The organism is Geosporobacter subterraneus DSM 17957 (genome assembly GCF_900142145.1).
Lineage (GTDB): Bacteria > Bacillota > Clostridia > Peptostreptococcales > Thermotaleaceae > Geosporobacter > Geosporobacter subterraneus.
Genome location: NZ_FQZV01000034.1, coordinates 1 through 46,023, shown reverse-complemented (window position 1 = coordinate 46,023; position 46,023 = coordinate 1). Strand labels below are relative to the sequence as shown.

At 41.4% G+C, this 46,023-nt stretch carries 38 protein-coding genes and 1 other annotated feature; of the genes, 30 read left to right on the top strand and 8 right to left on the bottom strand.

What is annotated here, in order from left to right; all coding sequences use genetic code 11:
• The coding region (locus tag BUB56_RS19700) for a hypothetical protein (RefSeq protein WP_330392639.1) at positions 1–194 on the bottom strand (194 nt) is incomplete at its 3' end.
• Between the two features lie 225 nt (positions 195–419).
• Between BUB56_RS19700 and BUB56_RS12755 the strand changes: the two genes are divergently transcribed.
• The 11 genes from BUB56_RS12755 to BUB56_RS12705 all read left to right on the top strand — a co-directional run bounded on the left by BUB56_RS12755 (position 420) and on the right by BUB56_RS12705 (position 13,494).
• Positions 420–644 carry a hypothetical protein gene (locus tag BUB56_RS12755; RefSeq protein WP_190014495.1) on the top strand — a complete coding sequence of 75 codons (225 nt, stop codon included), beginning with the start codon at positions 420–422 and terminating at the stop codon, positions 642–644.
• Positions 645–672: 28 nt separating this feature from the next.
• Positions 673–1,662 (top strand): phosphotransferase, encoded by a 990-nt coding sequence (locus BUB56_RS12750; protein ID WP_110941695.1) that lies wholly within the window; start codon positions 673–675, stop codon positions 1,660–1,662.
• A gap of 236 nt (positions 1,663–1,898) precedes the next feature.
• Positions 1,899–2,345: a hypothetical protein gene (locus tag BUB56_RS12745; protein WP_110941694.1), complete on the top strand. Its 447-nt coding sequence runs from the start codon at positions 1,899–1,901 to the stop codon at positions 2,343–2,345.
• A 1-nt stretch (position 2,346) separates the two neighbouring features.
• Positions 2,347–3,588 (top strand): N-acetylmuramoyl-L-alanine amidase, encoded by a 1,242-nt coding sequence (locus tag BUB56_RS12740; RefSeq protein WP_110941693.1) that lies wholly within the window; start codon positions 2,347–2,349, stop codon positions 3,586–3,588.
• Positions 3,581–3,967, top strand: a complete 387-nt coding sequence (locus BUB56_RS12735; RefSeq protein WP_110941692.1) for a hypothetical protein — start codon at positions 3,581–3,583, stop codon at positions 3,965–3,967. The genes BUB56_RS12740 and BUB56_RS12735 overlap by 8 nt, the downstream gene beginning before the upstream one ends.
• Before the next feature lie 177 nt (positions 3,968–4,144).
• Positions 4,145–5,182: a LacI family DNA-binding transcriptional regulator gene (locus BUB56_RS12730; protein WP_110941691.1), complete on the top strand. Its 1,038-nt coding sequence runs from the start codon at positions 4,145–4,147 to the stop codon at positions 5,180–5,182.
• Positions 5,183–5,307: 125 nt separating this feature from the next.
• Complete coding sequence (locus tag BUB56_RS12725) at positions 5,308–6,678, top strand: ABC transporter substrate-binding protein (RefSeq protein WP_110941690.1); 1,371 nt, start codon at positions 5,308–5,310, stop codon at positions 6,676–6,678.
• 75 nt (positions 6,679–6,753) lie between these two features.
• Positions 6,754–7,650 (top strand): carbohydrate ABC transporter permease, encoded by an 897-nt coding sequence (locus BUB56_RS12720; protein ID WP_110941689.1) that lies wholly within the window; start codon positions 6,754–6,756, stop codon positions 7,648–7,650.
• Positions 7,651–7,661: 11 nt separating this feature from the next.
• Positions 7,662–8,540 carry a carbohydrate ABC transporter permease gene (locus tag BUB56_RS12715; protein ID WP_110941688.1) on the top strand — a complete coding sequence of 293 codons (879 nt, stop codon included), beginning with the start codon at positions 7,662–7,664 and terminating at the stop codon, positions 8,538–8,540.
• Between the two features lie 84 nt (positions 8,541–8,624).
• Entirely contained in the window at positions 8,625–11,036 is a 2,412-nt protein-coding gene (locus BUB56_RS12710) for a glycoside hydrolase family 94 protein (protein ID WP_110941687.1), read from the top strand.
• A 22-nt stretch (positions 11,037–11,058) separates the two neighbouring features.
• Positions 11,059–13,494 (top strand): glycoside hydrolase family 94 protein, encoded by a 2,436-nt coding sequence (locus BUB56_RS12705; RefSeq protein WP_110941686.1) that lies wholly within the window; start codon positions 11,059–11,061, stop codon positions 13,492–13,494.
• A 236-nt stretch (positions 13,495–13,730) separates the two neighbouring features.
• Here BUB56_RS12705 and BUB56_RS12700 read toward each other — a convergent pair whose 3' ends face one another.
• A complete protein-coding gene (locus BUB56_RS12700) occupies positions 13,731–14,186 on the bottom strand; it encodes a hypothetical protein (protein WP_110941685.1) in 456 nt (151 codons plus the stop codon).
• Between the two features lie 194 nt (positions 14,187–14,380).
• The gene (locus BUB56_RS12690) at positions 14,381–15,094 is read right to left on the bottom strand and encodes a helix-turn-helix transcriptional regulator (protein ID WP_110941684.1); all 714 of its coding nucleotides are present in this window, start codon (positions 15,092–15,094) and stop codon (positions 14,381–14,383) included.
• Between the two features lie 220 nt (positions 15,095–15,314).
• On the opposite strand from BUB56_RS12690, the gene BUB56_RS12685 reads away from it, so the two are divergent.
• From BUB56_RS12685 to BUB56_RS12650, 8 genes are all read left to right on the top strand, one after another.
• Positions 15,315–16,559 carry an extracellular solute-binding protein gene (locus BUB56_RS12685; protein WP_110941683.1) on the top strand — a complete coding sequence of 415 codons (1,245 nt, stop codon included), beginning with the start codon at positions 15,315–15,317 and terminating at the stop codon, positions 16,557–16,559.
• Between the two features lie 80 nt (positions 16,560–16,639).
• Positions 16,640–17,881 (top strand): carbohydrate ABC transporter permease, encoded by a 1,242-nt coding sequence (locus BUB56_RS12680; RefSeq protein ID WP_110941682.1) that lies wholly within the window; start codon positions 16,640–16,642, stop codon positions 17,879–17,881.
• Between the two features lie 13 nt (positions 17,882–17,894).
• Positions 17,895–18,719, top strand: a complete 825-nt coding sequence (locus BUB56_RS12675) for a carbohydrate ABC transporter permease (protein ID WP_110941681.1) — start codon at positions 17,895–17,897, stop codon at positions 18,717–18,719.
• A 9-nt stretch (positions 18,720–18,728) separates the two neighbouring features.
• On the top strand, positions 18,729–21,002 hold the full coding sequence (locus BUB56_RS12670) for a glycoside hydrolase family 65 protein (protein WP_110941680.1): 2,274 nt from the start codon (positions 18,729–18,731) through the stop codon (positions 21,000–21,002).
• Entirely contained in the window at positions 20,995–21,639 is a 645-nt protein-coding gene (gene pgmB / locus BUB56_RS12665) for a beta-phosphoglucomutase (protein ID WP_190014494.1), read from the top strand. Before BUB56_RS12670 ends, pgmB begins: the two co-directional genes overlap by 8 nt.
• Positions 21,640–21,923: 284 nt before the next feature.
• On the top strand, positions 21,924–23,012 hold the full coding sequence (locus BUB56_RS12660) for an XdhC/CoxI family protein (RefSeq protein WP_110941679.1): 1,089 nt from the start codon (positions 21,924–21,926) through the stop codon (positions 23,010–23,012).
• Between the two features lie 174 nt (positions 23,013–23,186).
• Positions 23,187–24,299 (top strand): ABC transporter ATP-binding protein, encoded by a 1,113-nt coding sequence (locus BUB56_RS12655; RefSeq protein ID WP_110941678.1) that lies wholly within the window; start codon positions 23,187–23,189, stop codon positions 24,297–24,299.
• Between the two features lie 23 nt (positions 24,300–24,322).
• A complete protein-coding gene (locus BUB56_RS12650) occupies positions 24,323–25,321 on the top strand; it encodes a PucR family transcriptional regulator (protein WP_110941677.1) in 999 nt (332 codons plus the stop codon).
• A gap of 399 nt (positions 25,322–25,720) precedes the next feature.
• On the opposite strand, the gene abc-f is transcribed toward BUB56_RS12650, so the two are convergent.
• Positions 25,721–27,631 carry a ribosomal protection-like ABC-F family protein gene (abc-f, locus tag BUB56_RS12645; RefSeq protein ID WP_110941676.1) on the bottom strand — a complete coding sequence of 637 codons (1,911 nt, stop codon included), beginning with the start codon at positions 27,629–27,631 and terminating at the stop codon, positions 25,721–25,723.
• A gap of 180 nt (positions 27,632–27,811) precedes the next feature.
• Entirely contained in the window at positions 27,812–27,937 is a 126-nt protein-coding gene (locus BUB56_RS20125; protein ID WP_278319493.1) for a hypothetical protein, read from the bottom strand.
• A 124-nt stretch (positions 27,938–28,061) separates the two neighbouring features.
• Positions 28,062–28,326, top strand: a binding site (T-box leader).
• Positions 28,327–28,501: 175 nt separating this feature from the next.
• Between BUB56_RS20125 and trpE the strand changes: the two genes are divergently transcribed.
• The 8 genes from trpE to ltaE are packed head-to-tail and all read left to right on the top strand — an operon-like array spanning position 28,502 to position 36,050.
• A complete protein-coding gene (gene trpE, locus BUB56_RS12640; protein ID WP_242946350.1) occupies positions 28,502–29,974 on the top strand; it encodes an anthranilate synthase component I in 1,473 nt (490 codons plus the stop codon).
• Positions 29,971–30,534, top strand: coding sequence for an anthranilate synthase component II (locus tag BUB56_RS12635; RefSeq protein WP_110941675.1), 564 nt, complete (start codon positions 29,971–29,973; stop codon positions 30,532–30,534). The genes trpE and BUB56_RS12635 overlap by 4 nt, the downstream gene beginning before the upstream one ends.
• Before the next feature lie 33 nt (positions 30,535–30,567).
• Positions 30,568–31,587, top strand: coding sequence for an anthranilate phosphoribosyltransferase (gene trpD, locus BUB56_RS12630; RefSeq protein ID WP_110941674.1), 1,020 nt, complete (start codon positions 30,568–30,570; stop codon positions 31,585–31,587).
• Positions 31,584–32,366 carry an indole-3-glycerol phosphate synthase TrpC gene (gene trpC, locus BUB56_RS12625; RefSeq protein WP_110941673.1) on the top strand — a complete coding sequence of 261 codons (783 nt, stop codon included), beginning with the start codon at positions 31,584–31,586 and terminating at the stop codon, positions 32,364–32,366. Before trpD ends, trpC begins: the two co-directional genes overlap by 4 nt.
• Positions 32,363–32,965: a phosphoribosylanthranilate isomerase gene (locus tag BUB56_RS12620; protein ID WP_110941672.1), complete on the top strand. Its 603-nt coding sequence runs from the start codon at positions 32,363–32,365 to the stop codon at positions 32,963–32,965. The genes trpC and BUB56_RS12620 overlap by 4 nt, the downstream gene beginning before the upstream one ends.
• Position 32,966: 1 nt before the next feature.
• Entirely contained in the window at positions 32,967–34,172 is a 1,206-nt protein-coding gene (trpB, locus tag BUB56_RS12615) for a tryptophan synthase subunit beta (RefSeq protein ID WP_110941671.1), read from the top strand.
• Entirely contained in the window at positions 34,156–34,950 is a 795-nt protein-coding gene (gene trpA, locus BUB56_RS12610) for a tryptophan synthase subunit alpha (protein WP_110941670.1), read from the top strand. The genes trpB and trpA overlap by 17 nt, the downstream gene beginning before the upstream one ends.
• Positions 34,951–35,006: 56 nt before the next feature.
• On the top strand, positions 35,007–36,050 hold the full coding sequence (gene ltaE, locus BUB56_RS12605; RefSeq protein WP_110941669.1) for a low-specificity L-threonine aldolase: 1,044 nt from the start codon (positions 35,007–35,009) through the stop codon (positions 36,048–36,050).
• Positions 36,051–36,149: 99 nt separating this feature from the next.
• Here ltaE and BUB56_RS12600 read toward each other — a convergent pair whose 3' ends face one another.
• From BUB56_RS12600 to BUB56_RS12590, 3 genes are all read right to left on the bottom strand, one after another.
• Positions 36,150–37,193 carry a flavodoxin family protein gene (locus BUB56_RS12600; RefSeq protein WP_110941668.1) on the bottom strand — a complete coding sequence of 348 codons (1,044 nt, stop codon included), beginning with the start codon at positions 37,191–37,193 and terminating at the stop codon, positions 36,150–36,152.
• A gap of 234 nt (positions 37,194–37,427) precedes the next feature.
• Positions 37,428–38,432, bottom strand: coding sequence for a lactate dehydrogenase (locus BUB56_RS12595; RefSeq protein WP_242946349.1), 1,005 nt, complete (start codon positions 38,430–38,432; stop codon positions 37,428–37,430).
• A 1-nt stretch (position 38,433) separates the two neighbouring features.
• Positions 38,434–43,341 (bottom strand): nicotinate-nicotinamide nucleotide adenylyltransferase, encoded by a 4,908-nt coding sequence (locus BUB56_RS12590; RefSeq protein WP_110941667.1) that lies wholly within the window; start codon positions 43,339–43,341, stop codon positions 38,434–38,436.
• 562 nt (positions 43,342–43,903) lie between these two features.
• On the opposite strand from BUB56_RS12590, the gene BUB56_RS12585 reads away from it, so the two are divergent.
• Genes BUB56_RS12585 through BUB56_RS12575 form a run of 3 tightly spaced genes read left to right on the top strand, consistent with a single transcriptional unit; the run spans position 43,904 to position 45,751 of the window.
• Positions 43,904–44,278 (top strand): GntR family transcriptional regulator, encoded by a 375-nt coding sequence (locus BUB56_RS12585; protein ID WP_110941666.1) that lies wholly within the window; start codon positions 43,904–43,906, stop codon positions 44,276–44,278.
• Positions 44,275–44,976, top strand: coding sequence for an ABC transporter ATP-binding protein (locus BUB56_RS12580; protein WP_110941665.1), 702 nt, complete (start codon positions 44,275–44,277; stop codon positions 44,974–44,976). The genes BUB56_RS12585 and BUB56_RS12580 overlap by 4 nt, the downstream gene beginning before the upstream one ends.
• A complete protein-coding gene (locus BUB56_RS12575; RefSeq protein WP_110941664.1) occupies positions 44,963–45,751 on the top strand; it encodes a hypothetical protein in 789 nt (262 codons plus the stop codon). The genes BUB56_RS12580 and BUB56_RS12575 overlap by 14 nt, the downstream gene beginning before the upstream one ends.
• Positions 45,752–46,023: the final 272 nt, after the last annotated feature.

Sequence of the window (46,023 nt, the reverse complement as noted above, 5' to 3'; positions counted from 1 at the left end):
ATAGCCTCAAGAGAATAGTCTCGATTGGTACCTAGTGAAGAATAATACTTTTGATAAAAAGAAAAAGGGATAAACGGAGTAATATCAATATGTTGGTTTAATAGAGAAAGTAGATTATTTTGATCCTGATGAAAGAACTTATCAAATTCAGATGAGATATCACAAAGATTTAATTGTTTCGCTGAAATTGGCATAAGTTTCTCCTTTCTTGTAAGTTTTGAGTTATGTACAATTTCACAATGTATATATACCCAAAACGGGGGAAACTTAGCCATTTCAATAGATTAAAATGCAGTATTTGTGCGAGTTGTAGAGTTCTGCAACGAGCTAATCTAGTAAAAAAAGGGGGGATAACAGAGAGGATCGCTCGTCGAATCTTATCTATATTTTATGAAATGAAAAAGCTAGGCTATCAAAGAATGGATGCATCTTTACGCCATATACTGGTGTCTAAGGATAAAACATTAAAGCTTGTTGATCATTATCATGCATTTACACAGAAAGATCCCTATCCTGTTAAATTTCTTAGGCAGCTGGAAGAATTAGGCTTATTATATCAATTTCTAGATCACGTATTGCAGTTGGACGAAAAACTGTTTAGTCAATGGAAGAAAGCTATGCCAAACTATTTCCACAATATTTAAACAGTGAATGCCCTGAAGGAGGGGTATTATGGTAGAAATAAGTGAGCAGGGAAAAATAATTTTGGATAGTTGTTCCTTAAGTGCTGAAGATATTAATTATGTTTGCGAGCAATTCAATATCGGAAAATTAAAAAGTATTCACAAACGTTTTGAAAATACTGCCAACATAAATCTGATGTTTGAAACAGAAGCTGGAAAATTTGTACTCAAGCTTCTGCATACAGAGCCGGAAAGGCTAAATTCCATTATTAAAGTTATGAAAATCCTTCATATGAACCATGTGCCGGTCATATTACCGCTACAGGACATCAATGATGAATATTATGTAAGCATGAAAAACTTAAGGGTTCAATTGACCCCTTTTGTGGATGCAGGGAAATTCAGCTTTGAGCAGAGGCAAGCAGTGTCAAGCGGCAGAATTCTAAAAAAGATGCATATGACATTGGCTAATTTCCAGGAGATTGTAAAGCCAGCGGGATCAATTTATCCCTCCCGCAAGATATTAAATGAGGGGATTGCCCGTCTCATTGAATTAGGAGATAGTATTCCCCGAGAGCAAGTAATGCTGATAAAAGATCTGCATGACAAAATTACAGGCTTATGGTCCAGTCAATCCCCAGGTTTGCCCAATACTATTATACACGGGGATTGGAATGAAAGAAATCAGCTATTTGATGGCCGTGGAAGAGTTCGTTGTATTTTGGATTTTGATTTTGCACAGCGAAGGGAGCGTTTATTTGATGTTGCCTATGTTCTTTGGAATTTCTTGATACACGCAGATTTTCAGCCTTTTGCCAAACCATTTATGAAAGGTTATGGTCGCCTGACAGAACAGGAAAGAAAGCTTCTGCAGGTGGAAATTGCCAGGGTGAGTTGCTTTTTTATATGCACAGCTTCTTTTTCTAGAAACCCTAGTCTGCAAATCGATCGTCAATTAAAGCAGCAAGTACCGTTTATTAACTATATTTTATCCGATGACGGGGAAAAAAAGATTAAAGAAGTTTGCGGTTTTTTCTAAAAAAGTTATTTGAGAAAAATATACGACCCTGTATATTTTCTATTATTCCAAATTAGACAATAACACAGGATACAAAGAACCTAGTTTTTGCATAGTAAAAGGCAAAACTAGGTTCTTTGTGTCCCGGTCCTTTTAATTCCAATCATTAGAAGGGCAGAATCACTGAGTAAACAATACCTCACCAACATATCCTTGATAACATATAATTTAATATAGACGAAAAAGGGGTGAAGTACATGTATGATACCGGACTATTCAATGAACTGGTCATTACCGTCATACGGGGGTTGCTGATTCCGCTGGTGCCGGTTATAGCGGCATATCTAATAGCCTTGATTAAGAAGAAGACAGAGGATATCAATAATCAGCTTAAGGATGCACAACTCCATAAATATGCAGATATGACAGAGAATATTATAAATACTGCAGTTACAGCGGTTTATCAGACATATATCGATGATATTCTTAAAAAAAGAGGTGTTCTTACAGATGAGGAAATGAAGACAGCCTTTAATTTCATAAAAGAGAATTCTGTAAAGATTATCAGTCAAATCCTAATGGAGGAATTGTCTAAAAAATATACGGCCTTGGACAAATGGATTGAAAACATGATTGTCTGCAGCTTAAATCCGCAAATGCTGAAGGATAACAACCTAGCAGAAAAATTGGAATGGAGGGTATAGTATGAAAATCATTATAGACTCTGGACATGGGGGGAAGGATTCGGGAGCATCAGGATTTGGGGTAAAGGAAAAAGACTTAAATCTAGTTTATGCCAGGCTTCTTGCGGTAAAGCTTGAAAACTATAATATTGAAGTGGATAGATCCCTTATCAATGATCATTACTATTCACCCGATGAATTGACAGACAAAATAAAAAAGTCGGGAGCAGATATATGCATTTCTTGTCATAACAATGCAGCAAACGGTGCTGCAAGAGGATTTGAAGTGATTCACAGCATACACTCCCAGGGGACGCTGGCAAAACTGACAGCGGAAGAAGTCAGGAAAACAGGCTTTCCTGTAAGACGGGTTTTCAGCAGAGAAAGTACAGCTCCATCCCGTGTAGGTCAAGATTATTACTATATTATCCGGGGAACCTATCCCACAGTAGAAACCATTATTGTCGAATTTGGATTTATGGATAATGGCGAAGATTTTAAACTACTGACGGATCCTGCCTGGCAGGATAGACTTACAGCAGCAGTAGCAGCAGGCATAGATAAATATATAAACTCCAGTATAGCTCTAAAGACAAGGATACAGGGAAATTCTATTCTCCTTCCGGAACAACTGAAAGCTGCTTTGAAGGCGGTTAACAGCGCTGCAAATACAAGTATAGTGGATACTTACTACCGGATTGCCCCTGTCTACGGCATAAAAGCAGATTTAGCCTTTCTCCAAGCCGTCCATGAGACCAACTGGCTAAGATTTACAGGAGTGGTAAAGCCTGAGCAAAATAATTTTGCAGGGCTTGGAGCTACAGGACCCAGCAATCCAGGACTTTTTTTTCCTACAGCAGAAGCGGGAGTTGAAGCCCATATACAGCATTTATATGCTTATGCTGCAACCACATCGATCCCTGAAGGACGTACCTTATACGATAAGCGGTTTCATCTGGTCAGAAGGGGAAGTGTAACTTACTGGGAAGATCTCAATGGGAAGTGGGCCGTTCCCGGTATCGGATATGGAGAAAGGATAGTGGAATTACAGAGGACGGTAGCGGAAAGATATCCTTTGCCCGATAAGCCCGTAACTCCAGAGATTCCTTCGACTCCCCACTGGGCAAAAGTGTGCCATGACGAACTACGGAAGGCCGGGCTCCTCTTAAATGATCACATAGATACGATTGATCAGCCTGCTACCAAGGGTGTTGTATTTTGCCTGGTTAATAATTTAAGAAAGGAGTTGATAAAAAATGAGTAGCTTGCTGTACATTATTTCCACTACAGTCATAATCGGTTCCATTTTGGTGGTGCTCTACTACTGTGCAAAGCTTTTATCCGCAATAAATAATAGAGAAAAGACTATAAAGAATCATAAGAAAATCGACGAAATTATGTCGAAGTTAGACAATACGATTATGCAAAGCGTCATGACGGTTAATAAGTCCATGGTCAACAATCTCAAAGAAGCAGACTCTTTTTTTCAACAAGAGAAAGAAGAAGCCTTCCTAGAGGCAAAAGATAGAGTAATGAAAATCATAACCGAAGAAGATCTCCAATTTCTTGAATCCTATATGGAAGATGTAAATGAATGGATAAACAATAGAATTGAATATTATGTAAAAAACCTAAAGCAGTAATCGATGATTCCTTGAGTTAATCAATCTTTAGTCCTTAACATTATGATTCTACCACATAGATATACGCTATGAAGAATAATTTTCAAAAAAGTCAAAAAAACATCTTGTAATATCCAGAAAATGGAGTTACACTATTAGTATAAACACGCGTTCACAATAATAACAAGAGGTGTTGCCATGAATGCTTCAGATATCGCAAAAATTGCCGGTGTATCAAGAAGTACTGTTTCCAGAGTAATTAATAATTATGGAAATGTTACAGAAGAGACAAGACAGAGAGTGCTGGAGATTATCAAAGAATACAATTACGTTCCCCATGCCTCAGCACAAATGCTGGCAGGCAAAAAAAGTAGAATTATAGGCTTATTTATCATTGACACAAAGGATGACAACCATGGCAATAAAATGTGCACGAGTTCATATTTTTCTCCTTTTACCAGTGCAGTCATTGATGCAGCCAATAAACAGCGGTACAATGTACTGAGTACAATCGTAAATGAACAGCAGGATTTTAACAATGTAAGGGAATTATTCTATAATAAAACCATATCTGCGGGCATTTTTATCGGCGGAAAGAACAGTGAGCCTTCCATTATAGAAATTATTGAAAGCGGATACAATGTGGCAGTGATCGAACAAGAGGTGTCAAATGAGCAGGAACCCTTCAGCAGGTCCATTGTTGTAAATAGTGACAGCTTTGGGGGCGCCTATGAGGCTACCAAGTATCTCATTCAGCTGGGCCATATTGCAATTGCCCATATCACTGGAGATTTGGAGCAGTTTACTGCGATTTCAAGGGTAGAAGGATACAAAAAAGCATTGGCTGAAGGCGGAATACCTCTTAGGAATAACATGATTGTAAAGGGTAACTATACGGAAGAAAGCGGGTATAAGGCTGTAAAGAAGCTGTTATTAAAGGAAACACCCACAGCCATATTTATTGCCAATGACAGTATGTGTTTGGGGGCTATGCGTGCCATTGAGGAGTTAGGTCTAAAAATACCGGAAGACATATCTCTGGTTGGATTCGATGATATTGAGTTAGCCCGGTATCTGCAGCCGGCACTAACAACAGTGAGAATACCGCTGCTCAATATGGCCTTTATGGCTACCAATAACTTGATTAAAGCCAATGAAGAGGAAATCAATTTCTACGCAAATTATAAGATACCTGTTGAGTTAATCATCCGAGACTCTTGTCGAAAGATGAAGTAATTATTTTTTTAATGCAGAATGAACGCGTGTTCACACAGCTTGTACAAAGGCTATACAGTTTTCATATGACAATCTAGTGGTATAGCATCACATAATCATCCATTATTTAAAAGGGGGAAATAAAGATGAAAAAAATGCATTTGAGGAAAGCGCTTGCTTTGATGATGTGTGTAGTTTTCATTGCATCGCTGTTTGCCGGATGCAGTAACCAAGGTTCAGAACCGGCAGCCAACAATCCGCCGCAGGAAAGCCCGGAAAGTGGTGTAGTTCCGGCAGAGAAAAAACCGGAAGATTTTACCGGAGAGCTTACATTCTGGCACTTTAACAAGGATGAGGGGCCAAAGCTTGCAGAAGCCTTTATGGGAAAATACCCAAATGTAAAAGTAAATGTTCAGATTACCTCGGACACAGATCTAGCTTATCAAAATAAAGTAACTTCAGCCATTCGTGCAGGATCAGGCATGCCGGATGTATTGGCAGCTGAAAATGCATTTGTTAAGAGATTTGTAAATTTGCCGGGAGGATTCGAAAACCTGTCTGCTGCACCCTTTAATGCGGAAGAATATGTAGATGCAAACATCCCTTATACAGTAGATATCGGCAGAGACAACGCAGGCAATATGAGAGCCTTATCATGGCAAGCGTGTCCAGGCGGCGTTGGCTATAAACGGGATTTGGCAAAAAAATATTTAGGAACAGATGATCCCGATGAGATTTCAGCGATGCTTTCAACACCGGAAAAGATTGTTGAGACCGCCAGAAAAGTAAAAGAGGCCAGCAAAGGAAAGGCGAAGCTGTTTGTAGGAACAGAGGATTTGTATAAAATATACGTGGGCGGAGCACGTACACAGCCATGGGTAAAGGATAACAAGTTTATCATTGATCCAAAAATGCTAGAGTATATTGACATCGCTAAGACCATGCGAGACGAAGGTCTTGAGGGTGGTATCAGGCAATGGACACCGGCCTGGTCAGCTGCAGTAGCCGATGATATCCATATGTGCTATGCAATCCCTACATGGGGTATTCAGTGGATTGTAGCTGTAAACGATGAGAAAAATGCACAGGCCGGAAGATGGGCTGTAGCTACACCTATGCCTTATTATGAAGGCGGGACATGGGCAGGAATCTCCCAGCAGTCTAAAAATAAGGAACTTGCATGGGAATTTGTTAAATTCCTTGCAACAGATAAAGAGCATTTAAAAGCATGGGCAATTAAAACAGGAGACTTTGTAAATCACATCGCTGTAATTGAAGAGCTAAAGAACGATTCAAGCTTTGTCAATAAGACTGTAAATCAAAACACCTATGAAGTTTATGGTCCTATGGTAGAAAAAGTCAACGGTAATCTTATTACCCAGTATGATGATCAGATGCGCAAATCATTCCAGGATATCATGCAAACCTACCTGGCAGGTAAGATCACAAAAGAGCAGTTTATTCAACAATTCAAAGAGAAGGTTAAATCCGATTTGCCGGATTTGATCGTTGAGTAGGTGAATATTGCCTTATTAGCAACCCTGCTAATAAGGCAATTCCATTCATTATTCCCATGGAAGGGAGGAACGGATGTGCGGTCAAAAAGCATTCAAAAAGATACATATGGATATTTGTTCATCGCACCATTTTTTATTATATTGACTATATTTGTAGTTTATCCGATCATCTATTCTTTTGGCATTAGCTTTACCAAGTGGGACGGAAGCATTGTACCTCCCCAATTCGTTGGCGTGGAGAATTATAAAAGGCTGTTTAACGATAGCTTTTTCTTTAAGAGTGTAGGCAATACATGGATGATGTGGTTAGGCTGTATTATCCCTCAGTTGATCATGGGCCTTGCTTTAGCAGTAGCTTTAACAGACAGAAAGCTTAAGGGAAAAGCCTTCTTTCGATGGATCTATTATTTGCCCAACCTTGTGACCATGGCATCAGTAGGTACATTAGTATTTTTTCTATTGGATTGGCAGTCGGGGTCTATAAACCGAATCCTTTTGTCCTTTGGGCTTGTGGATGAGCCTATAAACTTTTTGCAGGATATATTCTCTTCGCGGTTTGCAGTTTCCTTTACTTTGTGGTGGATGTGGTTTGGATACAGCATGATTATTTTTATGGCTGGTATTCGAGCGATTCCTGAAGAGTATTTCGAAGCTGCCAGGGTAGATGGAGCAAATAAATGGCAGACATTTTGGTGTATAACCCTTCCTTGTCTCCGACCGATCATTTTGTATCAGGTAGTAACGTCGCTGATTGGCGGTTTAACCATGTTCGACGTTCCCTACGTACTGTCCGGGGGAAACGGTGCACCGCAGATTTCAACCCTCACCATGGTGATGTACTTATACAATACCACATTTGCTAATTATAATTTTGGCTATGGGGCAACGATAGGTGTCGGTTTATTTGTACTTGTGATCATGGTGGTAGCTGTTGCCTATAGACTCATCAACAGAAAATCACTTTATGAGTAGGGGGGAGTATAATGGCATTTGATTTAACTACGCAGAAGGAATTGTCCAGACCATTAAGGACAAAGCACTCAAAATGGGAACTATCAACGATTGGACTGTACTTTCTTTTGATTTCTCTAGCAGTTTTATGCTTTTTGCCTTTCTATATGATGATCATTAATGCTACTCATACCAGCAATGATATCGCTACGCAATTAAATGTACTGCCGGGAAGTGCTTTTGCAGACAACTATAAAAGAATGATGGACAGCGTAAACATGTGGCAGGGCTTTAAAAACAGCCTGATTATCTCCATATCCAGCACGGCCTTAGCAGCTTATTTTGGTGCTTTAACGGCCTATGGATTTTCTAAATACAGATTTAAAGGAAGCAGGCTTTTATTTGGCATATTGCTCGGTTCTATGATGTTTCCATCTCAGCTTGGATTGATCGGTTTTTTTAAGGTTTGCAGTGAGCTTCACCTGATCAATAAGCATTTGGCATTGATTATTCCTGCCATAGCCAATGCAAACTTTGTATTCTTTGTAAAACTTTATATTGACGCTGCAGTACCCAATGAAATCGTTGAGTCGGCCAGAATAGACGGATGCAGTGAATTTAGAATATTTAACAAGATTGTACTTCCCATCATAACACCTTCTATTGCCACCATGTCAATTTTTACTTTTATCGCCTCATGGAACAGCTACTTAGTTCCATTGGTTGTATTGTATGACGAGAAAAAATATACGGTACCGATTTTAACAGCCATGGCCAAAGGGGTATACCGAACAGATTTTGGTGCCGTTTATGTGGCGATTGCAATGTCAATGGTACCGATTATGGTTGTATTTGCCTTTTGTTCAAAATACATTATCGGAGGACTGACGGCTGGGGCTGTTAAGCAGTAGTTATTAAAGCTATGAAAAGACAGGGATACTGAAATAGGGTATGGCTTTTCAAGGCGAGATCAAGAAAAGGTAAGGAGAATGATTATGAAGTATGGATATTTTGATGACCTTCAGAAGGAGTATGTGATTACGGAACCTCGGACACCTGTTGCATGGATTAATTATATCGGTACCATCGACTTTGGCGGTTTTGTGGACCAAACCGGCGGAGCCCTGCTCTGTAAGGGAGATCCGGCCTTAAATCGGATTATTAAATATATCCCCCAGCTGCCTGGCGGGGAGTTTAAAGGGGAGACCCTTTATATTCGGATAGGCGGTGCATCAGGATATAAGATTTTTTCACCCTTCTATGTGCCTACCCTGGATCATTATGACAGATATGAATGTCATGTGGGTTTAGGCTATATGAAAATCATATCTGAATTTTACGGAATAGAAACTGAAGTAACCATTTTTGTTCCTTTAAATGGTTTCTGTGAGATTAGAGACATATGTATAACCAATCTGAACAAAGAGCCCGTCCAATTAGATTTGATTCCTGTTATTGAGTATACGCATTTCGACGCTTTAAAGCAGCTTACAAACGCAGATTGGGTTCCGCAAACCATGCAGTCAAAAATCATCGAAGAGGCTGAAGGCCGCAAAATATTAACCCAATATGCTTTTATGAATAGAGAGCATCGCGTCAATTACTTTACATCTAATCACCCAATCTCTTCTTTTGAATCAGATAGAAAAAAATTTCTTGGGAATCATGGATACGGCACATGGAAATCCCCGGAAAGTCTAAATCAAGATGAATTAAGCAATTATGAAGCATTGAGAGGAGATAATATAGGAGCTTTAATGCACCATTTAGGTGTCCTGCAAAGCGGTGACCGCAAACGGGTGATTACACAGCTGGGCCAAACTGCGAAGATAGACGAAGCCATAAAGGATATTCATAAGTATAGAGATCCTAAATCAGTGGATAAAGCACTGGCAGCCCTTAAGCAATTTTGGGAGGATTATCTTTCAAAGGCTGTGGTGAATACCCCCGATGCAGCGATGAATAGGATGCTGAATATCCATAATCCCCGCCAGTGTTATATTACAAAAAATTGGGCCAGGTATCTGTCCTTATACCAATTGGGCTTTGGTGCCAGAGGAATTGGTTTCAGGGATAGTGCCCAGGATGCTATGGGAATACTTGGCCACGCACCGGAGGAAGGCAGAGAACTTGTGGAGATGCTCCTCCATGTGCAGAACAGAAATGGGTCTGCAATGCACCAGCTTAATCCCCTGACGATGGAAGCCAATGCAGGGGACTCAAGAGAGATGGAAGACAGACCCAAGTACTATAGCGATGATCATTTATGGATTGTTTTAGCAGTTTGTGCTTATATGAAGGAAACCGGAAATATGGGATTTCTATCGAAAAAAATACCTTTCTATGAAAAAGACAGGGAAGAAAAACCTTTAGAGTGGGGAACAGTCTTAGAACATCTAAGGCGGGCCATTGAATTTACAAGACAGGATCTAGGTGCTCACGGCTTACCTCTGCTGGGTTTTGCTGATTGGAATGATACAGTGAATCTTCCTTACGGTGCAGAGTCGGTGTTTACGGCCAATCTATACGGTGCTGCGTTAAAGGAAATGACTGAGCTGATGGAATACCTTGGAGATGCGGTATCGGCACGGAAGTATCATGGATATTATCAAGAAATGAAGCAGAATGTAAACCAGTGCTGTTGGGATGGGGCCTGGTATATTCGCTATTTTGATGATAAGGGAGATAAAATTGGGTCAAAGGAAAATGATAAGGGGAAAATTTATGTCAATGCCCAGTCCTGGAGTGTGATTTCTGGCTTTGCACCCTATGACAGGGCGGTGAAAGCGCTAATATCCGTAAATAAATTGTTAAATACAACGAAGGGGATTAAATTGAGTTATCCCGGATATTCGGGCTACGAACCAGAAAAGGGAGGGATTACCACTTATCCCCCGGGAGCCAAGGAAAACGGAGGCATTTTCCTGCATAGCAATCCCTGGGTAATCATCGCCGAAGCGATGCTTGGAAATGGCAATCAAGCCTATACATATTATACGCAAATCAATCCGGCACTAAAAAACAATATCATTGACGAATACGAGTGTGAGCCCTATTGTTATCCTCAAAACATCCTGGGAGATGAGCATCCTCAATTTGGATTGGCGCGGAACAGCTGGTTGTCGGGTACGGCTTCATGGATGTATCAGTCAGCAGTAAAATACCTGCTTGGAATCCGACCCAGCTATGGCGGATTAATCATAGACCCCTGTATCCCCACCGACTGGCAGGGTTTTACGGTCACAAGACATTTTAGGAATGCAGTCTTTAATATAAATGTTAAAAATCCGGAGGGTATCAGTAAAGGGGTGAAGCAGATATTCTTGAATGGAAATGAAATAGAGGGGCAAACAATCCCAATCCCCGATGGGGGCACAATTTATGATGTAGAGGCAATCATGGGATGACCGATGAAAGGATGTGTAGAATATGAAATACGGGTATTTTGATGATGTCAATAGAGAATATGTAATACAAACCCCTAAAACCCCCTATCCATGGATTAATTATCTCGGAAGTGACAACTTCTTTGGCTTGATATCCAATACGGCTGGCGGATATTGTTTCTATAAGGATGCCAGGCTCAGAAGACTGACGAGATACAGGTATAACAATATCCCGCTGGATAACGGCGGAAGATACTTTTATATAAGGGATAAGGATGGCTATTACTCACCTGCCTGGATGCCGGTAAAAGAGGATTTGGACAGCTATACATGCAGGCACGGGATGGGCTATACAAAAATTACAGGGGTGAAGAACCATTTAGAAACAGAAACACTGTATATGGTCCCCTTGGGAGACCCCATAGAAATACATCGGGTAAAAGTAAGGAACAAGGGCAATGTCCCAAAGGAGATTATTATTTTTTCCTTTATTGAATTCTGTCTTTGGAACGCCTATGACGATATGACCAATTATCAAAGAACCTACAGTATCGGTGCTGTGGAAGTGGATAATGGAACGATTTATCATAAAACCGATTACAGAGAAAGAAGAAACCACTATGCCTTTTACGGGGTGAATCACCAGATCAACGGTTTTGATACAGATCGAGAGGCATTTTTAGGACCATTCAACGGATTGCATGAGCCTGAAGCAGTACTCGCAGGAAAATCTAATAATACAATTGTCAGCGGATGGAATCCAATCGCATCCCATAGTATTGAGATAAAGCTGCTACCCGGTGAAGAGAAAGAACTTATTTTTATTTTAGGTTATGTTGAAAACCCTGTTGAAGAGAAATGGCAGGAAAAGGGCGTCATCAACAAAAAAAGAGCAAAAAAGCTTCTGGAAAAATACAGTACCGGCGATACGGTTCATAGGGCATTTTTAGAGCTGAAAGAACATTGGCATCAACTGTTAACAAAGTTTACAGTGAAAAGTCATGACGAGAAGCTTGATCGAATGGTGAATATATGGAATCCCTATCAATGTATGACTACCTTTAATATGTCCAGAAGTGCATCTTATTTTGAAACAGGTATAGGAAGAGGTATGGGCTTTAGGGATTCAAACCAGGATCTGTTAGGCTTTGTGCACCAGATTCCCGAAAAAGCAAGAGAAAGAATTCTAGATATCGCAGCAACACAATTTGAAGACGGCAGTGCTTATCATCAGTATCAGCCCCTAACAAAAAAAGGAAACCACGAGATAGGATCGGGCTTTAATGATGATCCCCTATGGTTGATTTTAGCTGTCACCGCATATATCAAGGAAACAGGTGATTTTGATATTCTGGATGTGCAGGTACCCTATAACTGCGATCCAAACAACATGGGGTCTCTTTTAGAGCACATGGAAAAGTCTTTTCATTATACATTAAACAATCTGGGACCCCATGGACTCCCCCTCATTGGCCGTGCCGACTGGAATGACTGCTTAAACCTAAACTGCTTTTCTGTAAACCCGGACGAATCCTTCCAAACCTGTGAAAACCAAAAGGGAAAAACTGCAGAGTCTGTCTTTATCGCGGGGATGTTTGTCTATATAGGAAAAGAGTTGGCTGGATTATATAAGCGGTTAGGAAAGGAGGACTTGGCCCAAAGTGTTCTTCTGGAAGTTGAAAAAATGCACAATAATGTTGAAACCCACGGTTATGACCAAGAGTGGTTTTTAAGAGCCTATGATTTCTATGGAGATAAGGTGGGTAGCGTAGAAAATGAGGAAGGGAAAATTTTTATTGAACCCCAAGGCTTTTGTGTAATGGCAGGAATCGGAATTGATAACGGTAAGGCACAAAGGGCATTAGATGCAGTGGATCGGTATTTGAATACACCTTACGGATTAGTGCTGCAGCAGCCTGCCTATAGCGAATACAAATTAAATCTTGGAGAAATATCCTCCTATCCTCCAGGATACAAGGAGAATGCAGGAATCTTCTGCCACAACAATCCTTGGATTATGATTGCAGAAACCTTGTTAGGGCGAGGGGATAAGGCTTTTGAATATTATAGGAAGATTGCACCGGCTTATCTGGAAGAAATCAGTGAGATTCACAGACTGGAACCCTACGTATATGCACAAATGATCGCCGGGAAGGATGCACCAAGGCACGGGGAAGCAAAAAATTCATGGCTTACGGGTACTGCAGCTTGGAATTATGAAGCCATTACAAAATGGATATTAGGAATCAGGCCAGACTATGACGGTTTGACGATCGATCCTTGTATACCAAAGGATTGGGATAATATAGCCATTAAACGGGTATATCGTGATGCAGAATACCATATAACCATAAGGAATCCTGAGGGGGTAAGCAAGGGAGTCAAAAAAATAATTATCGATGGTCAGGAACAAGACAGCAACTTTATTAGACTATTGGATAATGCTGCTGTGCACAATGTGGAGGTCATAATGGGCTAAAACAGCATTCGCATCATGATTTTTCATCCATATATGGGTATATCTATTTGATTTTGAATCGGAAAAGAGCGTTTTTTAAACTTTAAAACACCTTAATAGCTTTGGTAAGTTCAAAAAAGCGGCAGTATACAAAAATGATAATAAAAACATCGGACCATGCACCGATGTTTTTAGCATTAGAGAATCTAATTGTTGATAGATACTAATTTACAGAGAATTATCGTAAGGGGGGACGATTATGTTAAAGGTACCAGCTCATTCGTGAGCCTTTTGAGAATAATGTTCTTTTGGTTGTTGTCTTTAAGATGCTCAAAGAGGTTTTTCATGAGCAGCTCTGAAGGAGTATGATGGCTGCCATAGTCCTCCATAATTCTATCATAAAGCCCTTTGATTTCCTTTCTGGATACAGGCATGATACAGTATTCTTTTATGGATTTTCCAAAATATGAATCATCTATGGCTTCCAGGTATTCCTCTAATCTGTAAGTACTGTCCTCATGCTTTGTAAAAGTAATATAATCTCCGAGGTTGGAGGACGTACCAGGGGAGTACATAATAGTTTGAATGGCCTTCTCAATATCTTCCCCTATTGAAGTTCTTACGGTAATCCCATCCTGTGAGGGGATAGCCTCAGATGTCTGAGTATTCTGCGGATTTGCTATAAATGCAGCTATAAGAACTGGGGTAACCACAACTGTAGCCGCAGTGACCCAGAAACGCGGCTTTTTTTCCAGCCCAGCTTTTCAAGACAAAGCTTTACCAATTCAGTGGAGTTAATAGGTTCACTTCCCCAAATTAAACTTACGAATTTATATTCTGCATCGAATAATTTATACTGCTGCATAATGAAAATACCTCTAAATAAAGATTTATTTTATTAAAGTACTTATATATTTTTTTTACTGCGATAAACGCTGGGGGTCATGCCCATGTGCTTCTTAAAGACACTGGCATAATAAGCAGTATTGCAAAAGCTAAATAAAGTAGCAATTTCGTGAATACTCATATTGGTAAGCTCCAAGAAGTCCTTGGAGTTTTCAATTTTTTGCTGCTGAATATAATCTGTCACCGTGAGGCCAACTTCATTTTTGAACTCAGCAGACAAATAGGCAGCAGATTTTTCTGTTAAACGTGCCAGTACATCAAGAGATATTTTTTCTGTAATATGCTCATGGATATAATTGATCATACGGGTAATGGGCAGGGAATAAGACCGGACCCTTTCCTGATTGATCATTTTGATGAAGGTTTTTACCATATGATATTCAAAGGCTTGCAATTCCTTGATATTATTAAGCCGTTCGATTTCTATAATAAATACATCGCTTTGGGAAAAGACATCTTCCGGGTGGACATTTGCTTCCACCGCAGCTCGTGTAAAAAGTGTGCAGCTGGCGATAAGAGAATTTTTTAGGGAGCGAAGGGGATTATCGGCCAGCGTCGCCCGTTCAGTAGAATTAATCGTATCAAGGGTTTGCAATGCCTGTTTTTCCAAGCCTCGCTTCATTTCATTAAGGAGCTTTCGTTCCAGATAATAGGATGGGTGGCGGTAATCGCAGTGCAGGTTCTCCATTTTTTTAAAGAGGAATGAGTTTGACATTTAAAACCTCCTAAGATTATATTAAAATATTATTAATAAACTAAAAATTCTATTATTATCCTATGAGAAATCGTTTACAATGTCAATATGGTGATTTGTTTGGTAACGTTTTCTATGAAATCAAACAAGCCACACGTGAGCATTTAAGGGCGGACATAGGTTTTAGAACGGAAGCCTTGATTCTCAGATGAAGGAAGATATTAAAAAAGGGGGAGCGTAAATGAAAAGAATTTTATCTATTTGTCTCATTATGGTATTAATTTTATCCTTGATTGCACTTGCAGGATGCACTCCGAAGGCACCTGCGGGGGAGCCAGCACCAGCGGCTAATGAGCCAGTTGCGAAAACAAAGGTTAAGTTTGCAGTTCAGGCAGACAGTACGAAAGCTCTGGAGAGTATCGTAAAAGCATTTAATGAGAAAAGTGAGCTTTATGAAGTAGAAGCAATTATTTTGACAAATGATTCGGGAAATATGCACGATCAAATCGTAAACTCATTATCCAGCAAGTCAGGAGAATATGACGTAATTTCCATGGACGTAGTATGGGCAGGGGAGTTTGCAGCGGCCGGTTATCTTGAGCCTCTGGATACTTTCATCAAGGATGCAGGATGGAAACCTACAGATTTTAATGCAGGTTCTGTATCGTCAGGAAAATACAAAGGAAAGCACTATGCACTGCCTTATTTTTCAGATTTAGGCTTCTTGTATTATCGTAAAGATATCGTATCAGAAGAGGATGCTAAAAAGCTTGCCAGTGGTGAATATACCTATGATGACTTATTTGCAATGGCAGAAAAGTATTCTGGCCAAGGCGGTACAAAGTACGGCTATGTGTATCAATCCAGCCAGTATGAAGGGCTGACCTGTAATGTAAATGAATTTACAGCCAATTGGACTGACCTGGAAAATGGATTGAAGATGATGAAGAAGTTCACAGACTCCAAGGCAACTCCAGACAATATCTTGGTCTATACAGAAGGGGAAACCCATAATGCCTTCTTAAATGGAGAATCTGTTTTTGCTAGAAACTGGCCATACATGAACGGAATGGCTGCATCGGGAGATTATACGGTTAAAGTAGACCAAATCGGTTATGCTGCGCTGCCCAATGGCGGTACTGTAGGCGGCTGGATTTTAGGCGTTAACGTAAATGCTCAAAACATGGAAGGTGCTAAAGAATTCTTAGCATTTATCGCAGGTCCTGAAGGGCAAACCATTAATGCTACCGTAGGCAGTTATCTGCCAGGCTTCAATGCACTAATGAACGAGCCAAAGGTACTGCAGGCAAATGCACTGCTAACCGATGAAGCATTCCAGAAAGCATTGCAAAGCACAATTGCAAGACCTGTAGTTGCAAACTATTCAGAAGTATCTGATGTAATCCAGTTAAGAGCCCATGAGTATTTATCCGGAAATGGAAAACTAGAGGATGCTGTGAAGAACATTGGAGAAAAACTACAGTAACAATAAGGAATTCCATAAAAGCTTTGGTTGGTGAAAATCGCCAAAGCTTTTTTATTAGATCTTTTATAGGAGTTGTTTTCATGAGAAAAATGAATGCATGGTTAGATCATCATCTGGGCTATGTCTTAGTAATACCTGCACTGATCTTTATTATACTATTCTCTCTGTGGCCGGTTGCCCAGTCAACAAGGTTTTCATTCTTTGATTTTCAGCTAAATGACCAGCAAAAATCAGGCTTGTATTTTACTGAGCAGTATAATTTGAAGCTGATGCATGAAACCTTTGACTATATAGATTACTATTTGGAGATTGAAAAAGACACAGTCAAACAAAGCAGTACCCAAGAGAGGATTCAAGATACACAGCAGGAGATTCTTGAAATCTATGAAAGTATTCAGGCTATGTTTCCGGGGCAGACAGGTATTGTGTCAATCAATGATCAAGAACACGAATTTCTGGTGAAAGCTTCTGATCAGGTATTGGCTGGTTTGGAAGCTCTCTATCGGATTGAAGATGATTTTAACCTCCAGGAGGATATAATGATGGTCGCTTCAGAGCTGGAAACCTCCATCATTCAGCCAAACTACGTTGGCCTTAAGAATTTCCAATCGGTACTAAGAGATCCAAGGGTATGGCAGACCATTCGAGTTACTTTGTTCTTCACATCCATTTCCGTTGGAATGGAATTAGTCTTTGGTTTAATATTAGCACTGATAATGAATAAAGCGATGATAGGCAGGGGATTGATCAGAACTTTTTCCTTAATCCCTTGGGCGATTCCTACCTCCGTAGCTGCCCTGATGTGGGCATACCTTTATAATGGTTCCAGCGGAATTGTAGCCCTTATTCTGGCTCGGGTTGGCATCGTAGAGCAGGCTACAGATTTAATGCTGACCAGCTCCAGTGCACTTTGGTCAATCATTTTTGCCGATGTTTGGAAGACGACCCCTTACTTTGCCTTATTGCTGCTGGCCGGATTACAGGTGATTCCCGACAGTTTATATGAATCTGCCATGCTGGACGGCGCCAATAAATGGAAACAGTTTTTGCATATCACTCTGCCGCTGCTGAAACCATCGATTCTGGTAGCACTGCTTTTTAGAACTTTAGATGCATTTAGAATTTTTGATTTGATATGGGTATTGACCGGTGGTGGACCTGGAGGAACCACGGAGTCCATTTCTATCTACGGGTATAAGGTCATGTTTGCCCAGACAAGGTTTGGCTATGGGGCTGCCATTATTTTGGTGATGGCTCTTTGTGTGGGTGTGATTTCTTACTTATATATTAAGTTCCTAGATATTCAACTCATATCGGATTAGGAGGTGAAAGCCTGTGATAAACAAAAAAGCAGAGCGACTTTTTGGAGCCGCTATTGTCCTATATCTATTGATCATTATATTTCCGTTTATTTGGGTATTTCTGACCTCTCTAAAGCCTGAGAGTGAGATATGGGGGGCTGGTGCTTTCAAGATACTGGCAGACCAGCCTACATTTGAACACTATGAAGCCTTATTTAGGGGAAATATCTTAAACGCTTTGAAAAATAGTTTAATCATTTCTACGATTACCACAACCTATGTCACCATGGTAGCTGCAATAGCTGCCTATGCCATTGCCCGGCTCAAATTCGTTGGAAAACGTCTGATACTGGCGATAGTATTGGCTACCTCCATGTTCCCTCAAATAACCGTGGTAGGGCCAATCTATCAGTTATTTGTCAAGCTGAATTGGACCAATTCCTACTTTATCAGTCTTCCCTATTCTATGATTGCACTGCCGGTGGCTATTTATATACTGGTGATACATTTTAACAAGGTGCCAAAAGAGATGGAGGAGTCGGCAAAAATAGACGGGGCTTCTAAAATGAAGACATTCACCGATATTATCCTGCCATTGGCACTGCCGGGTATTTTTACAGCGGCGATCATTACCTTTATTTCCGTATGGAACGAATTTTTGCTTGCTTTAACCCTTAATCCCGACAGCAGCTATCATACAGCTACAGTAGCCATTACTTTCCTAAGGGGACAATTCCAGATTTTCTGGGGCCAGGTTACAGCGGCTACAGTGGTAGTAACGATTCCTACCTTAATCATTGTTATATTATTTCAGCGTCAGATTATCTCCGGACTTACATCTGGTGCCGTGAAGGAGTAGAGTAAACACATGTGGAAATTAGAAAGTTCATCTCTGGATGTTAATGTTTTGCCAGTTGAAGAAAGCCTTTATGCCCTTGCCAACGGGTATCTCGGGATCAGAGGCTGCTTTGAGGAAGGGTATCCTCAGGAGTATACCAGTATTCGGGGAACCTATATCAACGGCTTCTATGATCTGATAGAAGCGAAGTACAGTGAAAAGCTGTTTGGGTTTCCAGAGGTGCAGGAGAAGATGCCCAATCTCATGGATGCGCAGACCATGGAAATCTATTTGGACGGAGAGCGGGTATCTCTATTTAACGGATGTCACACAGACTATAAGCGGGCCTTATATTTTGACAAAGGATATGCAGAGCGCTCCTTTGTTTATCGGACCCAAAAAGGAAAAACCGCTACTGTCCGGTTTCGAAGAATGGTTTCTTTTCAGGTAAAGGAACTGTTATTGATCGAAGCTGAAGTTCAGTACGATGGAGAAATACGGATCAGATCCATTGTGGATGGGAATGTAAGCAACTATACAGATGATTTTGATCCGCGAGTTGGGGAACATGCTCAGCTGTTGGATTGGAAGAGCAGCAGTCTGGTGGATGAAGCGTATATGGTTTTAAAAGCAAGGACAAAAAAGCTGGATTTTGAGGTATGCTGCGGAGTATATCACCGTTGTTCAAAACCGGAAATATCCGTGGTGATAGGAGGAGAGCATGAGCCTCGAATGACAGCAGAATATGCAACCAGCGGAAACATCACTTTAACGAAGTATGCAGCCTATTGCGACAGCCGCTGTCAACAGGAGCCTGTTGAACATCGTGTGTTGAAGATCATTAAGGAACAATCTTATATATCCTTAGAGGATCATTTAACAGACCAAAGAAAATATTTGGAAAATTTTTGGAAGCATTCAGATATTCAGATATTTGGTGATGATCTTATCCAACAAGGAGTGCGGTTTAGTCTATTTCAGTTGCTTCAGTCTGCGGGAAAAGACGGCTTGACAAACATCGCAGCAAAAGGATTAACCGGCGAAGGCTATGAGGGTCATTATTTTTGGGATACGGAAATTTACATACTGCCCTTTTTTCAGCTGACACAGCCTCAGATTGCTGAAAAACTGCTGACCTATCGTCACAGTATACTGGACCAGGCGCGGAATGAGGCCCGTACCTTAGGCCATAGGCGGGGCGTAAAATACCCCTGGCGAACCATTGCCGGCAGGGAGTGTTCCACTTTCTTTCCAGCGGGATCGGCCCAGTACCATATCAATGGGGATGTGGCCTATGGGTTTATCCAGCATTACCTACAGCATAAAAACCTGGATTTTATCTGTCATTATGGCGCAGAGGTGGTTTTTGAAACCGCCCGAACCTGGTTGGAGATTGGACATTTCTCCAATGGAAAATTCATGATTCATAGTGTTACCGGTCCAGATGAATATACCTGTATTGTTAACAATAACTACTACACCAATGTTATGGCACGATACAACATGGAATGGGCGGTCAAGCTCTATCACATTCTTAAGGAAGAAAGACCGGAGGCCCTTAAAGGGATTATTCAGAGAATCCAGATGCAGGAATCTGAGATCGATGAAATGATTTCAGCCTACAAAAACATGTATTTGCCTTATGATGAGCAGCGGAAAATTCATAAGCAGGATGATACCTTTTTAGATAAGGCCCTATGGGATTTTGAAGGAACGCCTGAGGACAAATACCCTTTGCTCCTCCATTACCACCCACTGACCATCTATCGATACCAGGTGATTAAACAGGCAGACACAGTCCTGGCACATTTTCTTCTGGAAGATGATTTAGAAGATGAGATCATTCGAAACACCTTTGATTATTATGAGAAGGTTACGACCCATGACTCTTCCCTATCCTCCTGCATATATGGCATCATGGCTTCCCGATGCGGCTATTGTGAGAAAGCCTATGACTATTTCATGGAGACCGTTCGTTTGGATTTGGACAATACCCATGGGAATACGAAGGACGGACTCCATGTAGCCAATCTGGGGGGAACTGCCTTATCTGTTATATTTGGATTTGCGGGATATCGCATCAAGGATACAGGAATATCCTTAAGGCCCTGGTGCCCTGAGAATTGGAGCGGATATGAATTTAAGCTGTTCTATAGGGGAAGACAACTGCGGGTAAATGTTACAGATCATTTGGAAATAGAGCTGTTGGAGGGCGAAAGACTGGAAATAAAAGTTTATGATAAACAATATGGGTTAGACAGCTTATTGAAAATACCTTTAGAAGGAATGAAAAGAAATGATTAAAGCGGTTATATTTGATTTAGACGGTGTGATCACCGAAACCAGCCACCAGCATTTTGAAGCTTGGAAAGCAATCGCTCATATGATTGGCGTGGAAATCGACAGCTCGGTAAATGAGTCTCTAAAAGGTGTCTCGAGAGAAGAATCTTTAAAAATCATTCTTGCTCACGGAGGCATACTAGGGAAGTATACGGAAGATGAGATGGAAAAGCTCAGTTTTTGCAAGAATGAATACTATAAGCAGCTGATCAGCCAATTTACCCCGGAAAATGTATTTGAGGGGGTAGTTGAACTATTTGCGTTTCTGCGTGCGAAAGGAATAAAAATAGCTATCGGAAGTGCATCTCACAATGCCCCAGCTCTGATCAAGGCCATGGCACTGGAAGAATATATTGACTATATTGTAGACCCCAGTGAGGTGAAAAAGGGCAAACCGGCACCGGACATTTTTCTGAAGGCTGCAGAGGCACTAGAGGTAGAGCCTTCAGAATGTATAGGAGTTGAAGATGCCATAGCAGGCATTAAAGCCATAAAAGCTGCAGGGATGTATGCCATAGGTATTGGAGATGCGGAAGTATTAAAAGAAGCAGATATTGTCTTTAATAGCATAGCTGAAATTGATTTAAGCATTATAACATAGCCCCTCTTATGGAACCACTGTTGACAGTTAAGTCACAGTGGTTGTTTTTATACCATAACTTTCGATTATTCGCTGACGAAGTAAATGCGATTCTGCCTTTTGACACCTGACTGACTATGTTAAAATAAATCATAATAGTTATGTTATCATTGTAACCAGAGACCGTGCCTATGATAAAGAAGTGCAGTCATACATGATTAAAACGTATGCAAAATACATCAGAATGATAGGAATCAGGAAGGTAACAAAATAAATTAGGTCACTGTATTTGGAGGTGGAATAAAATGATTGCTAATGCCTATAAAAGCCTGCTCAATGAATTAGATGCAGGGAAAAAGGCTGTTATGGTCACAATAATGAATGATAAAGGCAATGACCGGAATGTTTCTCCAGAGAAAATTCTGCTTACGGAGGAAAACCTGCGGGTCTATACTTCTATAGACAAACTGGATACACTAATTTACCAAAAGGCGCAGTATGCTTTGGAAACCGGAAACATTCAATTTATTAAAGAACAAGATACCATAACCTATTTAATTGAGCCCTACTTTCCGGAGCCTCGTCTTATTGTATTGGGGGGAGGGCATATTGCAAAACCTTTGGTTGAGTTAGGTGCCAGGGTAGGATTTTTAGTGACTGTTATCGACGATCGTCCCTCATTTGCCAACAAAGAAAGATTCCCCGATGCTGAAAAGGTGATTTGTGAGAGCTTCGAAAAGTGTTTCAATTTATTTCATATAAATAAGTCTGCTTATGTTGTCATTGTAACCAGAGGGCATCGACATGATATGGATTGTCTTAGAAAGGCGTTGAAGTATCATGCAGCCTATATTGGGATGATTGGTTCTAAGCGACGGGTTAAAAGTGTAAAAGAGCAATTACTCAGTGAAGGGTATTCTCAAGAACAGCTGAACAAGGTGAATGCGCCGATCGGTCTGGACATAGGTGCGGTTACACCTGATGAGATAGCCATTTCCATTATAGCACAAGTTATTAGCTACAGAAGGCTGGCCAATACCCTATCGGGAAGTGCTGCATCTCCAAAAATCAATTGGCCGGAGCTTGATCGAACAGTATTAGAGGAACTTAGCAAAGGAGAGAATGATCCTAAGGCAGTGGTTACAGTGGCTTCTACAAAAGGCTCGGTCCCGAGAAAAGCAGGAGCCAAAATGCTTGTATGGCCCTACGGAAAGACGCTGGGCAGTATAGGCGGAGGGTGCAGTGAAGGCGAGATCATTCATATAGCACGTGATGTAATCCGGGATGGAGGGCATAGGGTTCATAGCATAGACATGACAGGTGAAGTTGCTGAAGAAGAGGGTATGGTTTGCGGTGGCGTGATGGAGGTCCTTATAGAGTCTTGTGATAAATAAATACGTCAGAAAAGGTCAGAAAAGAAGGTTTTGACATAATTTATTTTAGAGAAGGGGAAATTAAGTTTTTATTAATTTGTATAATTCTATATGCATATTTTGTGAATTTTCACAATGGAATTTCTTCTATGCATCCTGTATACTTGGGGTAAAGAAAACTGAGGGGGCAAAAATATGGCAAAAGTAATATTAAAGGGAATTAAAAAAATCTATCCTGGCAATGTATATGCAGTTAAAGATTTCAATATGGAGATTGAAGATAAAGAATTTATTGTACTCGTAGGGCCATCAGGCTGTGGAAAAACAACAACGCTCCGAATGGTAGCAGGCTTGGAGGAAATATCAGAGGGAGAACTGTATATCGGAGATCGCCTGGTCAACGATGTATCTGCAAAGGATCGCGATATTGCCATGGTATTTCAAAATTACGCCCTATATCCACATATGAGTGTATATGACAACATGGCTTTTGGGCTTCAATTAAGAAAGATGCCAAAGAACCTTATTGATCAAAAAGTAAAAGAAGCCGCAAAAATTTTAGAAATTGAACATTTACTTGATCGTAAACCAAAAGCCCTATCTGGGGGTCAAAGGCAGCGTGTGGCTTTGGGCAGGGCTATTGTCAGAGAGCCTAAGGTGTTTTTAATGGATGAACCTCTTTCTAATCTTGATGCAAAGCTCAGAGTGCAAATGCGAACTGAGATTACAAAGTTACACAAAAAACTTGAATCTACCTTCATTTATGTAACTCATGATCAAGTTGAAGCGATGACCATGGGATCAAGGATTGTCATTATGAAAGACGGAGATATTCAACAGATTGACACACCACAAAATGTTTATGAAAATCCAGAAAACTTATTCGTGGCAGAATTTATCGGAAGTCCACAAATTAATATACTACATGGTACAGTTGTAAAAAATCATGATAAAATTGAATTACAGCTAGATGACGATACGCCCATAAATATTACAGAAGAAATGCAAAAAATACTTGAGCAGCGGGGGTACTTAGGGAAAAAAGTTTATGTGGGAATCAGACCGGAACATCTTCACGAAAGAGATATTCAACCGCTCCATCATGATTTTTCGACCATATATGGAAAAATAGAAGTGGCCGAACTAATGGGTGCTGAAAAATATTTTCATATGATGATCAGCGGAAAACAGATTATTGCACGAGTTGATTCAAAATCAGTAAAAAAAGCAGGAGATGATATTGAATTGAATTATCACTGGAATAAGGTTTATTTATTTGATTTTGAAACCGAAAAGAGAATTATTTAAAAGCTTACACTAAGGGGTATCCTATGGAGTCTATGAAAGCGGTATTACAGGAAATCGGAAGAACGATGGATAAAAAAGTCTTCGTTGTAGCACAGGAGAAAGTTTTTGCATATCCTTCTGATGCTGAGATTTCCATTTCACTTACAGAACTTCAAGAGAATCTTGGAAAAAATTACAAAGGCTATAATATCTATTCTTTATCATCAGAGTATCCAGATACTTATGTTTGCCTAGAAGGTGAAAGCTTTTGCAGGGATACGATAGCAAATCTTGTATTGATCATGCTTGCAAGAGCACTGCAGGAGCATAAGTCGCTGCATCAGCTGGTAAAAGGAGTTTTAAAGGGAAATATAGAAGATGAGCAGAGGTTTATGCTTGAGGAGAAGAAGCGTAAGCTGCTGCCGGCTTACCTGATCATGATAGATACGCTAGGTAAATATAGCGAGGAAGTACTGGAAATAACATCAAACTATATAGATATCAAGCTCCAGCTGATAAATGAAGATCATGTGATCTTGCTGTCAGGGGATGGGGCAATAGAGGACCTATGCAAGGACATACGGACAAATATTATGACAGAACTGCTTACAGACTGCTCTATTGCTATTGGAGGGATACTACAGCATAGTGCGGAGCTGGGCATCTACTACAACCGTTGTCTGGAGACAATGGCATTAAAAAGGCGGTTTAAGCTCCCAGAGAATGTATATCATTATGAGAAGATGGACTTTTATCGTATCGCGGCGGATATAAACCCAGAACTAAAAGAAAGCATTCTTCAAAAAGTATTTAGCAAGAAATTTGAAGAAGCCCTGGATCATGAAATGGTTACAACCATTGAAGAATATTTCAAAAACAACCTAAACTTAACAGATGCCGCCGCAAGATTATTTGTTCATAGAAATACACTGCTGTATCGATTAGAGAAGATTTATCGACACAGCGGCTATGATTTGAAAAACTTTTCGGATTGTTGGCTGTTTCAGTTAGCCTGGGTGATCCGTAAAGAAAAAGCAATTTAGCGGTAGATCTTAGCTATAGAACCCAGCTGTGATACAGCTGGGTTCTATAGATTTACGGGTCTACAACAAGCTGTTATTTTGTAGGGACAGACCCATAGGCGCCAACTTAAACTAAATATTTCCAAATAAACCTTAGAGGCATGTCATTCTGAGCGTTAACGAAGAATCTTATAGAACATAAGCAAAATTACTTTTGATTATAAGAATGTATCATCTAGCTTAAAGATCCTTCGACTCCGTTTTACTTCACTCAGGATGACAAATGATGGGTTAAGTTGACGCCTATGGGGACAGACCTGCCTGTCTGCCTGCTTTTTCGGGACGACACATAGATCGTCCCCTACATTTATCTTTCATTTTACTGGCGTAAATCCATAATTTATGCAACGGGTTAATGGTTTACATTTCTGATTCGTGGGAAGTGAGGTCCAGCCAAGTCTCTAATAGTAGATCCAATTCGGACTGTAATTGGGATTTTTCTTCAAAGTTTTTTTGAAGTCTTTCATAATCACTGCTGGCTTCCGCCATTTCCAAATCTTTTTTCCGAATCTGGTCCTCTAACAGGGTGATTTTTTCTTCTATTTTTCTCAAGGATTCTTGCGGTTTGCTAGGTGTTTTAGAAATTGCTGGAGCTTCCGGTTTGGTCATCTTTTTCTCCTTTGGCGGCAACGGTTTTTCTGAAAGCAATTTCTTTTCAAGCTTCTTCTCCTTGAAATCCTCATAGTTACCAAGATACTCTACAAGTCTTCCAGCCTCCAGCTCAACGATACGGTTAGTCATTCGATTGATAAAGTAACGGTCGTGGGAGATAAAAAGAATCGAACCCACAAAGTCAGTGAGTGCTTCTTCCAGTGCCTCCCTTGAATCGATATCCAGATGGTTAGTTGGTTCATCTAAAACCAGGAGATTGAGATCTTCCTGCATTAATAAGCACAGCTTCAATCGACTTTTCTCACCACCAGATAGCGTTCCAACCTTTTTAAATACATCATTCCCATAGAAGAGAAACTTGGCTAAAATACTGCGGGCCCTTCCTTCCGGCACAGGGACCTGATAGCGGAAGGTCTCTAAAATAGTAGCATCTTCTCTAGGAAAAAGGACTTCCTGCTCCAGATAACCAGTACGGAGATTCGCACCCCTCTTGATTTCCCCACTATCAAAGGGCAGCTGTTCCAGTAGGATTTTTAGCAGGGTAGACTTACCGCTGCCGTTCTTGCCAAGGAGCCCAACCCTTTCACCGTATCTCATCTGGAAGTGAAGTTGATCCAGCAGCATCTGATCACCAAAGGTTTTTCTCAGGTTTTTTACGATGAAGACATCCTTTCCCGACCGCTGTTCACCACCTAGTTGAAGCTGGATTTTGGCCCGGTCCGTTTGGGGCCGGTCAAGTCTCTCAATCTTATCCAGCCGTTTCTGCATGCTGGCGGCACGCCTGAAAAATTTTTCATTATCCCCCCTGTTACCCCAATCCCGAAGATCCTTGATGGCATTCTCCATAGCTTTTATTTTCTTTTGTTGGTCTGTATAAGCCTCGAATTGGAGCAGCAGCCTTCTTTCCCGTTCGTCCGCATAGTAGGAATAATTGCCTTCATATAGGGAAGCTTTTCCATCTTCTATCTCGATAATGCGCTGAACTACCCGATCAAGAAAATACCGGTCATGGGAAATGATGAATACAGTTCCCTTATATTCCTTTAAATATTCCTCCAGCCACTCGATAGATTCCAGGTCGAGATGATTTGAAGGTTCATCCAGCAATAAAATGTCAGGACTTTGCAGCAGAATTTTTCCAAGAATAGCAGTAGTTTTTTCTCCTCCGCTTAGGGAGGCAAAATTTCTGTGCAGAAAATCCTCCGAAAGCTTCAAGCCGCTGCTTACCTTGCTCAGTTTTTCCTCCATAGCATATCCGCCCTGGTGCTCAAAACGGAGCTGTATCTCTCCATATCTTTTCATAATGGCTTCTAATGCTGAGGGAGAAGCATGGGCCATGTCTAATTCCAGGCCATGCATTTGCTCTTTCAACAGCAAAAGCTCTTCAAAGGCACCATTCAGTACATCTAATACTGTGGTATGTTCAGAATAGACAGGTATCTGGTCCAAATACCCTAAGGATGCGTTTTTTCGGGTAGACAAAAAACCGCCATCCTGTTTTTCTATCCCTGCAATGATTTTAAAAACAGTAGTTTTACCGCAGCCGTTTTGACCGACTACGCCTACTCTTTCACCGGTACCAATCTCAAAGGTAATATCCTCTAAAACCCTATTGGCACCATAATACTTTTCAATGTTTCTTAAAGCTACGTCAATCATTTGAATTCCTCCTTATTAAGACAAAAGCCCAGACAGGTAAATCTATGCCTAAGCTTTGAAAGGAATAATATGCAGAGAAATCAATTCTATATCAAAGAATATAAAACTGTTTTATGACATAAAAAAGCCCAGGCAAGTAAATCCTTGACCGGGCATTATATTTGACAGGTTTGGGATGATTTACTTAACGCTAGTTGACATAATATCCAATTTTAGACACACTACCCCCTTGGCAAAAAAATCAAATGTAATTGCAGTTACAGGCAGTCTTTCTAAAATTGTATCAACCAGCTGTTGTCCATGCATCCTTCTTCACCTCCTGATCTTCCTAATTATACCATATGGATTGTATTTCATCAAGGCGAAATTTGACGGAAATTTTTCTATTGACAGAATAGATAGAATGGTCTACAATTTTATAAAATAGTTTCAAAATTCTATGATTGGAAAAAGTAGATAGGCAGCGAAGGCATAGCGAGTCGGGGATGGTGGAAGCCTGATGCAGAGGTGCTTATTGAATGGTTCCAGGAGAAGCAGTGTGAAATCCTTTTGGAGAGTAGCATGAAGCCGTCGGCCTTACGTTATAAAGGCAGGGTATCGAAAGAGCAGTGCTGTTTCTGTACCTGAAAAAGCGAGATAGAACATATCTATCTAAAGTAGGTGGCAACGCGGAATGAGAACATTTCGTCCTATCAAATTAGGATGAGGTGTTTATTTTTTTTGTTTAGCTTTGCTGGCGGAAATAGAAAGATAGGACTGTCTAATAAGGGTGGCACCACGGAAAAAAAAAGTATTTCGTCCCTGTGATCAGGGAGGATGTGCTCTTTTTTATTTGCTTTCAAAAAATACTAAAAAATAAGGGGTGGTAAAGTGATTTATCCAAAATTAGAAGAATTTAAAAGGCTTGGCAGCTGTGCAGAGATGGTTCCAATCTTTTTAGAGATGGAGGGAGATACGGAAACACCGATTACCCTATTTAAAAAGCTATGCAGTATGAAAGATAGTTACCTATTAGAGAGTGTAGAAGGAGGAATAAAGTGGGGTCGTTATTCCTATATTGGCAGAAAACCCTTTATGAAGATCACATGCCATGGACAGGAGGTTACTGTCACTCGAGGAAAAGAGCATGTCTTGCGCAGGGGAAAACCTCTTGAGCTTGTGAAGTCTTATATGGGTGGGATCAAAATGACATCTGCAGACAACATGCCGGACTTTAATGGTGGCGCCGTAGGCTACATCAGCTATGACATTATTCGAGATTATGAACAGCTGGGGCAGATTAATCGGGACGATTTGCATATACCCGATATCTATCTAGTATTTGCAGAAGAAGTGATTGTCTATGATCATGCAAAACAAAAAATCAAAATCATTCTCAATGTAGCAGTGAGTGACAATTTAGAAAAGGACTATCAGAATGGAAGCGAGCGCCTTTATAAAATCAAAGAGGAGGTTATGAGTAAAACACTTTCTAATAAAGAAGAAATAAAAGATTTTTTTCAGGAAGTATCCTACCAAAGCACAGAGACCAAAGAAAGCTTTATGGAAAAGGTAGATAAGGCAAAGGAATACATAAAGAACGGAGATATCTTTCAGGTGGTATTATCCCAACGGCTGCAAATCAAGACGGATATAAATCCTTTTGATGCCTACCGCTCCCTGCGAAGCCTGAATCCTTCTCCCTATTTGTACTATTTTGACTTTGGCGATTATCACGTGGTGGGTTCTTCTCCAGAACTGCTGACAAAAGTAAAAGATGGTTGTATTGAGACCTGCCCGATTGCTGGAACGAGACCCAGAGGGAAGGATGCGCTGGAAGATGAAGAACATGCCCGGGAGTTGTTAAGGGACGAAAAGGAATTGGCGGAACATTTGATGCTGGTAGATTTAGCAAGGAATGACATCGGAAAGGTATCTGCTTTTGGTACAGTAGAGGTTAATCAGTTTATGGATATTCAAAGATACTCCCATGTGATGCATATCGTATCCAATGTGGTTGGAAGATTGAGAGAAGAATATGACATGTACGACGGACTCGTTGCTTGTCTGCCCGCTGGTACGGTTTCAGGGGCACCAAAGGTTCGGGCAATGGAAATCATCGATGAGCTGGAACCCAGAAAACGGGGACTTTATGCTGGAGCAGTAGGATATTTTGGCTTTAATGGCAACATGGATATGTGTATTGCTATCCGCACGATTCTGTTTAAAGAGGATACAGCCTATATTCAGGCGGGAGCCGGTATTGTTGCAGATTCGGAACCGGAAAAGGAGTATGAGGAAACCCTGCGAAAGGCAGAGGCACTTATACAAACTATTTATAAAGCAAAGGAGAGATCCAAATGATTGTGATCATCGATAATTATGATTCTTTTACCTACAACCTGTATCAATACGTAGGGGAAATCCATCCCGATGTGCGGGTTTTCAGAAATGATAAGGTGACCACAGCTGAACTACTGCAGATGGACATCAGCCATCTGATTATCTCACCAGGACCAGGATTTCCTAAGGATGCGGGTATCTCCATGGAAGCTGTCAAAGGCTTAGGAAAAAAAATTCCCACCTTGGGTGTATGCTTAGGACATCAGGCCATCGGAGAAGCATTTGGAGGGTACATCGTACACGCACAAAAAGCCGTACACGGCAAGACCTCGAAAATTCTCCACAATGGGGAGCATTTGTTCCAGGGGTTGGAAAATCCTCTCGATGTTACAAGATATCATTCTTTGGTAGTAGATCGAAAAAAACTGCCGAAAGAGCTGGAGATTACAGCAGAAAGCTCTGAAGGGGAAATCATGGGGGTAAAGCATAAAGCATATCCCATATACGGACTACAATTTCACCCCGAATCCATATCTACGCAAAGAGGAAAAGAGATGTTAAGAAAGTTCCTTGTCTTATAGGAAATAAAAGGAAAGGAAGGAGCGTTACATGAGATGCTAAAGTCTGCAATAGGTAAAGTGATAAAAGGGCAGAGTTTATCTGAGAAAGAAATGATGACTGTGATGGATGATATTATGGAAGGCAAGGCAACTGCTTCACAAATCGGAGGTCTTCTTGTAGCACTGCGAATGAAAGGGGAAACCATAGAGGAAATAAGCGGTTGCGCAAAGGTGATGCGGAGGAAGGCATCTTCTGTAGAAATCGATGCAGCTTATGCCATTGATACCTGTGGCACTGGAGGGGATGGATCCCATACTTTTAACGTTTCTACGGGAGCTGCATTGATTGCTGCAGCGGCAGGCGTTACCGTGGTGAAACACGGAAACCGGTCGGTCTCAAGCAAGTGCGGCAGCGCAGATGTACTGGAGCACTTAGGTGTAAACATTGGATTGACACCATCAGCAGTACAAAAATGTGTAAAGGCACTAAATATTGGTTTTATTTTTGCACCTAATTTTCATCAAGCGATGAGCCATGCGGCTGAACCGAGGCGAGAACTAGGGATAAGAACGATCTTCAATATTTTGGGACCTTTGACCAATCCTGCAGGGGTTAAGGGGCAAGTACTTGGTGTATTTGCTGAAGAGCTTACGGATTTAATGGCAGAGGTTTTGAAAACTCTAGGGGTGCAAAGAGCTATGGTAGTACATGGGCTGGACGGACTGGATGAGATTACGATTACCACAAAGACAAAGGTAAGTGAATTAAAGGATGGACAGATCACAAATTATATGATCGATCCAAGGGATTATGGGTTACCGATGGGGGATAGGAAAGATCTGGAGGGAGGCTCACCACGCCAGAATGCGGAGATTCTGCGAGGACTTTTCCAAGGGGCGAAAGGGGTTAAGAGAAATATGTTAGTATTAAATGCCGGTGCCGCTATTTATGTGGGAAAACAGGCAGGTACTTTGGAAGAAGGAATTTGTCTTGCAGAAGAAATGATTGATGGAGGACTTGCAGTGGAAAAGTTAAATCAGTTGATACTACTGAGTCAGGGGAAAAGTCTATGATACTGGATAAAATCATCCGCCAAAAAAGGCTGACAATAGAAAAAGAAAAAATGAAGATGCCTTTACACCGTATATTCTCTATATTGGAGGAGGGAAGGCAGCCTTTGGATTTTAAACGGGTGCTAAAAAACAAGTCAGGACTCAGTATCATTGCGGAAGTAAAGAGAGCTTCCCCTTCCAGAGGCGTTATTAGAGAAGATTTTAATCCCCTAGATATTGCGAGGATTTATCATCAAAATAAGGTAGAAGCAATCTCAGTATTGACAGAAGAAGACTTTTTTCAAGGAAGCAGTCAGTATTTATCCCAAATCAGAAGGGGTACGGATATCCCCCTATTGAGAAAAGACTTTATCATCGAACCTTATCAGATTTATCAGTCGAAGGCCTTGGGGGCCGATGCGATTTTGCTGATCACAGCAGTCCTTAGTATAGAGGAATTGATACTTTTTCAAAGATCGGCAAAAGAAATCGGTCTCCAGTGTCTTGTGGAAGTGCATAATCAAAAAGAACTGGAAGTCGCATTGGAGGCAGATGCAGAGATCATCGGCATCAATAATCGCGATCTTAAAACTTTTGAAACAGATCTAGAGACAACGGCAGATCTAATGAAGAAAATGCCCAAGGGAAAAATCATTGTCAGTGAAAGCGGCATCCACACCAGAGAGGATATGAAATATCTGGAGTCATTAGGCGTAGATGGGGTACTGATTGGTGAAAGTCTGATGCGGGCGGACTCCATCGGAGATAAAATTAGGGAACTCAGGGGGGTGGGAGATTGACAAAGATAAAGATCTGCGGACTAAAAAGAAAAGAGGATATTCAGTATGTAAATCAGCTGCAGCCTGATTATGTGGGTTTTGTATTTGCGAAGAGCAGCCGGCAGGTTGATTTAAGCTGGGCAAGAGAGTTAATCCAAGGCCTGGATCAACACATTAAAAAAGTAGGCATATTTCAGGATATGAGAAAAGAGGCGGTCAACCATATAGCTGAAGGCTGCGGATTAGATGTTTTACAGTTTCATGGAGACGAGGAACCGGAGTACTGTAAAGCCTTTCAAAGGGAGGTATGGAAAGCCTTTCGGATTAAAGATGATGAGAGTTTCATTCAGATGCAGCAATATGCTGTAGCAGGCTATCTGTTGGACACCTATACGGCAGGTCAATACGGTGGAAGCGGAAAAACTTTTCCCTGGGAGCTGGCAGTAAACATAAAAAGAACAGGACTATTAATAGCAGCAGGAGGGCTTCATGCAGACAATGTAAGGGAGGCCATCCGAATTTTGAAGCCGGATATTGTAGATGTAAGCAGTGGTGTAGAGAAGAATGGCTTAAAAAACTTTAATAAAATGAGAAGCTTTATAGAGAAAGTGAGGGAATAGTATGAAAGATGTCAAATTACCAAAAAGATTTGGACTGTTTGGGGGACAATTCGTACCGGAAACCTTAATGAATGCATTGATTGAACTGGAAGAAAAATTTATAGAGGCCAAGGAAGACGAAAGTTTCCAAAAGAATTATCAATATTATGTGAAAGAATATGCAGGAAGGCCAACTTCTTTGTATTTTGCTAAAAACCTGACGGAGCGACTGGGAGGGGGGAAAATATATTTGAAAAGAGAGGATTTGAATCATACAGGCGCTCATAAGATCAACAATGTTATTGGGCAGGTGCTGCTGGCAAAAAGGATGGGTAAAAAAAGAATCATTGCAGAAACGGGAGCAGGACAACATGGTGTGGCAACGGCTACTATCTGCGCAATGTTTGGGCTAGACTGTGAAGTCTACATGGGAGAAGAGGACATACAGCGGCAATCGCTAAATGTATTTAAAATGAAGCTGTTAGGTGCCAAAGTGAATAGTGTAACTTCTGGAACCGCAACCTTAAAGGATGCTACTAATGAAGCTATAAGAGACTGGGTAACCCATGTGGATGATACTTTTTATGTAATCGGTTCTGTTGTGGGCCCTCATCCCTATCCTACCATGGTAAGAGATTTTCAGCGAATTATTGGGGATGAGGTGAAGGAGCAGATTCTGGAAAAGGAAGGGCGACATCCCGATTACTTAATTGCCTGTGTTGGCGGAGGAAGCAATGCCATGGGACTTTTTTATCCCTTCAAGGAGGAAGTTGGCATAAATATCATTGGTGTAGAGGCATCCGGTAAAGGTGTAGACACTGAAGAACATGCGGCTACTATTGCAAAGGGCTCTATTGGGGTACTACACGGTATGATGACCTATTTGCTCCAAAATGAAAATGGACAGATTCTGCCCGTTTATTCTATATCTGCCGGACTGGATTATCCTGGTATCGGGCCGGAGCACGCTTATTTTTATGCAAGTGGTCGGGCATCTTATGTATCTATAACCGATGATGAAGCATTAGAGGCTTTTCGCTTTTTAACGGTAACAGAAGGGATTATTCCAGCGCTTGAGAGTGCTCATGCCATTGGCTACTTGATGAAGCTTGCTCCAACTACAGGTAAGGAAGAGATCATTGTGGTCAATTTATCGGGCAGAGGAGATAAGGACATTGATACCGTATTAAAATATTTGGGGAGGAATGAGAATGAAAAGCAGGATTGAAAGAAAATTTGAAGTATTAAAAAGCCGTCAGGAGAAAGCGTTAATCCCTTATATAACCTGCGGAGACCCCGATCTGGAAACTACGGTGAGCCTTGTACTTGCTTTGGAAAAGGCAGGAGCAGATATTATTGAACTCGGGATTCCCTACTCCGATCCCTTGGCTGACGGGCCTGTTATTCAAAGAGCTTCCCAGAGAGCTTTGAAAAATCCTATTACCATTGATGCTGTTTTTGATATGGTTGAAGAATTACGAAAGCAAACAATGGTTCCCCTTGTGTTTTTGGTCTATTACAATTCTGTTTTTAGATATGGTACGGAAAGATTTCTAAAAAACTGTAGCGAAAGCGGTATGGATGGATTAATTATTCCTGACCTGCCATTAGAGGAGAGAAGAGAACTTTATGAGCAGATGAAAGCTTATCCTATTGATTTGATTCCAATGGCAGCCCCTACATCAGAGGAGCGCATTCAAGAAATCGTTCAGGTTGGCAGTGGTTTTGTCTACTGTATTTCCTCAAAGGGGGTTACAGGAAAGCGGGTTACTTTTGAAGACAGTTTAGCCCACTTTATGACTCAAGTAAAAAAATATGCATCCATTCCTACCGCTATTGGCTTTGGTATATCCAGCCAAGAGGCTGTGACAAAGTTAAAGGGGCTCAGTGATGGTTTGATTGTGGGCAGCAGTATCATAGAAAAAATCGAAGAGGGGATTCTAGCAGGAGATATTGAAGGAAAGGTTTTTGACTTCGTTCGGGGACTTCATCAGGCCATTGAATAGAGATATGATATAATGATATATTAGAAGAACAAAAACAGGATGAAGGAGGAATACATATGCGCATTATTGATTTACGCAGCGATACGGTAACCATGCCTACCGAAGAAATGCGAGAAGCAATGTTTCGGGCAGAGGTGGGGGACGATGTATACGGAGACGATCCAACCGTTAAAAGGTTGGAAGAATATGCGGCCCAACTGGTGGGAAAGGAAGCAGCTTTATTTGTACCCAGTGGTACTTTTGGCAATCAGTTGGCGCTCTTTGTTCATTGTAAACGGGGCGATGAAGTGCTTTTAGGAGACGATAGCCACATCGTGCAGCACGAGGTAGGAGCAGCATCGGTCATTGCCGGGGTGCAGCTAAGAACTCTGACCAGTCGGCAGGGAGAACTGGACCCCAAAGAAATAGAAGCCAAAATTCGAAAAGCGGAGGATATTCACTATCCTGACACAGGACTAATCTGCCTGGAAAATGCCCACTCCAATGGCAGAGTCATCTCTCTGGAAAATATGGAACAGATCCATGAAATTGCAAAAAAGTACCATATCCCTATTCACCTGGATGGTGCAAGGCTGTTCAACGCAGCCACCTACTTAAAGGCAGAAGCCAAGGAAATCACCAGGTATGTAGATTCAGTGATGTTCTGCCTGTCCAAGGGTCTTTGTGCCCCGGTAGGATCTATTTTGGCAGGAAGCAGGACCTTCATTGAAAAAGCCAAAAAAGGCAGAAAGCTTTTAGGCGGCGGCTTAAGACAGTCAGGATTCTTAGCAGCGGCAGGGCTGGTGGCGCTGGAGAAAATGATCCATCGCCTGCAGGAGGATCATGAAAATGCTCTATTGTTGGGACAGGAGCTTTCAAAGATACCGGGCATACAGCTTAGTCTGGAGGATATTCATCTAAATATGGTATTTTTCGATATGTCCGCTGCTGGATATGATACGGATAGATTAGTGGAAGAGTTTTTGAAGAAGGGGATTAAAATCAATCCGGCAGAGGATGGGATTATGCGCTTGGTTACCAATTATTGGGTGAGCCGGGAGGATGTGCTGTATGTAGTAGATACCATGAGAGAATTATTAATGGGAGAGCATACAGAATAGAGCAGGGGCAGACCTAAGTGTATGCTCCCTCCATTACGGGACGACATGCAGATCTGCTTTTAACAATTGATTTTCAAATTAAGCCTAGGGCGATCTCCCCTAGGCTTTTATTTGTCGGAGCATATTCCTTGAAAAGAAATCGGTCATCTCTTCTATATTTTTTACCTTCAGAATACTTCCCGGATCATTGGCAGTAGCCATGATGGAGAAGTAGGGAGGCAGACGAAAGCCTTTATTGATATTGAGGGCATCAATCAGCTGCTTTGCCAGGCTGTCGCTGCCGGAGTTGCCGGAGACGATGGCGGCAAAGATATATTTATCATAAAATTTGATTTTATGATAAAGAGCGGTTAATCGATTGATGACCGCCATGAGGTTTGCAGAAACGGAATCATTATAATTTGGACAAATCCAGATCACCGCATCGGCATTTTCAATGGCAGGAAGAACTTCCTTTACCATGAATCCACCATAAAAACAGCTGCTTTGCAGACCGAAGTGTCTGCAGGTATGGTAGGGACAGCCGATACAATCTAAAACTGTTCCGTTTTGAACATGAAGCTCCTCAATATGGCATTGGGACAGCTGCTTCTTTATCATATCCCACAGCATCAGGGTATTGGAGGATTTGCGATAACTGGAATGGAGTACTGCAATTTGCGGATGCTGGATCCGGGTAGGCTGATCTGTTAGGAGCCGTTCTCCCAAACGCCTGGATAAATCAAAGGAAATCTGCTCTAGGGAAGTCTGGTAGGTCTTCTGCCAAGTGAGAAAGTTATGGAGGCTGCCGGTGGCTTCTACCAATGGATGACCCATAAAGCTGCAGCCCAGCTGATTGGCCAGAAAAATAAGGGCTGCGGCTGTACTCTTTGTGTACAACTCACTGGCACTATGGACTAAGAGAGCTCCTTGAGAACCCAAAAGGGCATCCTTACCCCGAAGCATCAGCTGCTTTAAGATATGCAGCAAAGGAATATTGAAGCCCATTTCATCAATTTCTACAGCAAATAATATTTTCTTATTCTGTAAATCCGGAAGAGCTTCAGCTGTCTTAATGATTTTTATAGAACTGCTTCCTACTGCCGCTTTGATCATTGTCTGAAGTTGTTGAGAGGGTTCGCCGGGCATCAGCAGATAGATCATAGCAGGTGCCCCAATCGTGTATAGGTCTGATGCAGTCTCACCCATAAAGGTTCTGGAAGCTTTAGCCTTTCTATTTCTGTTCCAGCCAGGCTAAAACGGTTTTTAGCACCCATATAGACACCACCCATATAGGTGGCACTATAATGCCATTCTCCCCTCATGGTTGCAATAAGGGATAGGGCACCAGAGGAGAGGGCAGGGGCGACAAAAGGTTTAAAGCCTGCCTTTCTTACTTCAAGATTTGCTTTTTTTTGCTTTTTCTGTCAGCAGCAGAGAATACTCCTCATTATAATTATCGATGCTGTCGGCAATAACCAAATCCTCACCATGGGGACCAAAGGCCCGGCCTTCTCTTTCATAGTGACGGGTATCCGGGCTTTGGTTGGCATAATAAAGGGCACGGGCATGCATGACGCCCAAACCATACCCCCTTATTTGCTCCGGTGCCAAGCCCTTAAAATCGTAGATGCCCTGTTCATTCTGATTGCTGGATAGCAGCAGTGATTTGCACAACAAGTCTACGGGATCTGAGACAACTGCAAAGATCCCTCTATAGGATGAAGCTCGGGCCTGTTTGCCATACAGATTTAGGATTTTTGCGTTTTCCTCCAGCTGTACCATGCGCACATCCTTTCCTTCTTCTCCGATGGCAGGTACCCGGGCAGCGATACAAAATACAAAAAGGTGGCAGTTAAAAAGCTCTTCTTCTGTCAGGATATTTACAGGAGGAAAGGGTCGGTCATTTGGCCCGTAAATTTGGTTTGTTTCATACTGCCATCGAAGCAGCTTTTCTTCACTTCGATCATAGATGCCGATGTTCTCAATACAGCTGCCTCCGAGCAGCCGTAAGCCCATCAGCAGTGTCCCGCCTACGTCCCCTAAACCGGAGATATGAACCCGCCATTTATGGGGAGGTTTGTAGTCTAGAGCATTTTCCCATTGGGGGTATGCACGATTGACCGCCATTACCTGACGGTGATTGATTTTTTCAAGAAGCCAGTCTGGCAAAGATGAATGATTTTCCTGCTGCTTTAGCAATAGATTCAAACCCTCTTCCTCAAGACTAAGGAGACTTGAGGCGGAAAGGCAAAAGCTCCGCCTGGATTTATTAGGGTCCAGCTCCAGAAGTCCATAGAGCAGACCATCGGTGTTTCGGGCCTGTGCTTCATCTATTCTAGGCAGATCAGCATAGGATTTTTGAGAAAAGCATATTTTATCGCCATAAATATAGTAGAACATCTTATTTACCTCCCTGGTGAGATTGTACAACGGTGAATTCAAGGCGATGCAGCAGTTCAAGATCATTTTCCAGATGACTGGATGGGTTCACATTAAGATCATAGATCATACTCTTTCCATGATCCGGATATCTGGGATAGATAAATACCTCGCTTAACTGGGACAGGGTGAGGCTTCGTTCGTTCAGGCGCTGATATTCTGTCTCCAGTGCCTTTAAAATTTGTACTGCGTTTTCGATGCAGACCTGAGAAAGCTGATAAATGGACTCATTACTTACTCCTTTAATAAAATGAGGCGCTGTATAAGGTAGTATCAGATTAATAGAAGGGATCAGGTTTTTCTGGGGATATATCCCTCTCCATAGGGTGTCTCCTCCCATAAAGGGATAGAGCCAGGATTCATTGAACCAATGACGGAGTTTTGGAATAAAATAGGCGGAATCAACCTCCCGATCCTGAACCTCCAGCAATTCCTTTCCTCTGCCGGAGAGAAGACCGACGATAATTTTCTTGACCTGAATCTTTTCTTTTTGAATCAATGGATCCACTACTTTTAAACGGTAGCCCTTATTCAGCAGGTCATCTACTAAAATCACCGGACGATTAAAGGAACGAATCATTTTGATTTGATTTTCCAAATTGAGATAATAGGGGAAGGCTCCAATGGTGAAGCTTTTCATATCGGGATAAAACATTTTTTCTGTGTGCAAAGACTTAGTAATCGTATTGGGAACGATGGCACGATTCAGTACATTGCCGAAGGGGACACACATGGCATGCCCCAGCCTGCGCGGTGTTAGAGGTACAGAGGGCACCTGGTTTTCAAAGCATATTTTCTTTACCAGAGTTTCATTGATCATATTGCTGTCGAAAGAAAGCACCAGCTGGCCCGGATATAGCTTGGTCAGTGCATTCTGCAGGCGCTTTCTGCATTCCAGGATCACCTTTTGCACCCGGCGGCTGTCGCGGAAGGGCTCCTTAATAAAGTTTTCCACATCCAAACTGAGGGTACAGGGATGAACCATATTTACCGCCATTACGGGATTGCCTTCGCTGCTGCAGGGCAAATCCTGAAATCCGTGGTTTTGCAGTATTTCAACCAGCGACGGAGAAGGTTGGCTAGAAATCCGATTGTAGTAGATACCATAGCCATAATCATTTTTTAAGCAGTAGGCTAAAGTTTCTGTCAGTATGATCTGATGCAGATTGTGAAATCCTGTACTTTCAAGGGCTGAGATGCCATCGATCAGTACGATCCTGCCGGTATAGTTTTCACGGATGCATTGAGAGATATGGGTATCCCTAAACTCCTGAAAAATTGCTTCTGCAGGGACACGATGGAATACAGAATAAGCCAGCATTCTACCTTTTTCCTTTGCATCCCGGATCAGGATCATTTTGCTGCCGGGTTTTTGAAAGACTTTTTTGATATTGGTAAAGGCATCATGATGCCCATGAAATAAACTGGAAATCTCGTGTGTTAATGAATCCTCTAAGTGATCTCTGATTTCCACATCGATGGATATGGTCTGTACCAGGGACTTATATTGAGGCTCACGGCGATATAAATTGTTATCATAGACATACTTTTGAGCCAGTGGGTCAATCAGCTTTGAAATGTCCCTATTTTCATCGATATAGCTTCGGATCTGGCTTGAACTGATATCTTCGTATTGAGGGGGCAGGTTTAGTTTAATTACCGGTGCCACAATTTTTTCCATGGCATGCTGGAGCCGGATATTTTCTTCTGGTGAAAACTCACTATCCCTCCGCTCAAAAACGATATGAGGAAATTGAAGGAGTTGATGTTGATTGCTTTCGTCCCGATAGGCAGAGGCGTGAAGTATGACATCGCTGCCCACTACCATATAGACCTGTGATTGGGGAAAGCTTTTTTTCAGGGCTTCCAGATCTTGAGGATTTGCAATATTAATAGGGTAATCATCGGGGTAGAGGTAAATATCCATCTCATCGGCCACAGACATATGGATGATGTTTTGACGAATTAGATTTGGTTGTGTTCGTTTGGACCATGAGAATTCATCTACTGCAAGGTATACTTCAAAGCCCAAATCCCGTATTTCCCGGGTAATTTCCTTATGACCAAGGGTAAAGGGGTCGAAGGAGCCAGGGAAAAATGCAATTTTTTCCGGCACATCCAATTGAATATCCTTTTGAAAAAAGGTATAGTCCGATATAAAGCGGTAGATATGGTTTAAGCCTGCAGAGTTGGTGAAAACCAGCAGTTCACTATCCTCTATCCCTGGAAGGAGAGACAGAATTTTCTTTGCCATTAGCTTGAAAAAGTGATGTTTCGCCTCCAGCTTCAGAAGCTTTGATCCAAATACATCCTTACCAATCACGCTGAAAGACATCTGTTTAATTTGAGGATGATCGTGAACAAGACCATTTAACAGAATTCCCAGCAGTTGTTCCAGACGACGGTTATAATGGTCTTCTTCTTCTGGGAAGAGTTCACGGTATTTAGGATAATGGGATAGGAAGATGCCTATGGTTTTTAACAGCAAAGTGCTGATTTGAGCATTGGATTGTTTTATCTTTTCAATTAAGTCCGCAATGATTTCATCCAATTCTATGGGCTGCAGGTAAAGAATGATCCGTCCAAGATAATTTGGGATATACTTGGCAAACTGGATACCTTCAATTTCCAGTGAGCGGATGAGTTCAATGGCTACATCATTGCGCTGCTCCAGCGGGAGGTTGGGAAAAAGCCGAACCAGTGCTTCGCCGGCACGGCTGCGCACATGATCCATGGCACTGACCTTTAACAGATTGCAAAAATGCATAGCTGTATAAAGCTTGTTAATATCTGAACTTCCAAGGGTATAATCCAGCAGCAGCTCAACGTGAATTTTTTTAGAAACCCAATTGGTGGCTGTTTTAAGGTTACTTAAGAAAATATCTGATATTCCCTCCTGAAACAGTTCATAGGAGTTCCTTTCCAGCTTTTCAGGAACGGAGTGGGGAAATAGTTTTTCGTAGATTTTCCCCAATAGAAAGCTTTCTGCCGGAAGTGAAGAGTGCTTTGGCTGCTTGGAGAAAAGCTCTAAAATCTGCTGCATGATGATTGTATCCTCTGACAGATGCCTGATAAAGAAATAGATGGCTTCCAAGGCAGAAATGCGTATTTCGCTGTTAGGGCTGTCCAACTGAAGCAGCACATATTGAAATATGGTTGTGAGGCAGGTGTCATCGGTGCATAATGGAATATATTTCAATGTCTCTAAAAGGTCGATTTGAATATCCTCTTCCCGGTACCGGTCCAGATCATAATAGCCCAGCAGCGCCTGCCGAAACACCTGTATTTGTTCATGAGAGCAGTTGGTGAATAATGAAGCGATTAAGGCACTGATACTGTATCGTATCCAGCGGCGATGAACCGGGATAATCTTATGATCAGGAAACATACAGAGCTGCAGATATTGGTGCAGCAAATCTATGCCTTTCACCGCAGGTGTAAGGAGCTTCTCATCCTTAGGGATTTCTTTTTTATAGTCCTCGTCAAAGGTGGCAATAAGCCGTCCAATGAGCTCTGCACACTGCCGGCGAATATCCTGCTCCGGATGAATGAGCTGTTCATAAAGAAATTTCATCATGATAAGCTTCTGCTTTTGTGTAAGATAGGTAGAGTACTCTTCAAACACATCCAAGTATTCCCGCAGCACGTTTGCATCCTTCTCGCTTCTTGCGATTTCTATGATTTCATTTAGAGAAGCCTCGTCCCGAAGTCGATTCATCAAATGAATATTGTGATGTATAGCCATAAATTTTATATTTTGAGTAATCTCACTGCCCGCCATGAGGGAATAATATTTTTTCCTATACCTGGGAGCATCAGTCAATGGCTTATTGAGTTCAGTGACAATGCCCGTATCAAGCATATAATCCTCAAAATCCTTTAGTTTTCCATAGACTCTCCTATAGCGTCTTTCTTTTATGGTATCTACATTGTCCAATTTGCTAAGGATGACCTGGAAGGACTCCTGGAGATTAAAGATTTCCATTTGAGGGATACCCTGTTGGATGGAGCCATTCTTAACACGAAAATCACAGTAAATCAGAATCAGGGATTCTAAGGACAGATTTTCCAGCTCTAAATCCCAGACGGAATGGTTTAAGGCAATATGGCCGATATAAGGCAGATTATGGTTTTTGAACCATTGATCTGTATAGTAATAATGAAGGTAGGGTACGCGGTTAGACTCGAAGCTGCGGCAGCCATACTTTCCAATATCATGGCCCGCAGCGGCACCGGAGACTCTCCCCAGATCTACAGGAACTCCATGGGCGTACAACTGTCGTGCAACAAAGAGGGCCAGATAATGAACGCCGCAGATATGATCCAGCGTGTTATGGCCGATGACTTCATAGTTTAGTTTCATCATTTCATAGATATATTCCTGTTGAAAAGCCTTTATAAAGGCCGTATACTCCTTAGGGTTTGGAAGCACTTCCTGCTCCTCCTCAGAGAGAAAGACCAGGGGGTATCGGCTCTGCCAGGTACCATCCTCTGTCTTTTTTTGAAATTCAGAAACGATTCGCAGGGTAATAAGATAGAGCTGACAGCCTGATGATAAATGAGGGTCCAAGGATATCTCCACAGAGTGCGGAAAGGACTTGCTGAGGGCAAATTGAAAGATATATTCTAAAGGCTTGGCCGGCTTTTGATCTCCCCATAACTCTCTTAGCATATCCTGACACAACAGATAAACAGCATTACAGCTGTAATCCTTATTTTCTACGATTCGATGGATTTCATTAATAAAGGTTAGATTTTCCGTATGCTTTTTAATAAATTCCTTTTCTAAATGATAGACTTCAAGGAAATCCTGATTGAAAAGGGCAGTACGCAGTTGATGATAAAGTTCTTTTGTGATGGAAGCAGTCATAGGTCTCCCCCTCGTCATGGAAATATGGTTATTAACATTATAACGTATTGTAGACATTAATAAAGATTATTCTGACTCTTTTCTTTGGTTTTTTCATCGGTTGTATCTAGAGATTTACGCCATAATAAATGTACTCTTGTAGGGGCTGGCCTTGCGTCAGCCCGTTTTTCGGAACAGCACAGGGGCTGTTCCATATAGGCGTCAACTCAATCAAAATATTTCCAAATACACCTTAGAAGCATGTCATTCTGAGCGTTAGCGAAGAATCTTATAGAACATAAGCAAGACTACTTTTGATTATCAGAATATATCATCTAGCTTAAAGATCCTTCGACTCCGTTTACTCCGCTCAGGATGACAAATTATGGGTTAAGTTGACGCCTATGGGCTGTTCCCTACGATAATATTTCTTTATAGAGGATTTATCTATAGAGTAATCTATCCATATAATAAGCATTTAAAAGAAATTTTTTTAAAAGCATTGACAAAACAAAAATGAAGCAATACAATAATAGTGCAATAGTTAACTAGTGCAATAGGTGTACGTGGGAGGTGGCATCAGATGGAGTTTGATAACTCAAAACCCATTTATCTTCAAATCATAGACGATATCAAAAAGCAGTTGATTCGGGGGGAACTAAAGCCAGGGGATAAAATATTGTCCCAACGGGAATTTGCTCAAAAGGTAAAGGTAAATCCTAATACTGTGCAGAGAGCTTATAGGGAGATGGAAAATATGAGTTTAGTAGAGACCCTGCGAGGACAGGGGACTTTTATCTATAACAGACCAGGTATGCTGGATGAGATTAAAGAAGAGATGGCCAGTCGGGTGTTGAAAAGTTTTCTGGATGAAATGTATTCATTGGGCTTCGACAATGAAAAAATTATAGAGCTAGTAGAAAAATGCCAGCAGCGATTGGAGGAGGATAAGAGATGATAGGGTTTCAGGAGGTTACAAAACAGTTTGGAAGCACAAGGGCACTAGATCAGGCTACCATGGTATTTCCGAAAGGAAAAATAACAGGATTTCTAGGACCAAATGGTTCCGGTAAATCAACCAGCTTAAAAATGATTGCGGGACTCAACAGGCCGGATTCAGGATCGGTATTGATTGACGGGCACCGGCCCTCTGTGGAAACAAAAAAAGATATCGCTTATTTGCCTGAAATCGACCACCTATATCCTTGGATGACGATTGGAGAGGCTGCTGATTTCACAAAAAGCTTCTATGAAGACTGGGATCATAATAAATATATGGAGCTAATGGATTTTCTGCAATTAGAACCTTCTATGCCGATAAAAAAGATATCAAAGGGCATGAGGGCAAAGGCAAAGCTTCTTTTGACCTTTTCAAGGGATGCTAAGATTGTACTGTTGGATGAGCCGCTGTCCGGCATTGATATTTTAACAAGAGAGCAGATTATTCAGACCATCATCCGAGACTATCGGGCAGGAGAACAGAGTATTATCATTTCGACCCATGAAATTCAGGAAATTGAGGGTTTGATTGATGAAGTGATTTTTATGGACCGAGGGAGGGCTGTACTGCAAGGGGAGGCTGAAATCCTGCGCAGTGAGAGAAATAAGTCCTTAGTGGAATTGATGAAGGAGGTATACCACCATGGGAACTTCTAAGGGGAATATGCTCTATACTTTATATAAAAAGGATTTAAAGGCGTCGAGATTCGAGCTGATGTTGATTGCCGGGGTTATATTGGCAGTCAATCTATACATTTTCTATAAAACCACTACCGGGTGGCCCCTGCAGGCAGGTTTTGCGGTAAATATGGGTGGGGCTATTGCAATCGCTATGGCCATATTTATAAAGGGATTTATGACAGTTCGGAATGAGTGGAAGGAAAATACAGTTTATTTGATGATGTCATTACCCGTATCGGGAAAGCTGATCTTTCTCTCAAAGCTTCTTTCACTGTTAACCCAATGGATTGCATTGGAAGTATTGGTAGGCGTTAGTGCATTTCTTTTCTTTAGAGGGATGATGACACCCTACGATTGGGGAAAACTGGCGGCCCTTCCTTTTGCATATAGGATAGAAATGCTGAAGATGGCATTTCTGATATTCTTGGGTGCAAATCAGGCATTGATCCTAGCCTTCTTTAGCAGTGTTATCGGAAAGCTGTTTAATAAGTTCTCAGGGTTAATAACCTTTGGCACCTTAATCCTTTCCAATATTGCTATTTCAAAGGTATCTGGCTGGATCATCAGTCTGGTTTCCAGATACCAAATCGATGATCTGGGAAGCAGACAAATGGATTTTTCCCATGGATCGCTGTCATCGACTTTTTTTCCTGCCAGTGTATATATTGCTACAGCCTTAGTAATTATTGGGTTTTCTGTAGCCCTGTTTTTCGGTACGGCAGCTATTTATGATCGCAAGGTAGAGTTATAGAGCGAACCACCTATGTTCCATAGGTGGTATCTATATGCATGAAAATATTCATAGAAAAAAGTTATTATACCCCTACAAACTATAGGGATTTCCTATTGGTAGAGCCCTGTCTCCCTGTGATAGACTTCTCTTAGAGAATAGATCAACCGATGTACTTAGCAGGTATTATTAAATATGTAGGTAGTTGCAGAATGTGGTTTTGATTTATCCACAGGAGAAATAGTATTTATGCGACAGCATAGGAAGATATAAACATGAAAAAAGGCATAGCA

What these genes read in the sequence shown, in the direction of transcription:
- BUB56_RS12655 (WP_110941678.1), top strand. Translation starts at nt 23,187, where the DNA reads ATGGCAAAAGTAATATTAAAGGGAATTAAAAAAATCTATCCTGGCAAT.
- BUB56_RS12600 (WP_110941668.1), bottom strand. Translation starts at nt 37,193, where the DNA reads ATGATCTATCTGCTGATGCCCGGCGAACCCTCTCAACAACTTCAGACA.
- BUB56_RS12580 (WP_110941665.1), top strand. Translation starts at nt 44,275, where the DNA reads ATGATAGGGTTTCAGGAGGTTACAAAACAGTTTGGAAGCACAAGGGCA.
- BUB56_RS12735 (WP_110941692.1), top strand. Translation starts at nt 3,581, where the DNA reads ATGAGTAGCTTGCTGTACATTATTTCCACTACAGTCATAATCGGTTCC.
- BUB56_RS12635 (WP_110941675.1), top strand. Translation starts at nt 29,971, where the DNA reads ATGATTGTGATCATCGATAATTATGATTCTTTTACCTACAACCTGTAT.
- trpC (WP_110941673.1), top strand. Translation starts at nt 31,584, where the DNA reads ATGATACTGGATAAAATCATCCGCCAAAAAAGGCTGACAATAGAAAAA.
- BUB56_RS12745 (WP_110941694.1), top strand. Translation starts at nt 1,899, where the DNA reads ATGTATGATACCGGACTATTCAATGAACTGGTCATTACCGTCATACGG.
- BUB56_RS12685 (WP_110941683.1), top strand. Translation starts at nt 15,315, where the DNA reads ATGAAAAGAATTTTATCTATTTGTCTCATTATGGTATTAATTTTATCC.
- BUB56_RS12725 (WP_110941690.1), top strand. Translation starts at nt 5,308, where the DNA reads ATGAAAAAAATGCATTTGAGGAAAGCGCTTGCTTTGATGATGTGTGTA.
- BUB56_RS12575 (WP_110941664.1), top strand. Translation starts at nt 44,963, where the DNA reads ATGGGAACTTCTAAGGGGAATATGCTCTATACTTTATATAAAAAGGAT.
- BUB56_RS12715 (WP_110941688.1), top strand. Translation starts at nt 7,662, where the DNA reads ATGGCATTTGATTTAACTACGCAGAAGGAATTGTCCAGACCATTAAGG.
- BUB56_RS12730 (WP_110941691.1), top strand. Translation starts at nt 4,145, where the DNA reads ATGAATGCTTCAGATATCGCAAAAATTGCCGGTGTATCAAGAAGTACT.
- BUB56_RS12705 (WP_110941686.1), top strand. Translation starts at nt 11,059, where the DNA reads ATGAAATACGGGTATTTTGATGATGTCAATAGAGAATATGTAATACAA.
- BUB56_RS12660 (WP_110941679.1), top strand. Translation starts at nt 21,924, where the DNA reads ATGATTGCTAATGCCTATAAAAGCCTGCTCAATGAATTAGATGCAGGG.
- BUB56_RS12680 (WP_110941682.1), top strand. Translation starts at nt 16,640, where the DNA reads ATGAGAAAAATGAATGCATGGTTAGATCATCATCTGGGCTATGTCTTA.
- pgmB (WP_190014494.1), top strand. Translation starts at nt 20,995, where the DNA reads ATGATTAAAGCGGTTATATTTGATTTAGACGGTGTGATCACCGAAACC.
- BUB56_RS12690 (WP_110941684.1), bottom strand. Translation starts at nt 15,094, where the DNA reads ATGTCAAACTCATTCCTCTTTAAAAAAATGGAGAACCTGCACTGCGAT.
- BUB56_RS12710 (WP_110941687.1), top strand. Translation starts at nt 8,625, where the DNA reads ATGAAGTATGGATATTTTGATGACCTTCAGAAGGAGTATGTGATTACG.
- BUB56_RS12750 (WP_110941695.1), top strand. Translation starts at nt 673, where the DNA reads ATGGTAGAAATAAGTGAGCAGGGAAAAATAATTTTGGATAGTTGTTCC.
- abc-f (WP_110941676.1), bottom strand. Translation starts at nt 27,631, where the DNA reads ATGATTGACGTAGCTTTAAGAAACATTGAAAAGTATTATGGTGCCAAT.
- BUB56_RS12650 (WP_110941677.1), top strand. Translation starts at nt 24,323, where the DNA reads ATGGAGTCTATGAAAGCGGTATTACAGGAAATCGGAAGAACGATGGAT.
- BUB56_RS12670 (WP_110941680.1), top strand. Translation starts at nt 18,729, where the DNA reads ATGTGGAAATTAGAAAGTTCATCTCTGGATGTTAATGTTTTGCCAGTT.
- BUB56_RS12585 (WP_110941666.1), top strand. Translation starts at nt 43,904, where the DNA reads ATGGAGTTTGATAACTCAAAACCCATTTATCTTCAAATCATAGACGAT.
- trpA (WP_110941670.1), top strand. Translation starts at nt 34,156, where the DNA reads ATGAAAAGCAGGATTGAAAGAAAATTTGAAGTATTAAAAAGCCGTCAG.
- BUB56_RS20125 (WP_278319493.1), bottom strand. Translation starts at nt 27,937, where the DNA reads ATGCATGGACAACAGCTGGTTGATACAATTTTAGAAAGACTGCCTGTA.
- BUB56_RS12595 (WP_242946349.1), bottom strand. Translation starts at nt 38,432, where the DNA reads ATGTTCTACTATATTTATGGCGATAAAATATGCTTTTCTCAAAAATCC.
- BUB56_RS12755 (WP_190014495.1), top strand. Translation starts at nt 420, where the DNA reads ATGGATGCATCTTTACGCCATATACTGGTGTCTAAGGATAAAACATTA.
- BUB56_RS12740 (WP_110941693.1), top strand. Translation starts at nt 2,347, where the DNA reads ATGAAAATCATTATAGACTCTGGACATGGGGGGAAGGATTCGGGAGCA.
- trpB (WP_110941671.1), top strand. Translation starts at nt 32,967, where the DNA reads ATGAAAGATGTCAAATTACCAAAAAGATTTGGACTGTTTGGGGGACAA.
- ltaE (WP_110941669.1), top strand. Translation starts at nt 35,007, where the DNA reads ATGCGCATTATTGATTTACGCAGCGATACGGTAACCATGCCTACCGAA.
- BUB56_RS12590 (WP_110941667.1), bottom strand. Translation starts at nt 43,341, where the DNA reads ATGACTGCTTCCATCACAAAAGAACTTTATCATCAACTGCGTACTGCC.
- trpD (WP_110941674.1), top strand. Translation starts at nt 30,568, where the DNA reads ATGCTAAAGTCTGCAATAGGTAAAGTGATAAAAGGGCAGAGTTTATCT.